Source organism: Aeromonas sp. 55A (genome assembly GCF_051919665.1).
Lineage (GTDB): Bacteria > Pseudomonadota > Gammaproteobacteria > Enterobacterales > Aeromonadaceae > Aeromonas > Aeromonas veronii.
Genome location: NZ_JBQBEH010000006.1, coordinates 1 through 49,986 on the forward strand (window position 1 = coordinate 1; position 49,986 = coordinate 49,986).

The following is a 49,986-nucleotide window of genomic DNA, read 5'->3' on the forward strand; positions in this document are numbered from 1 at the left end:
ATGCGGGACGTTGCGCGTTCGGCAGCGACCACCGGCGGCCTGATGACCAAGCTGGCCAGCGCGGTGTCATTCACCTTCCGCCGTCTGCGCGAGGCGGGCGCCGCCCAGGCCGATATCATCCGGGGGCGTATCGGGTGATCCTGACCGCATCCATCACAGATGCCGCCATCCGGCGGCACTCTGCCAATCCAGAGATCCACGAGCTGCGCGACCCGCGCCACCCCATCCGGTTTCGCTGGGCCAAGTGCCGCCAGCGCGGCTCCGTACATCTGGTGCTGCATATCAGGGGCGAGGCCCGCTGGCGCAAAATCGCCCCCTGGCCGTCCGTGCCTGCCGCGACCGTGGTCGCAGACCTGCCCCGCATGATCTCATCGCTGATCGCCGATCCCGCCGCTGCCGTGGCCATGAGCGAGCTGATCACCTTTGCCGACCTGCTGCGCTGGCATGGTGATCGGGTGGCAAAATCCCGCACCCTGTCAAAGTCCCGCCGCACCGCCGTGGCATCCCAGATCAAGCGCCAGCTGTTGCCGCTGTTCGGCGAGTTGTCCCTGCACTCATCGAGAGACGATCTCGATCGGGTGGTGCAGCAGTATCAGCAGCACTACGTGATCGATACCGTTCGCGCCGGATGGGGGTGTTGAAGCAAGCAGCCAAGCAGGCGCGCAAGGTGGCGCTGTTGCATCACGACCCGCTGGCCGGTCTCGCCTTTGGTGATCTGGTCACCCACAAGCCGGTGCAGCGCCCGGGCCGCCTGCGCCCATCACAGGCCCAGTCGGTGCTGGCCGAGCTGTCAGGCCCGCTCACTGCTTCCACCATGCTCTGCCTGCTGGCCTTGCTGCATGGCACCCGCATCGGCGAGACCAGGCTGGCCGAGTGGCGCGAGTTCGATCTGGTGCCGGGTGGTTGCTGGTACATTCCGCCAGCCCACACCAAGAGCCGCCGCGAGCATGTGCTGCCGCTAACGCCAATGGCCCTGGAGCTGCTGCTGCGCTATCGCGCCAGCCAGCAGGCCGCCGGATATCGCGGGGTCTACCTGTTCCCCGCTGACACTCGCCCCGGCCCCATCGGTGCCCGCGATGCGACCCGCGCCGTGGCGGCCGTCTCGGGTGGCCGCTGGTGTGCCCATGACCTGCGCAAGCTGGCCCGCACCCGCTTTACCGACCAGGGCACCGACCACCTGGTCGGCGAGGTGCTGATCAATCACGCCATGGGCAAGCTGGCGGGCATCTATATCAACTCATCCATGCGCGACCAGATGCGTGAGGCGCTGTCGCTCTATCACGACTGGCTGGCAGAGCAGGGCAAACAGCAAATATTTATATAGATAATGTATGCTTTTCATATAAAAGCTATATATTATGGTTGTGGTTAGGTATGTCACCTAATCAGTGCCCCGGTCATGCGGGGTCAGGCAATAACGAGAGAGTACGCAAATGAACACGACTAATCGCACCGTCGGAACCATTGAAGAAGCCCTGAAACTGGCCCAGCCCCATGAGCTGCTGGCCGCCTTTGTCCCGAGTTTTAACGACCTCACCGGCCAGCTGGATGAGGTATCCCAGGAGCGGGACGAGCTGGATATTCAGTTGGCTGCTAAGCACACCCAATTGCTCGATGCGCAGTCACGCATAGCCGACCTTGAGCAGGAGAACGAGAGTTGCCGCGAGGCGGCTCGTAAGGCTGAAAAGATAGGCAAGGACTCCATCGCCCTGCAGACAGAGAAAGCCCGCCTGCAGGAGCAGCTGGCACAGTTGCAGAAGGTGATCGCCTCCTATGGTGGCGTGAACGGCATCGACAAGCTCAAGGAGCAAAACAAGCGGCTTAAGAGTGGCAATGCTGATAAGGATGCGCGCATCGGCCAGCTGGAGCGTGAAAACGGGCAGTACCGCCACGACCTCACGGCCACTCAGCGCCAGACGATCGAGGCTCACACCAAGATAGACGAGCTGCAGCGCCAGCTTGCCCACGACACCGGCAGCGGCCTTTATCACAACGGTGAGCATCACCTGATCATCTGGCCGCAAAAAACCAAGCTGCAGCGCGATGATGGCAGCACCTTCGAGGGTCGCTCGCTGCTCTATATGCACCAGTCCGGCCGTGCCGCGCTGTTCTACTACAACGAGCAGGATGGCACCGTGCTGGCCCAGTCACCAAAAGGCGGCCTGAAACCGAGTGCGGCCACCCAGGAGTTCGCCCATAACTGGCTGTTCAAGGTCAACAGCCTGCAGGGTGGGGTGGTGCATCCGGCGGATATGGAGCCGGTCGATTACAACGGCTACTCAAGCCAGCAAGCGGCGTGATGGGGGTGTGAGATGAGTTCAACCACTGGCGACAAAATCGAGCGCGATAACTACCCGACCCCAGTCGATGTGATCAACGCCATGCTGGCAAAGATGGGCTGGCGCCCCGGTGATACCTTCCTGGAGCCGTGCCGCGGTGATGAGAGCCGTATCTATGACCGGGTGCCGTTACCTGAATCACAAAAGGACTGGGCGGAGATCTCGATGGGCCGCGATTACCTGGCCCACGATTTCGGCCGTAAGTTCGATGTGATCATCACCAACCCGCCGTTCAGCCTGACCGAGGAGTTTTTGGAAAAGAGCCTGGCCGAGCTGAAACCGGATGGCACCCTGATTTACCTGCAGCGGGTCAACTTCCTGGGCTCCATCAAGCGGGTGCCGTTCTTTGCCCGGATTGGCTTTCCGAACAAGACGCCGGTCATCATTCCGCGCCCACGCTTTGCCAAGGGCGGCACCGACTCTTGCGAATACGCCTGGATGGTCTGGGATCGCGGCGGCCGCTTCAATGTGCCGAACGGCATCAGCCACCTGCTCACCCGCGCCGCTTGATAGAGGAAATCACGATGGCATCAGTAACCGTTGACATTGACCTTGATGAGTTCGATTCGTGCGACCTCATTGAGGAGCTTGAATCTCGGGGGTATGTAGTCCAGGGCGAGAAAAGCTCGCCCGTTGACTCAACACCTTCTGACCTTATCGAGCGCCTGTACTACGCCCTGGCCAACAATGACCAGGACACCATCAACAGTACCGCCACCACGCTCTGCTATGTGCTGGGCGGCCGTATTCTGTAAGGGGAACCATGATCCGCCGCCTCATTGCCACCCTGCGCCGCGCCAGACCATGCCGCCATGTGTTTGTCGGGGCGCAGATGGGGCGCCGGGATGAGTGCGGCATATTGGCCTGGCCCTGCTGCCGTTGTGGCCAGGTGTTCCACTTCGAGTACGGCCTGCAGGCGGGCCGCTACGGGGTGATCACCGGCCCCTGGGGAGCGTGGGACAAGTCAGGCATCCCCTGCTTCTACCCACACCCCCGCAACTTTCCGTGAACCACTGACCAGAATTGAACAAGGGGCCTTTATGGCCCCTCTCTTTTGCTGTAGTCTCTCTGTTTAGTGCCGATAATCGAGATTATACAGTTAATGCCAAAGGCTATTGTTGTTGAAGATCCGCAGCTGGCCCATGCCGTTGCAGTGGCCAAGGCATCGAGCCCAGAGAACGGGAGCAGGGATGCGGCCTTGTTGCTCTGCTGCTTCGGTACGGGTATGAAGCCAGCCGAGCTGGCGCAGCTACGGGTTAGTGATTATCTCTCCCCTGGTGGTGAGCCGCTTGCCGAGACGGTGGTCAGGCCGGAGATCGCATTTAACGGGCGGGCTCGCCCATTGTGCTGGGTCAACAAGAAGCTGATCGCCGCCATTGATGAACACCTGGCCGACCGGCTCAAGCGTGGGCATGGCATCACTGGCAGGCTGACAGCCTATCGTGGGCTCGACCCGCAGAGCGGTCTGTTTGTCTCTGGTCGCACCGGTCAGCCGCTCAAGCTGACGCGCATCGAGCGGGATGGTCGGGTGAGCTATCGGGCTGACCAGCTGACGGCCCTGATTGCTCGCTTGTTCGCTCAGGCTGGCATTGAGGGGGCTACGGCTCAATCTGCCCGTCGAACGCTGGCGGTGAAGCTCAAGCGCAAGGGGATAGACGAGCGCCATATCGGCGAGATCCTGGGGATGACCAGCATCAAGGCCATTAAGACCCTATGCGACACCGACCCGGTGCGCCTGGGTGACCTGATCAAGAGGATTGTGTGATGACTAAGGGTAAGCGCGGCGCAGCTCAGCAGGCCGCCGATGGGCGATATGAGGCAAAAAGGGCAGGCATGGCCCGCCTCCCTGGTGGCTATCTGACACAGGAAGAGGCTGATTTGCTGGATGAACTGGCGGCCATTCACGGATCCAAAAAAGCAGCCATTTTCAGAGGGTTAGAGCTGCTCAAAAAAATATCAGAAAACCCATCCGAAACCCCTTGATGTATCGTGCGCACGATATTATAGTTAATTCATCGAGACGGGGATGAACCCCGACAAGGAGAGGAATAATGAGCAAGCGCATCGAGTTACTGAAAAGCAAGGATGGTTTGGTTTACTGGATGATCGATGGATTCAAGGTTGGCGATGATTTCAATTCTGCCGAGAAGGTGCTCGATGCTTTCCGTGGGTATGGCGTGGATTGCTCCAACCTTGACGAGGGTGATTTGCAGTTCTTGCAAACGGTCTGCAAGGCCAGGGCTATTTGTGACGACAACCGCCACACAACAAAGGAAGCAGCTCGGCTGCTGTCCCGCGCACTGAACGATCTGATTGAACGGGAGGCTCAACTTGAGGGACGCCCCATTGTTTACGTGGCGGTGAACCTGCGCAATCCAGATAACGGGATGGCCCCAGTGATTTATCGTCAGTACGAAGACGGCCTCAATGAGTCGCGCACTGCGCCATGGAGCGAAGTTTATCATTCATGGCAAAAACCGAACGGCGAAAGCGCATCAGGCGATATTCGCCGCGATGTAGCGGAATGCCTCACGACTCTCTGCAAACTTGAGATTGAAGGGCACCACGTCTCTCGCCACTAATTACTGCGGGCCGGTTATCCGGCCTCTTTATCGAGGAAAAATATGAAAATTACACCGAATAGCTTGGACGCAGTAATGGACACGCCCGAGGGCCGTAGCAAAATCTGTGTATGTGACGAATGTGATTTTTTGGGAGTAATTCCCGTCCCTCGACGTTCGGATGATGAAGATGCGGATTCGGACTTTGTTTTTTGCCCTAAGTGTGGCTCTCCAATTTGTATCAATGAGTAGCTTTGGGTTGATGGAGGAAAAACGGACTCATGAGTAACGAAAATCACCAGCTATTCACCACCGAGCAGATCCGCCAGCGCCTTGAGGAAGGGGGCGAATCTGCCCGCTGGTTGGCTCAGGCTGTTGTCTCCTACTACCTGCCAGCAGCACCGGCCCCTAGCCTGTTTGCCTTCTCTACGAAGCTGGACGAAGAGGCGCAGGGGATGTTTTTCCAACTGCTGTTGATCCGCAGCAAGCCGGATTGGTCTGATGACCAGCTCGCCGCCCTGGTGCGCGAGTGCGAACAGCACCTCACCAACTGATCGAGGAAAAGGACATGCGTACATACAAGATTGAGTCAGCACATAGCAGCCAACCCGGCGGTCTTGTTGGATGGTCTGTCACGCTGTTTAAGGATGGCTCGCCAGTCAAGCAAGAGGCGTTCTTCAACGATCATGATGAAGATGGTGATGAGGCTTTTGAGGAGTGCGTCTGCGTTGGTGAGACGTGGTGGGATGACGGCGATGAGCGTCAGGCTCCGCAGGCGGTTGTAGGTGGCCGCTGGCCATGGATTTTTAGAGTCGGCAATCTGTATTCTGCCGAGCTTCTTTCACACGTTGCGCCTCATGAAAACGGGGTTATACAACCGCAGCCGTGGGAAGTGCTGGAGCCCGTTCTGCAAGCCTGGACGACAGAGGAAAATAGAGGCTGGATTGCATTTAATCGTGAGTCAGCCGACCTAAAATACGCTCGATTCTCGACATTGCCGAAGTGGCCCGCCCAGCGTTGTTAAGCCCGCACCTGCGGGCTTTTTGATACCAGACTATCATCACAACATGGCCAATGATGGAGTATCGCCATGTGCCCGATCCAATCCTCTGATCTCGGTTTCCCCCATGACCATCCCGTTAATCTGACGAATGCCGAGTTGGCCGAGCGTCTGCTTGATCTGCTTCCTGCTCTCCCTCCCCTTTATACTCCACTGGTGCAGGAGGCGGCCCAGCGACTGCTGGATCTTGGTGATTGATATGGTCGATCACCTTCGTCCGGTCTAGTGTGATCGCCAGCTCGCCACCCGCCATAGCCCGCGCCACCGCGTTATAGCGATTTGCCGCGCCCAGCTTGCGAGTGGCCGAGTTTAGGTGATGGGTGATAGTGCGCTCTGGTATGCCCATGATGATGCTGATCTCGGCGCTGGTCTTGCCCTCGCTGACCCAGAACAGGCAATCGGCCTCGACGATGGTTGGTGGCCGTGATCCGCTTGGCCTGCATGACCTCAATACTGCATCGAGCACGAACGGAATAACCATCGCCAGTGTCGGCGCCACTTCCAGATAGAACCCTGGCCGATACCTCTCTGTGATAAAGCTCATCACGCCCTGTTCGCCTCTTGGGCCGTGCAGTGGATGCGACACTCCGCAGCGCAATCCGCATTTGGCCGCCTCGACCATTACATCCATCTGCTCATCGGTGCCTTGCAGTTCGTCCCAACGAATTGGTTTGAGCTGGCTTCGTGCTGCTGCCACAACTGGATCTCTGGCAATCATGCCGTGGTGGTTGTAGTGCTCGATCCACTCGTTCGGGCATGAATTGAGAATTCGGATGATGGGCCGCTGATGGCTGACGGGGATGATGATGGCCAGCCGGTAATAGTCAAACCCGATGGAGGTGATCAGCCGCTCGATGGCGGCGGTCAGTTCATCGGGGTCTGTGATGCTGTCGAGAGCTGTTATCTGCTCAAACAGGCTCTTTTCCATCGTGTGCTCCAAGCAGGTAAAAAACGAGGCGCGACACCTAGACAGTGCCAAGATGCGTTGTTTCTTGACAATCCATGTCAGGCCAACGCTGGCGCAGGATAGAGCCATTTTTCTGCCTTCACCAGACAAGAGAAGGCAAACCCCGTTTTAAGCGTGACAATTCACTTTTTTGTTCAAGGTGTCACGGTGATCGGTGTCACAGTTATCACACAGCAAGATAAATTATCTGTTTTTGTGTTGATTGAACCGGAATGCCGGTGTACCTTTCTGGCTATGGTGGTGAAGGTTGCAAGTGCTCCACCCTGTCTCTGTACGTTTATCCCATGCTTTTGGGCTCATCCTCACCGATGAGCCCTTTTTTTATGGTGCCTTATGCTCGAATCGCTCCATCGCCACACAGGCCAGTGCATCGCCTACGGCGGTGGAACGCTTGTCAGCCTCTGGTCTCAGGCGGCATCTGCTGCCGACAAACTCCCCGACATTCCTATCCCCGAGCTGGCCGTCAATGATGTGGTCGGTATCGGTGGCTTGCTGGTCATTACCGGCCGCCTGTTCTTCGACATCTTCGTTTACCTGGACAAGCGCAAACAGCGCAAAGAGGAGGAGTGATGAAACTTCCGTGGATGGTTTTTGCTGAGTCACTCAAGGGTGTCAAAGAGGTGCCTGGAGCTCAGCACAACCCCGAAATTTTGCAGATGTGGCGTGATATCAAGCGCGGCGGAATCAAGTCAGATGAGGTGCCTTGGTGTGCCGCATTTGTTGGCGCTTGCCTTGAGCGGGCGGGCATTGAGTCAACTCGCTTTGAGGGGGCTCGCTCTTATGCCTCTTGGGGGCAAAAGCTGGCCGAGCCGGTTGCCGGGTGCGTGGTGGTGTTTAGCCGTGACGGCGGCGGCCATGTTGGATTTGTGGTTGGGCAGGACAAGGCGGGCAATCTGCTCGTTCTCGGTGGCAATCAGTCTGATGAGGTCAATGTGCGCGCCTTCCCTCGTTCGCGGGTGACTGCGCTGCGCTGGCCTGCTGGGTTTGATGTCCCCTCGGTCAAGCTCGCCACTGGTGTTAGTGAAATGACTAAAGGGGAATCCTGATGGGTGATTTGAATCTGGCCAACCTGCTGCTGCAGGTGTTCGGCGAGAAGGCTGCCGCCTGGGTGGCGGTGGTGGGGGTTTGCCTGGTGGTGTGGGCGCAGTTGCGAGCCGCCATCCCGCAAGCATGGTGGGATAAGTTGCCCCGTCCGGTGCTGGTTGTTCTGGACGTGCTCGCAGCGAACTGGGGAAGCGCGAAGAATGGAACCGGCACTGATAAGCGGATTGACCCGGCTCGCCCTGCTGGTAGCCGAGCAGCTCAACGCCTCCCGTGAGGCTGCGTACTATGCCGAGCAAGACGATAGGCGGGAGCAGGCGAAAGCGGCTCCCGCTGCTGCCTTTGCTGGCCTCTTCGGCCCTGCTGCTGGGGTGTACGTCCACGGCACCAGCGCCGAACGCCAGCTGCTACACCACGCCACCGAGGCTGGTGTGGATGGTCAGTCCTGATGGGTGGGCGCATCTTCCACCTGATTCGCAGGCCGAGCTGACCAATTGGATCATCGATGTGCGTGAGTGCATCAAGCAATGAGTACCGAGGCGCTGACTGACCGGCGACCAAGCAGCATCAGATACGATTGACCATTTGGGCTCGACCGTGATGCCAGCGCCTCACCAACACAAAGTCATGGGCTTCTTAACCTCAACGGACAGCGAGGGAGGGGAACCAACCTGGTGAAGTCCATGCCTTTGTGAAAGGAGTAATGCCATGTTAACCGGTGCCATCCTGTTGCTTTCGTTTTGCCTTAACGTTTATGCGCTGCTCAAGCTGCGAAGAGCCACGCGAACACTGGATGCGAGCCATGCTGCGTTGAAGGCTGCTATCCGCAGGCTTGGCCCAGAGGTTCATGTCGGCGTGGTGCAGCGCTTTGACGTTGCCCCCGCCTCGTTGCTTGATACTGGCAACATGCGCAGACATTGATTTACCTTGCCGCCCAATGCTAGCGCCTTGCAGCGATGCCCATAGCAGCAGCGGGCGGCCCTTATTGTGGAGTGACCATGCCGCCAAGACGGATGAGGCCATGCCGCCATCCTGGCGGTTGCAGTGCTCTGACCAATGACAAGTCCGGCTTGTGCGAGGCTCACCGCGTTTCTGGGTGGGAGCGATATCAGGCTGGGTTGTCCAGGCATCAGCGCGGGTATGGTTCGGCATGGGAGAAGCTGCGGGAAACTATCTTGCAGCGTGATGGATACCTTTGCCTTACCTGCTTGGGCGAGGGGATATACACCCCCGCGAACATTGTTGACCATGTGGTGCCAAAGGCGCACGGCGGCACGGATGACCCGAGCAACTTGGCGTCCATTTGTACCGCTCACCACAAGGTTAAGACCGCGAACGAGCGGCTGAACCGCCGGTGAACTGGCGTGAAACTGAACACCAACCAAGAAAACAGCCCTCCCCAGGCACCCTTTCGGCGAGATCCTCAAGAGATCCAAAAAGGCCACCGAGATCCAGTCGCGGCGCGGGTCAGGCGGGGCGGGGGTGGTCAAATCCCTACCGCCTCAAGCCCCTTAGTACCGCCGCCCAAGAACATTTACGCGAGCGAGAAATAAGAAAAATTTCCTGAAATGGGGATCCTTTTGGTGTGACTGGCGTGACATTCGTCATCGCTGTCACGGTTTAATGATTGGAGTGTTGAACATGGCAAGAGCCGCCGGGGGTGGCCGCAAGGGAGGCGGTGACCTCCCCGCCGCGCCATCCAATCAAGTTATCAAGCGGGCGCCACCCGTCCCGCCGGAGTTGCACTATGACGAGGCTCGCCTGCTTTGGCGCAGCACGGTCAAAACCTTGATCGGTCGTCAGCAGCTTACCGAAGATCATCTGCCGCTGGTGCTGGCGTACTGCAACTCGTTCGGTCTGTATCTCACGGCCGAGAAGATGGTGCTGGATGACGGCATCACATCCGCCACCTCTGAGGGCATCAAGAAACATCCCGCCGTTGCTGTCCGTCAGGACGCGATCTCTTCGATGGTCAGGATCGGCTCGCTGCTTGGCCTTGACCCGACCAGCTATCGCCGCCTGATGGGTGGCGGTGGCGGGTCTGGCCCTGATGGCGGAAATGAGTTCGAGGATTTCTGATGGCCAAGAACCCGAACGTCAACGCCGCGAACAAGTACGCCCGCGACGTGGTGTCGGGTCGGGTCATCGCCTGCAAGTATGTTCAGCAGGCATGTCAGCGCCACCTGGATGATCTGGAGAAGTCCAAAGACAAGGACTACCCCTACCGGTTCGATGCCGCCAAGGCAGAACGGGCCTGCAAGTTCCTGCAACTGCTGCCGCACACCAAGGGCAAATGGCGGCGCCTGCCGCTGGACAAGCGCCGGATAACGCTGGAGCCCTGGCAGCTGTTCTTTCATGCGTGTGTGTACGGCTGGATTCGCAAGAAGGATGGGCTGCGCCGGTTCCGGCGGGCCGCCCTGTTTGTGCCGCGCAAGAATGGCAAGTCCATCGTGGCGGCGGGCAATGGCATCTACATGTTTGCGGCGGACGATGAACCCGGCGCGGAGGTGTACTGCGGGGCCACCACGGAAAAACAGGCGTGGGAAGTGTTCAAACCAGCGATGCAGATCGCGGCCCAGCTGCCCAACCTGCGCCGCACGTTTGGCATTCAGGTCTGCGCCAAGAAGATGCTGCGGCAGGATGGCTCGGTGTTTGAGCCGGTGATCGGCAATCCGGGCGATGGCTCAAGCCCGCACCTGGCGATAGTCGATGAGTACCACGAACACGACAGCCCAGAACTGTATGACACCATGGAGACCGGCCAGGGGGCGCGAGAGCAGCCCATGATGCTGGTGATCAGCACGGCAGGGGTTAACCCGGCTGGCCCATGCAAACAGTTCTGGGATGAGTGCGTCAGAATGCTCAGTGGTGCCGAGCCTGACGAAGAGCTGTTCGCCCTGATCTACACCATTGACGATGACGACGACATCTTTGACCCGGCCAGCTTGCGCAAGGCAAACCCCAATTACGGGGTGTCGGTGTTTGAGGATTACCTGCTTGCCCAGCTGATGAGGGCCAAGCGCAATGCGCGGCACCTCACCAAGTACCTGATCAAGCACCTCAACAAATGGACAACCGCCAGCTCCACCTTCTTCAACTACGACCATTGGCGCAGTGCTGCCGATGCGAGCTTGAAGATTGAGGACTTCATCGGTTGCCCTTGCTGGTTTGCGCTCGACCTGGCCAGCAAGCTGGACATCTGCTCACTGGCGATCTGCTTCTCTCGCTACGAGTCGGATGGCCTGCTCCATTACTACCTGTTCACCCGCCACTGGCTGCCGGAGGACACCACCAACGACCCGGACAACCGCAACCTGGACAAGTACCAGCAGTGGATCTCCACGGTCTGGCCCAACTCTGGCGGCATGGCACTGACCCCAACCGATGGGGCCGAGATTGATTTCGGCGAGATAGGCGAAGAGGTGGCGGCCCTGGCCAGCACCTACTCGCCCCGCGAGATCCCGCACGACCCCTGGAACAGTGCCCAGCTGGCCCAACAGCTGGCGAACGCTGGCTGGTTGCCGGTGGCGATCCCGCAAACCACGGCGCACCTGTCGCCACCGATGAAGGAGATGGAGTCCGCGCTGGCGGCTGGCCGCCTGCACCATGACGACAACCCGGTGATGAACTGGATGGTCGGCAACGTCACCGCCCGCGAGGATGCCAACGAAAACGTGTTCCCTCGCAAGGAGGGCAAAGACAACAAGATAGACGGTGCGATGGCTGCCATCATGGCAATCGGCCGCGCCATGCTCAACAAGGGCGCTTACAGCAGCCCCTACCTGGATGATGATTATGACCCAACGGACGCGGTACTTGATTGATGCGGCCCTGCTGCTCGGCGTCCTGCTGATGAGCGGCGGCACCTACCTGATGTGGGGGCTTGGCCCTGCCATGTTGTTGGCGGGCGGGCTGCTGGTCGGTCTGGTTTTGCTGATCGTCTTGATACTGGTAAAGCTCAAGCAACAAGGGGGCCGTGATGTTCAGTCTGCTGTTCGGGGCTGAGGCCCGCAGTGAAACCATCAGCTCATCCGATCCTGGTCTCGCTGAATGGTTTGGCCTGGGGGCCACCACGGAGAGCGGGGTATCGGTGACACCTGCCAGCTCCATGCGGCTGGCGGCGGTCTACTCCTGTATTCACCGGCTGGCCAGCAGCATGGCCCAGATGCCGCTCCATGTGCTGAAAAAGAGTGGTGATGACGTGGTGCCTGGCACCGACCATCCCGCCCATTACCTGCTGTCGGCCTCCCCCAATATGTTCCAGAGCAGCTATGACTGGCGGGAGCAGTCGCAGCAAGTGGCGCTGGCCCATGGTAACGCCGTGACGCGGCTGATCCGGGATCGCCGAACGGGCCAGCTGACCGAGCTGGCATTGTTTGACCCTGCGCATATCGGCAAGCCGCAGCGTGGCCAGTCCGGTTGGTACTACCCGGCATACGATGATCAGGAGCATCGCTGGTTTGCCCTGCCCATCTATGACGCGGTGCATATCAAGGGCTTTGGCGCCGACAAGCTGTGGGGCGCCAGCCCTATCCGCTATCACGCCGAGACCATTGGCCTGGGGCTGGCTACCAAGAAATATGGGAGCCAGTTCTTTGGCGGCGGCGGTCGCCCATCCGGCATCCTGATCGACAAGACGCCGAACATGGCGGCAGACCAAGGCAAGCAACATCGCGCCAACCTGAAAAGCTCATGGCGTGAAGGGGGGATCGGCAAGGGCAGCGGGCGCACCGCCTTGCTGACCGGTGATCTGGATTACAAGGCGATCACCATCCCGCCGGAAGAGGCGCAGTTTCTCGAAACGCAGAAGATGAACCGCAGCGAGATCGCGGGGATCTACAACGTGCCGAGTCACATGATCAACGACCTGGACAAGGCCACCTTCTCCAACATCAGCGAGCAGGCGATCCACTTTGTCCGCCATAGCGTGATGCCCTGGGTGGTGCGCTGGGAGCAGGAGATCAACCGCAAGGTGTTCACCGAGGCCGAGCTGCGCGCCGGTTACTACGTCAAGTTCAACCTGGCGGGTCTGCTGCGCGGTACCGCCAAGGAGCGGGCCGAGTTCTACCACTACGCCATCACCGATGGCTGGATGAGTCGCAACGAGGTCAGGGTGCTGGAGGATCTGAACCAGGTTGATGGGCTCGATGAGTTCCTGATCTCGGTCAACGCTGCCAACCAGCAGAACAACAATTCACAAGATGAGGTGACCAATGCCGAATGATAGCGAACGCCGCTTCTTTCGCTGCGAAGTGCGGGCCGAGCCTGGCGCTGACGGGCAAGGCACGAAGATTGTCGGCCATGCTGCGGTGTTTAATCGCTTGAGTGAAAACCTCGGCGGCTTTCGTGAAATCATCAAGCCTGGCGCCTTCGATGGGGTGATGCAGGACGATGTGCGCGGGCTGTTCAACCACGACCCGAATTTTGTACTGGGTCGCACCAAAAGCAACACCATGCGGTTAGCGATCGATGATGAGGGACTTGGCTACGAGATTGACGCCCCCTCGACCCAGACGGTGCAAGATCTGGTGTTGGCCCCGATGCGGCGCGGCGACATCGACTCCAGCTCATTCCAGTTCAAGGTGGCCCACGATGGCGAGCGCTGGTTTTACGATGACGATGGGTTACTGACGCGGGAGATCACCAAGTTCGCCCGCCTCTACGATGTGGGGCCGGTGGCCTTCCCTGCCTACCCTGACGCAACGGCCGCCTCCCGCTCCATGCAGGAGTTCAAGAATAAAGAGTGCCGCGCCCAGGAAGATGAGGCCCGCGAGCGGCGCGAACGACATTTACAACTGATTGGCGCCTGATGGTGCTGTGAAACCTGACCCGCTTCGGCGGGTTTTTTATTGCCATAACGGAGCATATGCCCATGAAATTGCACGAACTGAAGCAGAAGCGCAGCACCATCGCCGGTCAGATGCGCAAGCTGAACGATGAGTACAGCGAGAAGCGCTGGGATGAGGCCGCCACTAAGCAGTGGGGTGACGCGCTCAAAGAGCTGGACGAGCTGGACGCCCAGATCGCCCGCGAAGAGCGCCTGCTCAGCCTGGACTCTGACAAGGTCAACGACGAGCCAGAGCGCCGCACCGGGATTGACCTCAACACCAGTGTCACCGAAGCCCGCCAGATGAAGGTGCTGGAAAACGTGTTGCGCGGTGGCTATCAGGCCCTTTCCAGCGAGGAGCGCGCGCTGTACAAAGAGATGCGCGCCCAGGCGACCAACGTGGACGCCAAGGGTGGCTTTACCGTGCCAACCGAATTCCGCAACCGGGTTGTGGAAGCCATGAAGGCGTTCGGCGGGGTGGCCAATATCTCCACCGTGTTCGAAACCGATGGCGGCAACCCCATCACCTGGGTTACCACCGATGGCACCCTGGATGAAGGCGTCATGATCGGCGAGACCGAAGAGGGTGGCGATAAGGATATGGACTTTGGCCAAATCCAGATCGGGGCCAAGAAGATGACCTCCAAGACCATCAAGATCAGTGAAGAGCTGCTGCAGGATAGCGGCGTTGACATCGTTGGTCTGATCGTTCGCCGCATCGCTTCCCGCCTTGGCCGTGGTGAGGCCAAGCAACTGCTGACCGGTGACGGCCAGGGCAACAACATCAAGGGGTTGCTCAACCAGCTGACCGGTGGCGCTACCTCTGCGGTAGCTGGCTCTGTCACCCACAGCGACCTGCTCCATCTCAAGCACTCGGTGGATCCGGCCTATCGCGCAGGCAACACCCGCTGGGTGTTCAACGACAACACCCTGCTGGGCTTCAAAGAGCTGAAAGACAGCACAGGTCGCCCGCTGTGGCTGCCGGATGTGGCCGGTGTTGCCCCGGCGACCATTGACGGCGATCAGTACCAGATTGACCAGGGCATGCCGGATGTGGCCGCTGGCAAAAAAGCGGTGCTCTATGGCGACTTCAGCTATTTCCAGATCCGCCGCGTCAAAGGGATGGCCCTGCGCCGTCTGGATGAGAAGTATGCCGAGGCCGGTCTGGTCGGTTTCCTGATGTTCCACCGCTTCGATGCGCTGCTGGAAGATACCGCCGCCGTCAAGGCGCTGACCCTCAAGGCTGCCTAATCAACCACGTCGGGGGCTATGCCCCCGGCTGGATGGAGAGAACCCATGCACGTAATTTTGCTCACCTCGCTGTTTGGTGAAAAGCGGGGCAACGTAGGCGATAAACTGCCGGTTGCCAGCCAGGAAGAGGCGGACGAACTGATATCGAAGGGCATCGCCCGCCCTGACACCGAGGCCGAACTCAAGCGCCAGCTGGCCGAGTATCAGGCCCGCGAGCAACGGCAGCAGGAAGAGGCTGATGCCCTGGTGGCCGCGCAAGCCAAAGCGGCAGAGGATGAAGCCGCCGCACAGGCCAAGGCTGCCGAAGATGAGGCAGCAGCAAAGGCCAAGGCCGCAGAGGCCGACCCGAAACAGGTCAAGCAGGTCAAGGCCAAAACCGATAAGGCGTAATCAGATGGCACTGCTCAACATCTCGCTGCTGAAAATGCAGCTCAAGCTCGATGCTGGGATGCAGGATGAGGACGAGCTGCTTGAGCTCTACCTGGGGGCCGCCGAGGTGGCGGCTTCCAACTACATGGGCCGCACGCTCTATGCCTCTGATGCGGATATCCCGGACACCGACCACTATGGTATCAGCGTGAAGAATCCCGCCATCACCATGGCGATCCTGATGTCGGCGGCGCAGTTCTACGAGTACCGCGAGCCCATCATCACCGGCCCCATCGTGGCCGAGTTGCCGCTGGCCTATTCCCATGCGCTTGGGCCATACCGGATCTTGTTTCCCGAGTTGCCGCCCACGCCGTGATTGCTGGATCACGGCCCTGTTCGGATATACCCTACCGATATTGATACGGGAGGGACAATGGCGCTTATCGAGTGTGGCGAATGTAACGGCAAGGTGTCTGACAAGGCGGCAAGCTGCCCCCATTGCGGGGCGCCGGTCATGCAACTGGCTGACGTGGTGGATACCGGCGACCGACTGACCACCACCCAACAGACATCAAAGCAGCTCAAGGAGCAGGTGCTCTGGGCTTATCTGGTGATGGCTATCGGCGTGGCCATGACGGTGTTCACCCCGCTCTGGCTCAACGCCAAGGGCATTGGCTGGACGCTCTCCAGCCTCTCTTATGGCGGCTGTGTCCTGCTTGGCGGTGTGCTCTGGCAGATAGTCAACCAGATCAGAATTTGGTGGCACCACAGATAACCGGTCATCACAACAAACCCCGCTTCGGCGGGGTTTTTTATTGGAGGTTTTATGGCAGCCGGCAAGCTACGAGATCGGGTCACCCTGCTGACCAGGGCGCCTGGCCGCGATGGAGCCGGGCAAGCCGTTGACCAGTGGCAACCCTCGCCGCCCATCTGGGCCGATGTAAGGATGATCGGTGGCCGCGAGCAGCTGCGGGCAGGCAAGGAGATTGCCGCCGGTCAGTACACCATCCAGTTTCGTTACCGCCCCGGCGTGACGACTGCCCAGCGGCTCTACCTGGTGCAAGACCAGCTGAGCCTCAATATCAAGCTGGTGCAGCCTGATGCCCGCCGTCAGTGGCTAATCCTGACCTGCGAGGTGGACTCATGACCGCGACCTTCGAGGTGGATGGCTTTGCCGAGCTGGCCGACCAGCTGGCCCGCCTTGAACTCGCCGCCCAGAAACGGATCTTGCGGGAGGTGGCAAGAACCTCGGCCATGCCGGTGCTGGCCCGTACTCGCTCCCTCTATGAACAGAAATGGAACCACGACACCGGCCTGCTTGGCGAGTCGATCAAGCTGCGGGTGAGCATTCCGAAAAATCCGGGGTTCGCCGATGTGGTCGCCTCGATCGGGGTGTTCAAGTCCTACAAGGTGCAACAGGCGGCGGGCAAGTATGTCGAGGCCCCCGTCTATGCCTACTGGCTTGAGCACGGCACCCGCGAGCATAGCCTCGCCAGCGGGGCCAGCCTCAAGGGGCACAAGGACACGGCAAAGGCCAACAAGCGGGCGCACCTGCGCCGCACCCGCCCGGGGCAGGAGGCGATGATCCACCCCGGTATTCCGGCTGGGCCATTCATTCGCCCCGGCCTGGATGAGAACGTTGAAAACTGCCTTGACCTGCAAAAGGAGCAGCTTGGCGCCGCAATCGACAAGGCACTCAGATGATAAAGCGAACCGCGATTTTTCAGCTGATAGAAGCGGCCAGCGGGGTGACCGCTTATCAGGATTTCATCCCGCAAGATGCGCCGCTCCCGGCGATCTCTTACCTCCTGGTCAGCTCGCCAGATGGCGAGCGCACCATTGAGGGGGGCGTCACCCTGCAGCGCCACTTCTGGCAGATAGAGATCCTGGCCGCTACCCGCCTTGAGGGGGATGCCATCGGTGAGAAGTTGCGCCAGCTCGATGGCGTGACCACCGATGACTTCCAGCGGATAGCCGTGTCAGAGCCCCGCGATTCACCGGCCACCCCTGACACGACTGCCCGCCAGTCCATCGTTGAAATTGAAACCACCAACAGAAGGAACAGAGCATGACCGCTCCGACTCGCTACCAATACACCCCGCAAGATGCGGTGCTGGCCGCTGGTACTCAGACCCAGTTCAAACTCAAGGGGGCCTCTTCATTCACCCCGCTACCCGGTGCGCTGGCCATCGGTCAGGTCGGTGAAAAGGCGCCACTTGCCGACCAGACCACCCTGGAAGATACCGCCAAGCGTTCCATCGCCGGTCTCTTTGATGGCCCGGAGAAGGAGCTGAAATTCCAGTCTTATCCCACTGACGAAGGGCAGTTGGCATTTATCGCGGCGGCGCAGGCGCGTCAGATTGCGGTCATCCAGCATATCTGGCCGGATAACGTCACCGCCGAATATGAGGTGGTGTTGCTGGGTTATCTGCGCAATGAGACCCAGGGTGACAAGACCATCGACTTCGTGGTGCCGTGCAAACAGAACGGCAAGACCACCTGGGGCAAAGTGGGAGCGGCCGCATAATGGCAAAAGCAAAACCGAAGGCAGTCACCGCGCTGCAACTGCTCAACAAGCTGGCATTTCGCCACGAACGGGTTGCCGTGCCGGAGCTTGGCGAAGATGCCGAGATCATCGTGCGGGAGATGCCGGTCAGCAAGCTGCTGGAGTACCAGCTGCGGAACTTTGACCAGACCACCGGCCAGCCGCTGGCTGACAACCCGTTTCAGTGGATGGTCTCGCTGCTGGTCGCCTGCATGGTGGATGAAGAGGGCAACTCGATCGCCACCCAGGACGATGTGCCGCAGCTGATGGAATCGTTGCCCATGTCGGTTATCGATCGCCTGTTGCCAGCGGCCAAGCGGCTCAATCGCATGGGTGAGCTGGCGCTTGTCGAGGAAAAAAACGATAAGGGCCAGTCAGACCAAGCAGCTGGTGATCAGGTTAGCGATCGATCTGCATAAGACGATCACCGAAATCGAGGCGCTGCCCGTTTCGGAACTGACCACCTGGCTGGCCCATTACTCGCTCGAACATGAGCGCCTGCACCCTCCCGTCAACACCCCCGAAACCATCACCCCGCAAGAGTCGAGATTGGCACTCCGGTCGATTCTTGCCTGATAGGGAGGAAACCCCATGGCCGTATTGCGCAGCCTTGTCACCACACTCGGCTTGAATGCGGCCCAGTTCAGGGAAGAGCTGGCCCGTTCCCGTCAAGACTTCACCTCGTTCGGCGGTCATATCGTGGCCGGTGGCAAGGTGGTGGCTGGCGGGATCAAAACCGTTATCACGGAAGTGTTTTCCCTGCGCAGCGCCCTGATCGCCCTGGGCTCTGGCGCCGCGCTGGCGGGCATCAAGGCGGCTTATGACAACCTTGATCAAACTGCCAACCTTGGCCGCAACGTAGGTATCGCCGCGCAGCAGTGGCATGCCTACGCCCAGGCCGCCGAGTGGGCAGGCACCAACGGCGAGCGCCTGGCTGATGTCGTCAAGGACTTGAACGTCCGCATCTCTGATGCGGCCAAAACCGGCGGCGGCCCGCTGGCTGACTTCTTCAAGCAGATTGGACAGTCGGCGCAAGAGTGGGCGGCGATGGCGCCGGATCAGCAGTTCCGCCGCTTCTCGGAAGAGCTGCAAAAGATGAGCGCCGCCGATGCGCGCTTCTGGCTCGATGAGCTGAATGATGCCGCCGCCGAGCTGTTCGATACCCTCTACACCAACAAGGGGGAGCTGTTCCGCTTTGCCGATGAAATCAACGGCATGGGGATGGCGCTCTCTGGCGGCCAGTTCGCCGCCGTGCGGGAGGCGCGTCAGGAGATCCAGCGGCTGATGTCGGTCATGGGTGCGCTGTGGGAGCAGGTGAAGGCGAGCATGGCCCCGGCCATCGCCGAGGGCTCCCGCCTGATGCGCCAGTGGATTGTCGATGCGGCCGAAACCAAGGGCGGCTTTGCCGAGCTTGGCAAGGGCATTGCGCTCTATGTCATTGACGGGGTGCGCTCTGCCTCGCTGGCCCTTGAGCAGTTCATCCGCAACATCGACACCACTCTCGAAAAAGCCTCGCTGGTGTTCAATATCGGCACCGACCCTGAAACCCGCAACGGTTACCTGAAAGCGGCGGCGGCTTACTCTGCCGCCCGTATGGACTACAATGAGGCGCTGAACGATTACCAGGATGCGGGAGAGCCAGACGCCATGCTGGGGCGGCTGGATGAGCTTGGTACCGCGATGCAGCTCGCCAAGGGCGACATGGAAGCCTTCTTGTCGCAATCCAGCTCTGAGGGGTGGGCAACCTACTTCCAGAACCTGGACACCTTGAAGCAGTCCATTCAGAACGCGGTGACCAGCGGCGGTGATGGCCCGACCCCGCTGCCACCCCCTGGCAGTGCGCCACGCGGGGTGGTGGAGATCCCTGACGATCCAAAGACCAAAACCAAGAAGAAAAAAGCCACCAACTGGGGGCCGGTCGATTCGTTCCGGCAGGAGAACAAAGCCATCGCCATGGAGCTGGATAAGCGGCTCCAACTGCTGGACAACAGCAACAAGGCGATGGCGGGGGTCGATCAGCAATACTATGACGCCCGCAACGTGGCCCGCATCGAGCAGTATGGCGCCTCGGTCATTGAGGAGCAGAGCCGCTGGCAGCAGTCGCAGCAGCGCCTGCAACAGCAGTATGCCCAGGCGTATGACGCGGCGGCCGGTCATAACGATCTGCAATTCCAGCTCCAGATGGAGTACCACGCCAGCCGCGAAATGCTGGAGCAGGATCACCAGTCCCGTCTCCTGCAGATCGAAAACGACCGGGTGAACAAGCAGAGGGAGTATCAGGCCAGCGTCAGCGCCGAGCTGCTGAGCTTCACCCAACAGTCGATGAGCATTACCACCTCGGCACTGCAACAGGCGGGCCTTGAGCACTCCGGTGTTTACAAGGCGCTGTTTGCCATGCAGAAGGCCGCCGCCATTCCCTCGATCATCGTATCGACCGAAGAGGCAGCGGCCAAGGCGCTGGCCGCCTTTCCGCCGCCCTACAGCATGCCGCTGGCGGCCAGTATCAAGACGATGGGTTACGCCTCTGCTGGTATCGTGGCAGGGCAGGCCATCGCCGGTCTGTTCGACAAGGGCGGCTATATTCCGGCCAACCAGTTCGGGATCGTCTCCGAGCTGGGTGACGAGTTCGTCAACGGCACCCTGGTTCGTGGCCCTGCCAATGTGACCAGCCGCCGCGAGTCCGCCGCAATTCTTGACCGTGCCGCCGGGCGTGGCCAGTCGGGTGAGGGGGTGACGATTATCCAGCACATCAGTGTCACCGGTTCCGGTGACGAGGCGCTGGCCAATGCGATGCGCTCGGCGGCAGAGCAAGGCGCCGAGGCCGGGGCCAAGCGGGCATATCAGATGGTTGTCGAGGATGTCTCGAACTACGGCCAAATTCGCAGATTATTAGGGTGATATCGCTATGTCAGAGGTAATTGATTGGCCGGTAGACCTGATCCCGAGCGACATGGGGTTGGGGCTGGAGACCATGACCAGGACGTTTGAATCCCCATGGACGGGGTCGGTGCAAACCGCCGACTCGCCGGGGTCGAAGGTGGTGATGCAGGTGACGTTCAGAAACCTGCCAGCCGACAAGGCCCGCCGTCTTGAGGCGCTGATCTTCTCGCTAGACGGTCAGCGCGGGCGGGTCAGGATGTGGGATTTCGCCGCCCGTCTGGTCGGCTCTCCCCAACCGGTGCATGGCGCCCCGATGGTGACCGAGGCGCTGGCCATGCGAACCAGTTTGACCAGTCGCGGCTGGACGCCAAACACCCTGGTGCTGTGCCGTGGTGACTGGGTGCAGGTGGGGGATGAGTTAAAGCGGGTGATTGCGGATGTCACCTCTGATTTGAGCGGGGCCGCCCTGATCAGGGTTGCCCCCATGCTGCGGGCCAACCATCCATCCGGCACCCCGCTGGTTGTTGACCGGCCCTGTGGCGTGTTTCGCATCAAGGATGACAAGGCCGCCACCTTTAACCGGGTGCCTGGTGTGTTCACCGATGTATCCCTCTCGTTCACGGAGGCATTCTATCCATGATTGTCGGCCTTGATCCCGAGGTGATGGCTGCCCTTAACCTGCCCCATGTGTCGGCGCTCTACGCGCTCAAGCTAGATCTGGTGAGCGGCATCAGCCGCATTCACTCCGGTCTCGGTGAGCTGGTGATCGGCGGCGAGACCTATTACGGCGTGGGCTCGATGGGGGCTGTCAGCCCACAGAAAGAGCAGCTGTCCACCTCGCCAACCAAGCTAAACGTCAGCCTCTCCGGGCTCGATGACAGCATGCTGGCCGAGGTGATGCGCGAGCGCATCGTTGACCGGATGGCCTGGCTCTATCTGGTGGTGATCGGCCCCGCCGAGGTGCCGCTCAAAGCCTGCCTGCAGTTCAAGGGGCGCATCGCCCAGACCCCCGTCAAGGCGGGCAAGACCAACACCATTCAGCTCACCATCTCCAATATCTTCGAGGATTGGCAGAAGGGGCTGAACATGCGCAACACCGACGAGAGTCACCGCCGGTTGCACCCCGATGACCGCTTCTTTCGCTACCAGAACGAGATGGCCGACCGCTCCATCTACTGGGGCAGCAAGAAGGACGCCCCGGGGTTTATTTACAAGGACTAATCATGCGCCACCCAGATTGGCAACTCCGCATCATCCAGACCATTCAGGCCGCCAGCGAGCGGCCTTTTTGTTGGGGTGAAAATGATTGCTGCCTGCTCGTGGCGGATGTCTGTCTGGCGGCCTGTGACAAAGACCCGGCGGCCGAGTATCGCGGGCGCTATCGCACCGAGATCGGCGCCAAGCGGGTGCTCGCCAAAACCCACGGCGATATCCCCGCCGCCCTCGATGCGCTGTTTGCGCGGATCCCGGTGGCGATGGCCCAGCGCGGTGATGCCCTGGTGTTTGACGGCCCGCAGGGCCAGACCGCCGCCGTGATGTGGGCCGGTCAGGTGTGGGCCATGACCGAGCAGGGCGCCCGCCCCATTCCTGACGCTGTTCCCCTGTTTGCCTGGAGAGTCGAGTAATGCCTGCTGCGTTTATTCCTGTCATCGCCGGTGCCGCCGCTGGTGTGGGCTCGGCCCTGGTTGTCTCAACGGCGACCGCGATCGCCATCGGTTCGGCAGTGATGAGCGCCACCATGATGCTCACCATGAAAAAACCGAGTCTTGGCGATTACCGCGGCGCCAGTGAACGCAGTCAGGTTATGAGGGCTGCCGCCAGTGACAAGGTCTGTATCTATGGTCGGGTGATCTCTTCCGGCTTGCTTAGCATAGCTGCAGAGGAGGCGGGCGAGCAGGACGAGGGCGAATGGCTGCACCTTGCCCTGGTGTTGGCGGGCACCAAATTAAGCCGCATCGGTGATATCTGGCTCGGCGATGATCTGGTCGGCACCTATGGCGATCTGGTCAGCTGGGAGCTGCATGCCGACCGCCAGACCTGTGACCCCTATATGCTGGAGAAGTGCGCCGACTGGAAGTCGGACATGATCGGCCAGGGCATCACCTGGTTGCGCCTCTCGCTCAAGTTTAACGCCGAGAAGTTCCCCGCCGGTCTGCCCAATATCAAGGTCGAGAAGTTCGGCAAGGAGGTCTGGGATCCCCGCGATGGCCAGTGGAAGTGGAGCGACAACAGCGCCCTGGTGATCCTCGACTACTATCGCAGCTGGCTTAAGGTGCCCGATGACGAAATCCGTATGGACGAGTTTATCGTTGCCGCCAATATCTGTGATGAGATAGTCACGGTCGCCGATGGCAAGGTGGAGCCGCGCTATACCACCAACGTGGAATTCGACCTGACCGAGCCCCGCGCCAAGGTGCTGGAAGCCCTGCACATGGCATGCTGCGGTCAGCCGACCTATATCGGCGGCAAGTTCGGCATCCTGGCCGGGGCCTACTATGGCCCCGCCAGTGATGAGCTGCGCCACCATCAGCTGGTCGGCGATCTGGAGTTGCTGCCGGAGCCATCGAGCAGCGACAAAATCAACCAGGTGGCGGGCACCTTCGTTGACCCGATCACCTTTAAAAAGACCGACTTCCCGGCGGTCATCGTGCCTGAGTGGGTGGAGGAGGATGGCGGCGTCCCGCTGCTGGAAGATCTGGATTTGCGCTGTGTCACCAGCGAGTACCAGGCCCAGCGCATCGCCAACATCATCCTGCGCCAGCGCCGCGCTGCCCGCACCATCACCTGCTCGGTCAACCTCTCTGGCTGGCGCTATCGCCCCGGCCAGACCATCCGGTTTTATCTGCCTGCCCTTGGCATCAATGGCCCAGAGTTTCGCGTCACCGATTGGGCATTCAGCCTGAACGGCGGGGTAGATCTCACCCTGCGCGAGGATTCACCGCTGTTCTGGGCCGATGCCATCGGCAAGCCGATGGAGCGCCCGGAGATCACCGAGCTGCCTACCGGCGGCGTGGCGATGCCGGATCAGCTGCGCTATGACGTGGAGACGGTCGGCGAGGTGGTGCAGGGGGTGCTCACCTGGCGCAACAGTGGCACCGTCAATTACAACCAGGTGATCGTGCAGCGCATCGAGCCAGGCAAGGCGCCGGTCACCGTGCTGACCGCCCAGGTGCCGGGGCAGTCATGCCGGGTCAATGGGCTGGCCGCTGGCAACTATACCGCCATGGTCAGGGCGCTGGCGCTGACCGGTGCCGCCTCACCGGTGGCGGCGGTCAACTTCGTCATCGCCGCGCCAGCCACCCCGATCGGAGTGGAGGTAGAGGCGGGCAACTGGACGCTGGCGTTTCGCCCCAAGTTTGCGGGCGGCGATGGCTATGGGGTGCTTTGTGAGTGGTGGGTCTCGACCATCAATCTGCCGATCGGCGAAGTGATGGAGAAGGCCCGCGCCGCTGGCATGGGCACCTATATGCAGTTCGGCCAGCTCAAGCCGGACACCACCTATTATGTGTGGCTGCGGGCGGTTAACGCTTATGGCAAGTCGGCCCTGCTGGCTGCCAGTGGCAAGACCACCTATGACGCCTCATCCATTCTCGACATCATTGACGGGGAGATCGGCGCCGAGCACCTGCGCGAGGAGCTGCGCAAACCCATCGAGCTGATCCCCGGTATCAGCGAGGGGCTGACTGATCTCGACAAGGTGGTGCAAGAGATCAAGCCGATCGCCGATCGGGTGCCTGAGCTGGATAGCAAGCTGGTCGGGCTGGGTGATGCGCTGGCCGCGCTCGATGACCGCTCGCAACAAACCGAAGATCTGCTGCGCGATGAGCAGGCGAATCTCGGCGAGATGGGCATCAACAACGCCCTGCAGCAAGACAAGATCCACAGCAAGATTGACCGGGTGCAGTCCGAGATGGGCGACCTGCGCGATGCCATTTTTAGCGTCAACCCCGAGAACGGTCAGATCGAGATGGACGCCGTGCGCGCCCTGCGCGATGAGACCCACGCCAGTTTCACCCAGGTCAATCAGACGCTCGATGCCGTTAAGGGCACCATTGCCACCAAGGCCGATCACACAGTGGTTGATGCCCAGGGGGAGCGGCTGACCGAGGCCGAGCAGGTGCTCGATGGCATCAACGCCAGACTGGCGCAGACCGTCACCAAGTCGGAGTTCACTGACGAGCAGGAGCGACTGACCGAGGTCAGCAACTCACTGGACGCCACCAAGGGCGAGCTGGCCCAGAAAGCCGCCCAGTCTACCGTGACCGCCCAGGGTGAGCGCCTCGCCGCTGCCGAGCAGAAGATCACCGCCAACAGCGATGCCACCTCTGCCCTGGCGCAGAGTGTGGCGGGGCTCAAGGCAGAGGTCGCGCAGGGTGACGAGTTGCTGACAGCGACCATCACCGAAGTGGCGCGGGTCAGCGCCGAGGCTGACAAGGTGACCGCCGAGCGGGTCAGCGGACTGGAAACCCGCACCGATACCGCCGAGGGCAAGATCCAGGCCCTGGAGCAGATTGTCGAGGATGACGGCGGGATCACCGCAGGTCGCTTTGACGAGATCACCGCCGCCCTTGACCTGACCGCCGCCGCTGCCGAACAGGCTGGCCTTGCCGGTATCAACAATGCGCTGGCCGGTGAGGGGAGTGAGCAGCGCGCCCGCCAGGCCGAGGCATCTATCCGCCGCGATCAAAAGGTGCAGCTCGACATGCACCAGGCGCTCGCCAGCGAAGTGACCGAACTCAAGGCCAGCTTTGAGGGTGAGCAGGCCAACACCTCTGCCAACTTCACCAACGTTCGGGAGGTGATTGCCGGGGTCGAACAGGCAACGGCCCAGCAGTTGAGCCAGATCAAAACCGAGTTTGAAGAGGGGGATCGCAAGACCAACGCCGCCCTGCAGGAGACCAGCAAGGCGCTCAGCGATGCCGACAAGGCGCTCGCCGAGCGTGACGAGCTGCTGCAAGCGGCCATTACCGAGGGGGATGAAACCCTCAGCGCCGCCATTCAGGAGACCAACCGCGCCCAGGTCGAGGGTGATCAGGCGCTGGCCGAGCAGATCGGACAGCTCAAGACCGAGACCGGATCGCAAGGGGCCGCCATCACCACCCTGGCCAAGGTCGTCAGCGACAACCAGCAGGCGAGCGCCGAGGCGCTGGAGCAGCTGGAGGTCAAGACCGACCAGACCAACGCCACCGTGGGCAGCCTCTCCGAAGTGGTGGCCGAGCAGGGCAAGGCGCTGGCCGCCAAGCAGGATGAACTGTCATCAGAAGTTGACCTGACTGCGCTGGCCAATATCGGCAACGCCCTGGCTGACGAGGCGGGCGAACAACGCGCCCGCACCGCCCGCGCCGCGATCGTTCACCGTCAGGAGACGATGGCAGACGAACAGCAGGCGATGGCCAAGGAGCTGACCCAGCTCACCGCCGAGTTTGAAGGGGAGCAGGCCAGCACCAAGGCGCAGTTTACCGAGGTGCGCGAAGTGGTGGCGGGGGTCGAGCAATCGACCGCCCAGCAGTTGAGCCAGATCAAAACCGAGTTTGAAGAGGGGGATCGCAAGACCAACGCCGCCCTGCAGGAGACCAGCAAGGCGTTCAGTGATGCCGCCAAGGCGCTCGCCGAGCGTGACGAGCTGCTGCAAGCGGCCATCACCGAGGGTGACAACACCCTTGGAGCTGCCATCCAGGAGACCAACCGCGCCCAGGCGGAAGGTGATCAGGCGCTGGCTGAACAGCTATCGACCCTGAAAGCCGAGGTAACGAAGGGGGATAGCGCCCTGAGTGCCGCGATCTCTGAAAGCAACCAGGCGCGGGTTGACGGCGACAAGGCCAACGCCGAGAAGATTGACCAGGTGCAGGCCGTGGTTGATGACACCTCGGCGGCGGTGCAGACCGTGGCATCCGCCGTGGCGGATCTGGAGGGGGATGTCGAGGCTGGCTGGTACACCAAGGCGCAGATCAACGGCGAGGGCGGCGGCTTCGGCCTGTCGGTCAAGCTCAACCCTGACGGCTCGGTGCTGACCAGCTTCCTGCTCGATGCCGATGTGTTTGCCGTGATGTCGCGGGCAACGGGGGTATCGTCAAAGGTACACCCGCTGGTCGTCAAAAACGGCAGCGTCTACATGAACCACGCGCTGATGGACACGGCCGAGATCGGCAACGTGATCGCCAAGTACATCAACGTCCAGCATCTGAAAGGCACCCTGATCGAGGGCGGCTCTTTCAGGGGGGGTGATCTCTGGTTGGGCGAAAATGCCAATGGCCAGTTCAGTGCCTACGGCAAGCGCTGGAATGCGGGCATTGATTCGCTCGGCCGCTTCTATGGCTCTGAAGTGTTCTTTACCAGCGGTACATTCCAGGGAAACGTGCTGGCCAACTCAGGCACCTTCCAGAATGTCACCATCAGGGAGAACTGCCAGATCCTGGCTCAGCTGTCAGCGGCTCGAATCGTGGGTGATATCACCAAGGTTCGGGTGTTCGACTTGCCAGCAAAGAGCGGGATCATTATCCAGCCAGGAACGGCTGTGACGATGGTTCAGTGTTATTTCGATGCGTCCCCCTACGATCAGGAACTGACGATGGAGGAACTCGCGGTCAGGATAACCCCGTATGACGAGGGGGCGACCACGGCGCGAATTTACGCTCAAGCGGCTGGGGCGGCTGCGGTTCTTATTGCAGTTGCCACGACCGGTTCAAGCCAGACGCCGATATTTGAAAAGATCCCGGCTTGCACCATCTCCATTCCTGCAGGGTCATCGTCACTGGTCATCTATTACGTGGCCGAGCGGCGCTCAAACTGGTCTTTCTATGCGCAGAGAAAGACGTTTTTCATCAACAAAAAGGGCGGCGGATTTTCCGTCGGCTAACACCACCACACCCGGCCCAGCGCCGGGTTTCTTTTTTTCAGTCTCAGGAGCCCAGCAATGGCAGGACTTTGGCAGCGCACCGGTAACGTGACGGTGACGAATGGCAGCCGTACCGTCACCGGTTTTGGCACCAAGTGGAAAACGGGCACCCTTCCCATCCAGAAGGGTCATGCCTTCTATGGCCCCGATGGGGTGGCGAACGAAGTGGATACCGTGGTCAGCGATACCGAGATCCTGCTTGTCGAGGCATATCGCGGCGGGACGCTGGCCAATCAACCCTACAAGATCGACATCACCCGCACCTCGACCATCAGCCAGTTTTCTGCCGAGCTGTCGGCCCTGGTGGGCAAGTACCGCACCTGGTTTGATTCCATGATGACCTGGCTGACCGGCTCGGGGGATGTGGGCATTCTCAACCCGGACACCGGCGCCACCGTCACCATCCCCAGCTGGAAGAAGGTTGCCAGCGAGGGTGAAGGCCAGGCGGCCCGCGCCAAGCAAGAGGCGGACCGGGCGAAAGCCGCAGCAGACAGCATCAATCCGGAAGCCGGCGCAGGGAAGCTGATGCGTGTCGGCGGCCCTGCGATCCTGGACTCGGAGCGTTACTCTCTTGAGCGGGCAACCGGCGGCAGCCAGACCATCATTCGCGACAGCGCTGGCAACGCCAATGCTATGTTCGTGCTGCCGCGCTTCAGCTACGCCGACCTCGGCATGACCGCCGATATGGGCACTGGCGATGTGACGGCGTTCGATTTTGGCAGCGGCAGCATCAAGAGCGAGATATTCATCGGCGCCTATCTTGCGTCCGGCTCCGGCGCTGTCAGCGCGCCGCGGCAAGATCCCCGCGCCTCGCTCGATCACACCGCCGCCCGCAACGCCTGTAGTGCAAAAGGCGCAGGCTGGCATCTGATGACGGCGCACGAATGGGCGGCAATCGCCCTGTGGTGCATGGCCAACGGCTACGAGCCGATTGGCAACACCAACTGGGGGCGCAGTCATGCCAAGACGTGGATTGTTGGCGACCGGGCCGACAACCGGGCACCTGGCGATGGCGCCGGTACGGGCCGGACGCAAACGGGCTCGATGGGCGCGGAGGCGACACATAACCGCACGCCCATCGGCATCGCCGATCTGGTAGGCAACATATGGGAGTGGCAGGACGGGTTCCTGCTGCAAGACGGCCGCTTCAAGCTGTCTGCCTTTAACGCCCAGGCAGAGGCCGACTGGGCCTTTACCGATGCCTACCTCGATGCCTCATCCCCCACAGGGGGTAGCCCAATCCTCTCCAATGCCATCACCAATCGGCTCGGCGCCATCGGCGATAATGCCAACGCGGGCAACTCCGCAAACAGCGACTGGCGGATCATGGCCAAGGCGGGGGGCTATGTGTCCAATCAGGCGCTCAGGCGCCTGCTGATCGAGCCGGCCACTATCCTGCCACAGGGGCGCATCTATATGCGCAATTTCGGCGAGCGACTCCCGTATCGTGGCGGCTATTGGAACAACGGTGCCGCTGCCGGCCTCGCCGCTGTGGATCTGAACAATTCCCGCGCGTACGCGCACACGAGCATTGGGTTTCGCCCCGCCTTTGCTTGAGCTTTGGGCCTTGAGTTTTGACGGCGCCGCGATAGCGGCGCTTAGGTAAATCAGGATTGATATGGATAAACAACCGCTCGTTATCGAGCAACGGATCCGCGATATGATGCAGTATGGGTATGTCGCCATGCGGCAGTTCCCGAAGGCGGAGCGCCACGTGCTGGCCGCAGAGATCAGGTGCAGCATGTTGACACTGCTGCGGTTGGTCATCACGGCGGCCAAGCGTTACCACAAAAAGACCACACTCACGGATCTCGATGTTGAGTTAGCCGTGTTGCAAAATCAGGTCAGGCTCGCGAAAGACTTGGCCTACCTGCCAATTAACAAATACCAACACTGGAGCGGTCTCAATCTCGAGATCGGCAGAATGATCGGCGGCTGGCTCAAATACGAGCGAGCCGCCTAATCATGGGCTCCGACATCAAGCGACTCCCGTATCGTGGCGGCAATTGGAACAACGGTGCCAATGCCGGCCTCGCCGCTGTGAATCTGAACAATTCCCGCGCGAACACGAACACGAACATTGGGTTTCGCCCCGCCTTTGGCAGCAGCCAGAAGGCAACACCTCACGGGGCGTTGTCCAGTGCATTATCAAAGGGATGTCGATGCCTCGGCTATCGCCGAAAAACTGAACAGGCGGCACCGGTGCGCCGGGCCGCCGACTTTAAGGCCCTCATGTACGACCAAATCATATCGTTTGACAATCTGCACCAGGCTGCCCTGCGCTGCCTGTGCGGAAAACGCACCTCGCCCGCCGCCCTGCGCTACATGCAGCGCCTGGAAGAGCACCTGCACGACACCCACAATCATCTGCTGCACGACAGCTATCAGCCCGGCGGATACGAGGAGTTTTATGTTTTTGAGCCGAAACAGCGCCTGATCTCGGCACCCCGCTTCGTGGATCGAGTTGTCCACCGGGCGATCATGAATGTACTGGAGCCAACGCTTGACCCGCGCTTTATATTCGATAGCTACGCCTGCCGCAAAGGCAAGGGGGTACATGCCGGGGCAAACAGGGCACAGTGCTGGATGCGGGCGATCAGGCAAGCTCACGGCCCACTATTCTGCCTGAAGGCGGACATCAGCAAGTATTTCGCCAGCATCGATCACGCCCGCCTCAAGGCGATCTTGCGCCGCCACATCCACTGCGATCGCACGCTCAGGCTGCTCGATGCCATTATCGACTCGAGCCCAGGGCGGCCGGGTGTCGGGATCCCGCTCGGCAACCTGACAAGTCAGCTGTTTGCCAATCTCTATCTCAACGAGCTGGATCGCTACGCAAAGCACGATCTCGGCATCCGGTACTACATCCGCTACATGGATGATTTTGTGGTGTTGCATCACGACAAGGCGCAGCTGCACACATGGCGCGCGCGGATCGAGGCGTATCTGTGGAACAGCCTGCGCCTGACAACCAACAGCAAGACCCAGGTATTCCCTGTCGGCCCGGAGGGGCGAGCGCTCGACTTCCTGGGCTACCGCATCTACCCCACCCACCGCCTGTTGCGCAAAAACAGCATCAAGCGCATCCGCTACAAGCTGCGCCGCTTCAAACGGGCGATAGCGGCAGGAAGGCTAACGGCAGGCGACTGCCGACCATGCATCCAATCGTGGTGTGCGCACGCCGCGCATGCAAACACCTGGCGGCTGCGCTGCAGCCTGTTTAACATTTCGAGCGGGGCAAATAGATGAGCTACTTATATGACGGCGAAACGCACGACAACTACGATCCGGCCTTTATGGCGAAGCTGGGCATGAGTGAGGAGGTCATAGCCTCCGTGCTCGCCCAGCACAACTATGAGCTGACAGAGGGGCAACTGGCGCGCCGCCAGCGCGCCTACGAGGCGGAGTCCGACCCCCTTTTCTTGGAGTGGCAATACGACAAGACAGCAGCGGCCGAGCAGGCATGGCGCGACAAGGTGGCGGAGATCAAGCTGCGCTACCCGGTGGCCCGTGGGGCGGAAGAGTGATCGTCCGTCTCGAGCCCATCACGGCGAGCGTGGTCGCCGCGCTGCTTGGCTGGGCATGGAATACCGCCACGGCACCCGGCCCCGTCTGCCAGGTGCAGGAGGTTCACCAGGGCAAAACCATCCTGGTGCCGCGCCCCTGCGCCGAGGTGCTGCCCAAGTAGTGTCGAACCCCGCCCCGGCCATGTGCCGGGGCTTTTCTTTTTTCGGCTTGCCCGTCAGGGCGGTCGGTGCCAAAATTGCCTGTATAAAAATACAGTGCCAGCCGGGAGGGTTGCAGATGAGTGGAGATAATGTGATGGGTGATCAAGATGATCAGGTGATCGCTTCATCTGGATCATATACGATAGGGCGACTCGCTCAGCGTTTGGCCAGCTTGCTGCCGTTACTCGGCCCGGATGTGTGTGATGCGGTGATCACCAAAGAGATCACCCTCGCCGCCCAGGAGGCGGCCATATTGGCAGCAGCAGAAAGCTGATCTTATAGTGAGATATGACCTTTTGAACTTATCACATTTTGTGCTAGAGTTGTGGTCATAGGGTCTCGGAGCGTCCGAGGCGGAAGATTAAATCTGGCAGGATTCCAAAATGACGAAAGCCCGCCTTGCAGGGCGGGCTTTCTGATTCGATTGCACCAGTAAGCTAGTAAACAAACAGATACAAACGACTAATCGCAAAGTCAGTTTACTGGAGCAGCCGATAGTTGGCAACCTTGCCGCCACTTTTTTAGGCGGAAACATGACTTTTTCAGTGGCCCATGATGGGCTGAATGTGTGCTCAGGCAACAGATGCGGCCACAACCCGACAGCCCCGCGATTCCTTGTGCAGTCTCATGTGCAGAATATGCCAAAGTTTATCGCCCGCTCCATCGATCTCGTTGAGCACTATTACTACCGCCTCAAAGATCTGCCTCAGCTGGACACCCTGAACCCGCACCGCAAGAAGCGCTCGGAGCGCCGTGAGTCGATCATTCAGGTGCTCAAAGTGCTGCTCAAATATACCGATCTGGTTACCCTCACGGTCGGCGTTCCGACCAAGGATGGCCGAGTTGGCTTGAGCTTGAAGCGCCTGCAGGGAGAGACCACCATCAGCTGGCCACGTTTCAAGCGCGCCATCGCAGACCTGCAGGCCGCCCGCCTGCTCTCCATCAGTCAGCCCCGTATGACCAACTCGGCTGGCCAGGTGCGCGGTCTGGTTGGCATCAAGGCTATCTCCACCCGACTGTTTGCCGCACTCAAGATCGATTTCTGGTTGCGCCGCGAGCGTGAGCGCGCCTCCAAGCGCCAGCGCGCCAAGGCCAGCACGTCAGGTGCAAAGCAAAGCAGCTTCTATCGCCTGCCGTCCGCGCCATGCAAGAAGCCGGTAGAGGCTCCTGCCGTGGTTGAGCAGCTTGACTGGAATCAGTATCGAGCCAGGGCTGCGGCTGGCAAGCCGTTCTCGTAGACCCGTATCGCCACCATGACAATAACCCAGCCTTCGCGCTGGGCGCTTCTGCTTGTCCGCTTGCCGCCTTCACTATCCTGCGATCACCTCCCAGACTCCCCGCCGTCAGCTGCCCCCATTAACCAAGACTCGTTCGCGCCAAACCTAGCGAGTTATCCACAGATCCCCGCCGTCAGCTGCCCCCCTATCCCGTCAGAAATAAACCATAGGTGTGCCCACTCGTTGTGGATATCCATATTTAAGTGTTCTTCATTATTTCTAGGGTATTAAAACCCTTTTCAGATCATTCCTGGCTCGCAGGCTCCCCAGGGAGAATGCCTGGCTATGCAGGCCAGCAAGCTGGCCGCCGCCAGAGCAAGGTCAACTGCAAGAATGCCTGACCTTGCAGGGCGCAAGCGCCCGCCGGTCAGCAGGTAACCCCCTTCGTGGGGGCAAGCCCCCACACCCCATCCCCAACACCACAGATCGAACCAGCCATGCCCCATAAAGGGGCCGATCAACTTCATGGGGGCGTCAGGCTGTTGTGGCCCTAAAGATAAAAGACGTTCAGCAGGGAGGGGGGTGGCTGTCGCTTCGATACCGCAGTCATTCCTCAACCCCGCCGCCGCTGTGAGCACCAAAAAGAAAATCCATGCCACGGCATGGGCGAGGGGTGAGATTGCGTAAAACGAGGCTCAGGCGCTTTAAAGAGGGGCAAGGCCAGATAATGAAACCGGCCATCGAAATACAACAGGACTGCAACATTTTTTAAGGTGGGAGAACCAGGGGTGGCACCGCCCCTTTGTTGTCAGTTTTGGGCCGTTCGCCGTCAGGCGCAGGCCAACGCCGCCCGCGAACCCGCATTGAACATAATGCACGTTATGCGCACATGATTTTTTGCAATTATGGCGGGTCGCCCTGGTCGTCACTGCCGGATGCCCTGAGCTGGATGGGGGCGCCCAGGGCGTCAGCCATGACCATCAGCTGGTCGATCACTGTGTCGGCCAGGCGAGGTGGGAGGCGTAGGAAGATGCGCAGCGATCTGTCCAGGTGGCGCTGGCGGCCGATAGGCAGCAGCAGGTCGCTGATCTCTATGCCGAGGTAGTCGCAGATGCGGCGGGCCGCAGGAAGGGGCATGAACCCGCTGTGGCGCACGTTGAGCCACCGCCTGATGGATGTGGTGGGGATGCCCGTCTCGAATGACAGGTCATCGACTGAGACGCCGTGACGCTGCATCAGCTGCGCCAGGTGCTTTTTGGTGGCGATTACATATTCCCGATCATCATCGGTCAGATAGGCATAGGCGGGTTTCATGTCACACTCCTTGTGAGCTCCAGCGCTCGCCGTGATCTGTCGTTCGTCTGCCGTTATGTCAGATCTGACAACCACATTTGATTGTAATGATAGAGCCAGCAACCAGATCTGGCAGGCGCTCGCCATCTGGTCGGAGTAGTATAGGAATGGTTCAATTAATCACTGATTCATCAATTTCGGTATTAGATAAAAATGAAATCAAAACTACGGGATATCATGAAACAAATGCTTGATCTGGCTGGCCCCGATAACTGTTCGGCCGAGTTGGTTGAGTTGATGAAAGAGGGGCTGGCGATCACCCAAAATGAAACAGCCCCCTGGGTGGGGGCTGCTCTCTTAAATCAGGCCGGACTTCCGCGCCCTGGTAATCACCCAGGGTGACATCATTTCCAGTAATGCTCTGCGCTGGGTCAGCGGCATCGCCAAAAAGTCTATAATGCGGTGGCCCGCTCTGGTATTATTGCTCTGTTGCATAGTGTCCCTCCAAGGTGCTCGCAACTACAGGCCGACTCTCTCACAGTCGGCCTGTGTCGTTTCAGGCTCGCTGTTCGTCTCGCTCCAGCTTCTCTCTCAGTGCTTCGATGATGTACGGGTTTAACAGCAGCGATGTCACCCCCGCCGCTTTCAGTGCCTTGTGGCGCTCTTCAAACGCAACAGGCAGGCCGGTCAGCAGTTTGCTCTTGGTGGCTGCTGCCGGTGTCGCCTCTTTCTCGATGAGACGTGCCGAGCTACCTACCCCGCTCAGCATGCTCATATCAACAATCTTCTTTGCCATCTCTCACCTCTAAAGCCTTAAAGCATATAACTATCATATGCTTTTTATATGTTAAGTATATATTTATTTCTGTTCCAGAATGGCCAGGACTTCTTTGCCGAATGCCCTAACCTCTTTACCTGCTTCGCTGCTGGCGGTGGCCACGCGCTCGGTGACGCCAAGGCCCGCATCCATCATCATCCCGAAGTCGGCGCGGCGACTCAGCTTGCTGGTCATCATGGTCAGGTTGTTCAGGCCGGATACCGCATCAGCCAGGCGGCTGACATCGCGGCGGCTCGGGTGGGTTCTGGTCATCAATACGTGGCCGATCAACGGGGCGGGCAGTTTGAAATCCTGCTCGATGCTGGCCAGGGTTTCATTGAAGGCGACCAGGCCGCGCAGTTCGGTGATGTCGTCGTTTGCCGGGCAGATGATGATGTCTGAATAGGCGATGGCAAAGCGGGTCAGGTTACTGTCATAACCGCCGCAGTCGATCAGCAGGTCGAGATCCGATTCGATGAGTGCCGCCAGTTGCGGGCCGGTCACATCGCCGTGAACGTCCCACTTCATATCGTCAGGGCGCAACCGGTTGAGTGTCGCCAGGCAGAGATGGCGGTCGAGGTCTACCAGCGTCTTGATGCCCAGCTCTCCGGCCAGCTGCAGGGCCGTTGTGGTCTTGCCTGTTCCGCCCTTGCTGTGCGCTACCGTGATGATCTTTCCCATGTGTCCTCCAAGGTGATTTGTATAAGTTACATATCAATATTATATGTTTATTATATAAAAGCAAGCGAACAGGCAAAAAAAGACCCCGCTCAATGGCGGGGCTGTCTCTTCGGTCACGCTGCTTGCTTTCTTTTATGTCACGCCAGTCACGCCCAGATATTGCGGCCTGCGGTCTTGATCCTGACGATGACAGTGCCGGGGCGCCCGCTCTTGATGGGGCTGCGGTTTTTGAGTCCGTGGTCGTAGTCGGCGGCGGCGATGGCCAGCAACAGGCACAGGGTTCGGCTGGCCAGTACGCCGAGCTGAAACGCCCGGCTGATCATGTGGGTCTGGGTCTTGGCGCCCAACTTGGCGCGGATCCCCTTCTCGGCCATGTGCAGGCTGGCCTGGTCGAGGCCGCTCGCCTGCTGGATGTAACAGCTGGTTTCCCCCTCGCCATGCAACAGCAGGATGGCGAGTTCAGATTCTGTCAGGCCACATCCCGGTGTGGCGATGATCTCATTGCCGATGATCATATTGCTTGTCCTTGAGCAGGGCCTGTTGCGCCCGCAGGTGGTGGCCTATGTCCATTTTGATTTCGTGCAGTTCGCCATTGCTGGCGGCCAGGGTGTTGAGGGTGCGCTGGGTGGCCAGCACACAGGCATCGATCATGCGTTCCAGCTGCCGTGCGGCTGGCCCTTCAATCCCTTCAACAATGGTGCTGGCTGCCAGCAGGGTCTGGTGCAGCAAAACGGTGTCGCTCTCGTGCTGCCGTGAGGCGGTGGTCAATGCCTCGAAAATTACCATGATATTGTTATCTTTGTTTTGCATATTAGAGTCCGAAATTGTCACAAAAACAGATATCTGGAGGCGCGAAAAAACACACGGCTTATCGTGCGTTTCTTTTATTTGGTAATTCTAAAGAGGTATTTCCCCTTCACGTTGAGCTGCTCAAGTGCCTGGTTATCGAGACTCTCCAGGGTGCCGCTGGCGTCCTTGATGTGCCATCCGCCCACGGCGCTCGGGACAACCCAGCGCGCCAGTGTCTCTCCGTTCGGATACTCGATGGCGTAGATCCCGCCCTGTGAGACTGTGTCCGCCTTTTCAAACACCGCAATGTCGCCGCTGCCCAGGTTGGGCGCCATGGATTCATCACTGATGCTCAGCTGGAGCACGTCATCGCTGTTCTTTATATGCGGGGCGATCTTGCTCAGCAGCCAGACCGGCGCCTCCTGGCGCGGCTCTGCCGGGGTCAGCCCCAGTAAATAGCTGGCGTCTACGCCGAATCGCGGCGCGAACACTTTGTTGATGGCAATCAGCCACCATGCCAGCACCTGCTGACGCTGCCCATTCTCATATGACAGATAGGTCGATTGGCCAATGCCGAGATCCTTGCTGGCCTGCAGGGCGCTGGCATACCTGCCTTTGCGCGCCTGTGCCAGAGCATGGCCCAGGATGGCTTTTTGTTCTTCGACCATTTCCTCGGTGATGTCACCGATCGTGCGGAGGCTTTGAGGTGTGTTCATGTTTCGTTTGGCCCTTTTGATCTAGAAAAAAAGATAGCACAAAACGTGATATTTAACAGTGGTGATGATGTATTTATGTGCTGTTGGTGTTACAGTTATCTGGTTAGCAGATACTGTCAGGATTGCATATGTGCGTATCAGATTTCTTTGCCGCCGAGATGCCGACCGCCACTCAGCAAGAGCGAGCTCAGGCCGTGGCCGACAAGGTCGGCGTCAAGGCTGGCACGGTGCAGAAGTATTTTCAGCTCGACCGCTACCCAACCCCCAAGACCCTGGATGTGTTTTGCCGCGCCTGGCCTGCGCTCGATGTGCATGCGTGGCGCAAGCAGTATTTGAAGGCCCGCCAGAAAAAGGGGGCGTCATGATTGTCGCGCTGGTTGGTGCCGTGCCTGATGAAGTCGAGGCGGTGATCGGTGTCGTGATGGATGAGCGCGCCAAGGTGCAGCGCTTCTCTGTCTCTCATCGTCCGCTGAATGCCCGCGCCTTTGCCCTGCGTTCCGCCCTGGAGCGCGATCGCTTCAATGCTGACTGGCTCACCATCGTTCCGGTGTCGCACCCCGAAGAGGTGGCCACTATCCGGGCCATTGGCGGCCGTGTCGCCCATCTCTATTCGATGTGCGCGCACCCCTCCATTTTGATCACCCCGGGTGATCTGATGGTTGCCGTTCCGGGTGGTCGCCGTGGCGCCCATGTGGTGCAGGCAGCCGATCTCTATTCCCAGCTGCGCTCCATCACCCTGGCGTCACGGGAGCGGCCAGCCAAAAAGCGGGCCTGAGCGCCATGACGTACAACATCGCCGCCATGCCACAGGAGATCCAGCAGCAGTTCGAGCTGCAAAAGAGAGCCTCGCTCTGGGTCTATTGGGTTAACACCGGCAAGCCTGGATGGACGCGGGAGCGGGTGCGGGTCGAGCTGGCGCAGATTGCGGACGATGCAGAGCGCGAGGGGCTGCGTGGCTGGCTTCGCCATTATGACGCCATCGCCAAGTCGGCGGCCAAGCCAGCCAGCAAACCAACAAACAAGAAGGGATTTCGTCATGCAGCTAGATGATGCCCTGGAGCGTTGGGCGCGATGGTGTCATCAGGGGCAAATCGTGCCAACCCAGACCAGCAGCCAGACCGCCCTGCTGATGGAGATCCTGGCGACAGGGATCACAGGGCCAGGCAATAACGGCGGCGGCAAGGGGCCGATTCTGGATGGCATCGAGCCGCGCATCGAGGCGGCGCTGATGGCCATGGCGGCCTCGGGTGACGCTGGTCATCGCCGCGCCCTGGTGCTGCGCACCGAGTATCTGGTGCCGGTGCTGGAAAGCAGCCGCGCTCAGGAGGTCAGGGCGATCCGCCTCGGCTTGCCGCTGACCAAGTACCGCAAAGATTTGATGAATGCCCGTAGGGCGCTCGCCTCGGCCTTGGATGGGCCGGTCGGGCACAGAACATCCACTAACCGCCAATCGTGAGAGGATTGACATGACCACTACATTCAGACCCAGAACCTACAACAAAGACCTCGCCGCCCGCGCCGCGCTCAAGCGCCGCCAGCAGCAACGCGCCCAGATAGAGGAGCGCGCCATGCTCAAATCGCTGGGGCTCAGCCCAAAGGAGCGGCTATGAGCGCCCTGGCAGAGCTGACGAAGACCAAGAAGCGGAGCAAGCAGCCGCCCACCGAGGCGCAATTGCAGGCCAAGCGAGACAAGGCGGCCGAGCGCAAGCGCAACCAGCGTGCGCGTGAGAAGGCCCGCGAGCATGCCTTTGTGCCGGGTCAGCCCTGCTCCATCACCATCAAGCTAACGGCAGGCGAGTCCGCCTATCTCGGCAAGGCGATGAAGCTGCGCGCCCTCTGGTCAACCAGCAATTACGACATGCAGGAGTATCTCAGCACTCTGATCCTGCGCGATGGCGAGAAGCTGGAGCGGCAACTCGCCGAGATCCCGCCCTGCAAAAACTGCGGCGCCGTTTTCCCCGATAACTGCAACCGGGCTTTTTACCTTGAGTCCGATTGCAACCTGAGCGTGTACGCAAGAGGACTGAAGCTATGAGACTGAGCCATAAAAAGAAGCTGGCCCATAAGCGGTCGGGGGCGGCCAAGGGGTGGGCGCTGGTGTTGCTTTCACGCCGCCGCATCTCTCACATCTCTATGATGTCCGTATCCATAAACGGCGAGCCCGTCCCGGCTGGCTCGATAGGTGTCGCCAACATGCGGGACGTTGCGCGTTCGGCAGCGACCACCGGCGGCCTGATGACCAAGCTGGCCAGCGCGGTGTCATTCACCTTCCGCCGTCTGCGCGAGGCGGGCGCCGCCCAGGCCGATATCATCCGGGGGCGTATCGGGTGATCCTGACCGCATCCATCACAGATGCCGCCATCCGGCGGCACTCTGCCAATCCAGAGATCCACGAGCTGCGCGACCCGCGCCACCCCATCCGGTTTCGCTGGGCCAAGTGCCGCCAGCGCGGCTCCGTACATCTGGTGCTGCATATCAGGGGCGAGGCCCGCTGGCGCAAAATCGCCCCCTGGCCGTCCGTGCCTGCCGCGACCGTGGTCGCAGACCTGCCCCGCATGATCTCATCGCTGATCGCCGATCCCGCCGCTGCCGTGGCCATGAGCGAGCTGATCACCTTTGCCGACCTGCTGCGCTGGCATGGTGATCGGGTGGCAAAATCCCGCACCCTGTCAAAGTCCCGCCGCACCGCCGTGGCATCCCAGATCAAGCGCCAGCTGTTGCCGCTGTTCGGCGAGTTGTCCCTGCACTCATCGAGAGACGATCTCGATCGGGTGGTGCAGCAGTATCAGCAGCACTACGTGATCGATACCGTTCGCGCCGGATGGGGGGTGTTGAAGCAAGCAGCCAAGCAGGCGCGCAAGGTGGCGCTGTTGCATCACGACCCGCTGGCCGGTCTCGCCTTTGGTGATCTGGTCACCCACAAGCCGGTGCAGCGCCCGGGCCGCCTGCGCCCATCACAGGCCCAGTCGGTGCTGGCCGAGCTGTCAGGCCCGCTCACTGCTTCCACCATGCTCTGCCTGCTGGCCTTGCTGCATGGCACCCGCATCGGCGAGACCAGGCTGGCCGAGTGGCGCGAGTTCGATCTGGTGCCGGGTGGTTGCTGGTACATTCCGCCAGCCCACACCAAGAGCCGCCGCGAGCATGTGCTGCCGCTAACGCCAATGGCCCTGGAGCTGCTGCTGCGCTATCGCGCCAGCCAGCAGGCCGCCGGATATCGCGGGGTCTACCTGTTCCCCGCTGACACTCGCCCCGGCCCCATCGGTGCCCGCGATGCGACCCGCGCCGTGGCGGCCGTCTCGGGTGGCCGCTGGTGTGCCCATGACCTGCGCAAGCTGGCCCGCACCCGCTTTACCGACCAGGGCACCGACCACCTGGTCGGCGAGGTGCTGATCAATCACGCCATGGGCAAGCTGGCGGGCATCTATATCAACTCATCCATGCGCGACCAGATGCGTGAGGCGCTGTCGCTCTATCACGACTGGCTGGCAGAGCAGGGCAAACAGCAAATATTTATATAGATAATGTATGCTTTTCATATAAAAGCTATATATTATGGTTGTGGTTAGGTATGTCACCTAATCAGTGCCCCGGTCATGCGGGGTCAGGCAATAACGAGAGAGTACGCAAATGAACACGACTAATCGCACCGTCGGAACCATTGAAGAAGCCCTGAAACTGGCCCAGCCCCATGAGCTGCTGGCCGCCTTTGTCCCGAGTTTTAACGACCTCACCGGCCAGCTGGATGAGGTATCCCAGGAGCGGGACGAGCTGGATATTCAGTTGGCTGCTAAGCACACCCAATTGCTCGATGCGCAGTCACGCATAGCCGACCTTGAGCAGGAGAACGAGAGTTGCCGCGAGGCGGCTCGTAAGGCTGAAAAGATAGGCAAGGACTCCATCGCCCTGCAGACAGAGAAAGCCCGCCTGCAGGAGCAGCTGGCACAGTTGCAGAAGGTGATCGCCTCCTATGGTGGCGTGAACGGCATCGACAAGCTCAAGGAGCAAAACAAGCGGCTTAAGAGTGGCAATGCTGATAAGGATGCGCGCATCGGCCAGCTGGAGCGTGAAAACGGGCAGTACCGCCACGACCTCACGGCCACTCAGCGCCAGACGATCGAGGCTCACACCAAGATAGACGAGCTGCAGCGCCAGCTTGCCCACGACACCGGCAGCGGCCTTTATCACAACGGTGAGCATCACCTGATCATCTGGCCGCAAAAAACCAAGCTGCAGCGCGATGATGGCAGCACCTTCGAGGGTCGCTCGCTGCTCTATATGCACCAGTCCGGCCGTGCCGCGCTGTTCTACTACAACGAGCAGGATGGCACCGTGCTGGCCCAGTCACCAAAAGGCGGCCTGAAACCGAGTGCGGCCACCCAGGAGTTCGCCCATAACTGGCTGTTCAAGGTCAACAGCCTGCAGGGTGGGGTGGTGCATCCGGCGGATATGGAGCCGGTCGATTACAACGGCTACTCAAGCCAGCAAGCGGCGTGATGGGGGTGTGAGATGAGTTCAACCACTGGCGACAAAATCGAGCGCGATAACTACCCGACCCCAGTCGATGTGATCAACGCCATGCTGGCAAAGATGGGCTGGCGCCCCGGTGATACCTTCCTGGAGCCGTGCCGCGGTGATGAGAGCCGTATCTATGACCGGGTGCCGTTACCTGAATCACAAAAGGACTGGGCGGAGATCTCGATGGGCCGCGATTACCTGGCCCACGATTTCGGCCGTAAGTTCGATGTGATCATCACCAACCCGCCGTTCAGCCTGACCGAGGAGTTTTTGGAAAAGAGCCTGGCCGAGCTGAAACCGGATGGCACCCTGATTTACCTGCAGCGGGTCAACTTCCTGGGCTCCATCAAGCGGGTGCCGTTCTTTGCCCGGATTGGCTTTCCGAACAAGACGCCGGTCATCATTCCGCGCCCACGCTTTGCCAAGGGCGGCACCGACTCTTGCGAATACGCCTGGATGGTCTGGGATCGCGGCGGCCGCTTCAATGTGCCGAACGGCATCAGCCACCTGCTCACCCGCGCCGCTTGATAGAGGAAATCACGATGGCATCAGTAACCGTTGACATTGACCTTGATGAGTTCGATTCGTGCGACCTCATTGAGGAGCTTGAATCTCGGGGGTATGTAGTCCAGGGCGAGAAAAGCTCGCCCGTTGACTCAACACCTTCTGACCTTATCGAGCGCCTGTACTACGCCCTGGCCAACAATGACCAGGACACCATCAACAGTACCGCCACCACGCTCTGCTATGTGCTGGGCGGCCGTATTCTGTAAGGGGAACCATGATCCGCCGCCTCATTGCCACCCTGCGCCGCGCCAGACCATGCCGCCATGTGTTTGTCGGGGCGCAGATGGGGCGCCGGGATGAGTGCGGCATATTGGCCTGGCCCTGCTGCCGTTGTGGCCAGGTGTTCCACTTCGAGTACGGCCTGCAGGCGGGCCGCTACGGGGTGATCACCGGCCCCTGGGGAGCGTGGGACAAGTCAGGCATCCCCTGCTTCTACCCACACCCCCGCAACTTTCCGTGAACCACTGACCAGAATTGAACAAGGGGCCTTTATGGCCCCTCTCTTTTGCTGTAGTCTCTCTGTTTAGTGCCGATAATCGAGATTATACAGTTAATGCCAAAGGCTATTGTTGTTGAAGATCCGCAGCTGGCCCATGCCGTTGCAGTGGCCAAGGCATCGAGCCCAGAGAACGGGAGCAGGGATGCGGCCTTGTTGCTCTGCTGCTTCGGTACGGGTATGAAGCCAGCCGAGCTGGCGCAGCTACGGGTTAGTGATTATCTCTCCCCTGGTGGTGAGCCGCTTGCCGAGACGGTGGTCAGGCCGGAGATCGCATTTAACGGGCGGGCTCGCCCATTGTGCTGGGTCAACAAGAAGCTGATCGCCGCCATTGATGAACACCTGGCCGACCGGCTCAAGCGTGGGCATGGCATCACTGGCAGGCTGACAGCCTATCGTGGGCTCGACCCGCAGAGCGGTCTGTTTGTCTCTGGTCGCACCGGTCAGCCGCTCAAGCTGACGCGCATCGAGCGGGATGGTCGGGTGAGCTATCGGGCTGACCAGCTGACGGCCCTGATTGCTCGCTTGTTCGCTCAGGCTGGCATTGAGGGGGCTACGGCTCAATCTGCCCGTCGAACGCTGGCGGTGAAGCTCAAGCGCAAGGGGATAGACGAGCGCCATATCGGCGAGATCCTGGGGATGACCAGCATCAAGGCCATTAAGACCCTATGCGACACCGACCCGGTGCGCCTGGGTGACCTGATCAAGAGGATTGTGTGATGACTAAGGGTAAGCGCGGCGCAGCTCAGCAGGCCGCCGATGGGCGATATGAGGCAAAAAGGGCAGGCATGGCCCGCCTCCCTGGTGGCTATCTGACACAGGAAGAGGCTGATTTGCTGGATGAACTGGCGGCCATTCACGGATCCAAAAAAGCAGCCATTTTCAGAGGGTTAGAGCTGCTCAAAAAAATATCAGAAAACCCATCCGAAACCCCTTGATGTATCGTGCGCACGATATTATAGTTAATTCATCGAGACGGGGATGAACCCCGACAAGGAGAGGAATAATGAGCAAGCGCATCGAGTTACTGAAAAGCAAGGATGGTTTGGTTTACTGGATGATCGATGGATTCAAGGTTGGCGATGATTTCAATTCTGCCGAGAAGGTGCTCGATGCTTTCCGTGGGTATGGCGTGGATTGCTCCAACCTTGACGAGGGTGATTTGCAGTTCTTGCAAACGGTCTGCAAGGCCAGGGCTATTTGTGACGACAACCGCCACACAACAAAGGAAGCAGCTCGGCTGCTGTCCCGCGCACTGAACGATCTGATTGAACGGGAGGCTCAACTTGAGGGACGCCCCATTGTTTACGTGGCGGTGAACCTGCGCAATCCAGATAACGGGATGGCCCCAGTGATTTATCGTCAGTACGAAGACGGCCTCAATGAGTCGCGCACTGCGCCATGGAGCGAAGTTTATCATTCATGGCAAAAACCGAACGGCGAAAGCGCATCAGGCGATATTCGCCGCGATGTAGCGGAATGCCTCACGACTCTCTGCAAACTTGAGATTGAAGGGCACCACGTCTCTCGCCACTAATTACTGCGGGCCGGTTATCCGGCCTCTTTATCGAGGAAAAATATGAAAATTACACCGAATAGCTTGGACGCAGTAATGGACACGCCCGAGGGCCGTAGCAAAATCTGTGTATGTGACGAATGTGATTTTTTGGGAGTAATTCCCGTCCCTCGACGTTCGGATGATGAAGATGCGGATTCGGACTTTGTTTTTTGCCCTAAGTGTGGCTCTCCAATTTGTATCAATGAGTAGCTTTGGGTTGATGGAGGAAAAACGGACTCATGAGTAACGAAAATCACCAGCTATTCACCACCGAGCAGATCCGCCAGCGCCTTGAGGAAGGGGGCGAATCTGCCCGCTGGTTGGCTCAGGCTGTTGTCTCCTACTACCTGCCAGCAGCACCGGCCCCTAGCCTGTTTGCCTTCTCTACGAAGCTGGACGAAGAGGCGCAGGGGATGTTTTTCCAACTGCTGTTGATCCGCAGCAAGCCGGATTGGTCTGATGACCAGCTCGCCGCCCTGGTGCGCGAGTGCGAACAGCACCTCACCAACTGATCGAGGAAAAGGACATGCGTACATACAAGATTGAGTCAGCACATAGCAGCCAACCCGGCGGTCTTGTTGGATGGTCTGTCACGCTGTTTAAGGATGGCTCGCCAGTCAAGCAAGAGGCGTTCTTCAACGATCATGATGAAGATGGTGATGAGGCTTTTGAGGAGTGCGTCTGCGTTGGTGAGACGTGGTGGGATGACGGCGATGAGCGTCAGGCTCCGCAGGCGGTTGTAGGTGGCCGCTGGCCATGGATTTTTAGAGTCGGCAATCTGTATTCTGCCGAGCTTCTTTCACACGTTGCGCCTCATGAAAACGGGGTTATACAACCGCAGCCGTGGGAAGTGCTGGAGCCCGTTCTGCAAGCCTGGACGACAGAGGAAAATAGAGGCTGGATTGCATTTAATCGTGAGTCAGCCGACCTAAAATACGCTCGATTCTCGACATTGCCGAAGTGGCCCGCCCAGCGTTGTTAAGCCCGCACCTGCGGGCTTTTTGATACCAGACTATCATCACAACATGGCCAATGATGGAGTATCGCCATGTGCCCGATCCAATCCTCTGATCTCGGTTTCCCCCATGACCATCCCGTTAATCTGACGAATGCCGAGTTGGCCGAGCGTCTGCTTGATCTGCTTCCTGCTCTCCCTCCCCTTTATACTCCACTGGTGCAGGAGGCGGCCCAGCGACTGCTGGATCTTGGTGATTGATATGGTCGATCACCTTCGTCCGGTCTAGTGTGATCGCCAGCTCGCCACCCGCCATAGCCCGCGCCACCGCGTTATAGCGATTTGCCGCGCCCAGCTTGCGAGTGGCCGAGTTTAGGTGATGGGTGATAGTGCGCTCTGGTATGCCCATGATGATGCTGATCTCGGCGCTGGTCTTGCCCTCGCTGACCCAGAACAGGCAATCGGCCTCGACGATGGTTGGTGGCCGTGATCCGCTTGGCCTGCATGACCTCAATACTGCATCGAGCACGAACGGAATAACCATCGCCAGTGTCGGCGCCACTTCCAGATAGAACCCTGGCCGATACCTCTCTGTGATAAAGCTCATCACGCCCTGTTCGCCTCTTGGGCCGTGCAGTGGATGCGACACTCCGCAGCGCAATCCGCATTTGGCCGCCTCGACCATTACATCCATCTGCTCATCGGTGCCTTGCAGTTCGTCCCAACGAATTGGTTTGAGCTGGCTTCGTGCTGCTGCCACAACTGGATCTCTGGCAATCATGCCGTGGTGGTTGTAGTGCTCGATCCACTCGTTCGGGCATGAATTGAGAATTCGGATGATGGGCCGCTGATGGCTGACGGGGATGATGATGGCCAGCCGGTAATAGTCAAACCCGATGGAGGTGATCAGCCGCTCGATGGCGGCGGTCAGTTCATCGGGGTCTGTGATGCTGTCGAGAGCTGTTATCTGCTCAAACAGGCTCTTTTCCATCGTGTGCTCCAAGCAGGTAAAAAACGAGGCGCGACACCTAGACAGTGCCAAGATGCGTTGTTTCTTGACAATCCATGTCAGGCCAACGCTGGCGCAGGATAGAGCCATTTTTCTGCCTTCACCAGACAAGAGAAGGCAAACCCCGTTTTAAGCGTGACAATTCACTTTTTTGTTCAAGGTGTCACGGTGATCGGTGTCACAGTTATCACACAGCAAGATAAATTATCTGTTTTTGTGTTGATTGAACCGGAATGCCGGTGTACCTTTCTGGCTATGGTGGTGAAGGTTGCAAGTGCTCCACCCTGTCTCTGTACGTTTATCCCATGCTTTTGGGCTCATCCTCACCGATGAGCCCTTTTTTTATGGTGCCTTATGCTCGAATCGCTCCATCGCCACACAGGCCAGTGCATCGCCTACGGCGGTGGAACGCTTGTCAGCCTCTGGTCTCAGGCGGCATCTGCTGCCGACAAACTCCCCGACATTCCTATCCCCGAGCTGGCCGTCAATGATGTGGTCGGTATCGGTGGCTTGCTGGTCATTACCGGCCGCCTGTTCTTCGACATCTTCGTTTACCTGGACAAGCGCAAACAGCGCAAAGAGGAGGAGTGATGAAACTTCCGTGGATGGTTTTTGCTGAGTCACTCAAGGGTGTCAAAGAGGTGCCTGGAGCTCAGCACAACCCCGAAATTTTGCAGATGTGGCGTGATATCAAGCGCGGCGGAATCAAGTCAGATGAGGTGCCTTGGTGTGCCGCATTTGTTGGCGCTTGCCTTGAGCGGGCGGGCATTGAGTCAACTCGCTTTGAGGGGGCTCGCTCTTATGCCTCTTGGGGGCAAAAGCTGGCCGAGCCGGTTGCCGGGTGCGTGGTGGTGTTTAGCCGTGACGGCGGCGGCCATGTTGGATTTGTGGTTGGGCAGGACAAGGCGGGCAATCTGCTCGTTCTCGGTGGCAATCAGTCTGATGAGGTCAATGTGCGCGCCTTCCCTCGTTCGCGGGTGACTGCGCTGCGCTGGCCTGCTGGGTTTGATGTCCCCTCGGTCAAGCTCGCCACTGGTGTTAGTGAAATGACTAAAGGGGAATCCTGATGGGTGATTTGAATCTGGCCAACCTGCTGCTGCAGGTGTTCGGCGAGAAGGCTGCCGCCTGGGTGGCGGTGGTGGGGGTTTGCCTGGTGGTGTGGGCGCAGTTGCGAGCCGCCATCCCGCAAGCATGGTGGGATAAGTTGCCCCGTCCGGTGCTGGTTGTTCTGGACGTGCTCGCAGCGAACTGGGGAAGCGCGAAGAATGGAACCGGCACTGATAAGCGGATTGACCCGGCTCGCCCTGCTGGTAGCCGAGCAGCTCAACGCCTCCCGTGAGGCTGCGTACTATGCCGAGCAAGACGATAGGCGGGAGCAGGCGAAAGCGGCTCCCGCTGCTGCCTTTGCTGGCCTCTTCGGCCCTGCTGCTGGGGTGTACGTCCACGGCACCAGCGCCGAACGCCAGCTGCTACACCACGCCACCGAGGCTGGTGTGGATGGTCAGTCCTGATGGGTGGGCGCATCTTCCACCTGATTCGCAGGCCGAGCTGACCAATTGGATCATCGATGTGCGTGAGTGCATCAAGCAATGAGTACCGAGGCGCTGACTGACCGGCGACCAAGCAGCATCAGATACGATTGACCATTTGGGCTCGACCGTGATGCCAGCGCCTCACCAACACAAAGTCATGGGCTTCTTAACCTCAACGGACAGCGAGGGAGGGGAACCAACCTGGTGAAGTCCATGCCTTTGTGAAAGGAGTAATGCCATGTTAACCGGTGCCATCCTGTTGCTTTCGTTTTGCCTTAACGTTTATGCGCTGCTCAAGCTGCGAAGAGCCACGCGAACACTGGATGCGAGCCATGCTGCGTTGAAGGCTGCTATCCGCAGGCTTGGCCCAGAGGTTCATGTCGGCGTGGTGCAGCGCTTTGACGTTGCCCCCGCCTCGTTGCTTGATACTGGCAACATGCGCAGACATTGATTTACCTTGCCGCCCAATGCTAGCGCCTTGCAGCGATGCCCATAGCAGCAGCGGGCGGCCCTTATTGTGGAGTGACCATGCCGCCAAGACGGATGAGGCCATGCCGCCATCCTGGCGGTTGCAGTGCTCTGACCAATGACAAGTCCGGCTTGTGCGAGGCTCACCGCGTTTCTGGGTGGGAGCGATATCAGGCTGGGTTGTCCAGGCATCAGCGCGGGTATGGTTCGGCATGGGAGAAGCTGCGGGAAACTATCTTGCAGCGTGATGGATACCTTTGCCTTACCTGCTTGGGCGAGGGGATATACACCCCCGCGAACATTGTTGACCATGTGGTGCCAAAGGCGCACGGCGGCACGGATGACCCGAGCAACTTGGCGTCCATTTGTACCGCTCACCACAAGGTTAAGACCGCGAACGAGCGGCTGAACCGCCGGTGAACTGGCGTGAAACTGAACACCAACCAAGAAAACAGCCCTCCCCAGGCACCCTTTCGGCGAGATCCTCAAGAGATCCAAAAAGGCCACCGAGATCCAGTCGCGGCGCGGGTCAGGCGGGGCGGGGGTGGTCAAATCCCTACCGCCTCAAGCCCCTTAGTACCGCCGCCCAAGAACATTTACGCGAGCGAGAAATAAGAAAAATTTCCTGAAATGGGGATCCTTTTGGTGTGACTGGCGTGACATTCGTCATCGCTGTCACGGTTTAATGATTGGAGTGTTGAACATGGCAAGAGCCGCCGGGGGTGGCCGCAAGGGAGGCGGTGACCTCCCCGCCGCGCCATCCAATCAAGTTATCAAGCGGGCGCCACCCGTCCCGCCGGAGTTGCACTATGACGAGGCTCGCCTGCTTTGGCGCAGCACGGTCAAAACCTTGATCGGTCGTCAGCAGCTTACCGAAGATCATCTGCCGCTGGTGCTGGCGTACTGCAACTCGTTCGGTCTGTATCTCACGGCCGAGAAGATGGTGCTGGATGACGGCATCACATCCGCCACCTCTGAGGGCATCAAGAAACATCCCGCCGTTGCTGTCCGTCAGGACGCGATCTCTTCGATGGTCAGGATCGGCTCGCTGCTTGGCCTTGACCCGACCAGCTATCGCCGCCTGATGGGTGGCGGTGGCGGGTCTGGCCCTGATGGCGGAAATGAGTTCGAGGATTTCTGATGGCCAAGAACCCGAACGTCAACGCCGCGAACAAGTACGCCCGCGACGTGGTGTCGGGTCGGGTCATCGCCTGCAAGTATGTTCAGCAGGCATGTCAGCGCCACCTGGATGATCTGGAGAAGTCCAAAGACAAGGACTACCCCTACCGGTTCGATGCCGCCAAGGCAGAACGGGCCTGCAAGTTCCTGCAACTGCTGCCGCACACCAAGGGCAAATGGCGGCGCCTGCCGCTGGACAAGCGCCGGATAACGCTGGAGCCCTGGCAGCTGTTCTTTCATGCGTGTGTGTACGGCTGGATTCGCAAGAAGGATGGGCTGCGCCGGTTCCGGCGGGCCGCCCTGTTTGTGCCGCGCAAGAATGGCAAGTCCATCGTGGCGGCGGGCAATGGCATCTACATGTTTGCGGCGGACGATGAACCCGGCGCGGAGGTGTACTGCGGGGCCACCACGGAAAAACAGGCGTGGGAAGTGTTCAAACCAGCGATGCAGATCGCGGCCCAGCTGCCCAACCTGCGCCGCACGTTTGGCATTCAGGTCTGCGCCAAGAAGATGCTGCGGCAGGATGGCTCGGTGTTTGAGCCGGTGATCGGCAATCCGGGCGATGGCTCAAGCCCGCACCTGGCGATAGTCGATGAGTACCACGAACACGACAGCCCAGAACTGTATGACACCATGGAGACCGGCCAGGGGGCGCGAGAGCAGCCCATGATGCTGGTGATCAGCACGGCAGGGGTTAACCCGGCTGGCCCATGCAAACAGTTCTGGGATGA

The 49,986-nt window shown here is 59.8% G+C and carries 77 protein-coding genes (1 of these 77 only partly in view); 69 read left to right on the forward strand and 8 right to left on the reverse strand.

Features of this window, described 5'->3' with window-relative positions:
- The first annotated feature begins 134 nt into the window (after positions 1–134).
- From ACTG2G_RS03155 to ACTG2G_RS03205, 11 genes are all read left to right on the forward strand, one after another.
- Positions 135–641 (forward strand): hypothetical protein, encoded by a 507-nt coding sequence (locus ACTG2G_RS03155; RefSeq protein ID WP_439985186.1) that lies wholly within the window; start codon positions 135–137, stop codon positions 639–641.
- Positions 635–1,324, forward strand: coding sequence for a site-specific integrase (locus ACTG2G_RS03160; protein ID WP_439985187.1), 690 nt, complete (start codon positions 635–637; stop codon positions 1,322–1,324). Before ACTG2G_RS03155 ends, ACTG2G_RS03160 begins: the two co-directional genes overlap by 7 nt.
- Positions 1,325–1,433: 109 nt before the next feature.
- Entirely contained in the window at positions 1,434–2,300 is an 867-nt protein-coding gene (locus ACTG2G_RS03165) for a hypothetical protein (protein WP_439985163.1), read from the forward strand.
- A 12-nt stretch (positions 2,301–2,312) separates the two neighbouring features.
- Positions 2,313–2,849: a DNA methyltransferase gene (locus ACTG2G_RS03170; RefSeq protein WP_439985164.1), complete on the forward strand. Its 537-nt coding sequence runs from the start codon at positions 2,313–2,315 to the stop codon at positions 2,847–2,849.
- Positions 2,850–2,863: 14 nt separating this feature from the next.
- A complete protein-coding gene (locus tag ACTG2G_RS03175) occupies positions 2,864–3,094 on the forward strand; it encodes a hypothetical protein (RefSeq protein WP_129505086.1) in 231 nt (76 codons plus the stop codon).
- A gap of 8 nt (positions 3,095–3,102) precedes the next feature.
- Positions 3,103–3,348 carry a hypothetical protein gene (locus tag ACTG2G_RS03180; RefSeq protein ID WP_439985165.1) on the forward strand — a complete coding sequence of 82 codons (246 nt, stop codon included), beginning with the start codon at positions 3,103–3,105 and terminating at the stop codon, positions 3,346–3,348.
- A gap of 93 nt (positions 3,349–3,441) precedes the next feature.
- Entirely contained in the window at positions 3,442–4,104 is a 663-nt protein-coding gene (locus ACTG2G_RS03185; RefSeq protein WP_416035268.1) for a site-specific integrase, read from the forward strand.
- Positions 4,104–4,322, forward strand: a complete 219-nt coding sequence (locus ACTG2G_RS03190; protein WP_270792911.1) for a hypothetical protein — start codon at positions 4,104–4,106, stop codon at positions 4,320–4,322. Before ACTG2G_RS03185 ends, ACTG2G_RS03190 begins: the two co-directional genes overlap by 1 nt.
- Before the next feature lie 68 nt (positions 4,323–4,390).
- Complete coding sequence (locus tag ACTG2G_RS03195; RefSeq protein WP_416035269.1) at positions 4,391–4,921, forward strand: hypothetical protein; 531 nt, start codon at positions 4,391–4,393, stop codon at positions 4,919–4,921.
- Between the two features lie 260 nt (positions 4,922–5,181).
- Complete coding sequence (locus tag ACTG2G_RS03200) at positions 5,182–5,454, forward strand: hypothetical protein (protein WP_439985166.1); 273 nt, start codon at positions 5,182–5,184, stop codon at positions 5,452–5,454.
- Positions 5,455–5,468: 14 nt separating this feature from the next.
- Entirely contained in the window at positions 5,469–5,924 is a 456-nt protein-coding gene (locus tag ACTG2G_RS03205) for a hypothetical protein (protein WP_265763291.1), read from the forward strand.
- A gap of 115 nt (positions 5,925–6,039) precedes the next feature.
- Here the strand turns inward: ACTG2G_RS03205 and ACTG2G_RS03210 are convergent, their stop codons facing one another.
- A complete protein-coding gene (locus tag ACTG2G_RS03210) occupies positions 6,040–6,888 on the reverse strand; it encodes a helix-turn-helix transcriptional regulator (RefSeq protein ID WP_439985167.1) in 849 nt (282 codons plus the stop codon).
- Between the two features lie 372 nt (positions 6,889–7,260).
- On the opposite strand from ACTG2G_RS03210, the gene ACTG2G_RS03215 reads away from it, so the two are divergent.
- The 32 genes from ACTG2G_RS03215 to ACTG2G_RS03370 all read left to right on the forward strand — a co-directional run bounded on the left by ACTG2G_RS03215 (position 7,261) and on the right by ACTG2G_RS03370 (position 32,701).
- Positions 7,261–7,497: a hypothetical protein gene (locus ACTG2G_RS03215; RefSeq protein ID WP_439985168.1), complete on the forward strand. Its 237-nt coding sequence runs from the start codon at positions 7,261–7,263 to the stop codon at positions 7,495–7,497.
- Positions 7,497–7,973: a TIGR02594 family protein gene (locus ACTG2G_RS03220; RefSeq protein WP_439985169.1), complete on the forward strand. Its 477-nt coding sequence runs from the start codon at positions 7,497–7,499 to the stop codon at positions 7,971–7,973. Before ACTG2G_RS03215 ends, ACTG2G_RS03220 begins: the two co-directional genes overlap by 1 nt.
- Complete coding sequence (locus tag ACTG2G_RS03225; RefSeq protein WP_439985170.1) at positions 7,973–8,245, forward strand: hypothetical protein; 273 nt, start codon at positions 7,973–7,975, stop codon at positions 8,243–8,245. The genes ACTG2G_RS03220 and ACTG2G_RS03225 overlap by 1 nt, the downstream gene beginning before the upstream one ends.
- Positions 8,196–8,417 carry a hypothetical protein gene (locus ACTG2G_RS03230; protein WP_439985171.1) on the forward strand — a complete coding sequence of 74 codons (222 nt, stop codon included), beginning with the start codon at positions 8,196–8,198 and terminating at the stop codon, positions 8,415–8,417. The genes ACTG2G_RS03225 and ACTG2G_RS03230 overlap by 50 nt, the downstream gene beginning before the upstream one ends.
- Positions 8,418–8,676: 259 nt before the next feature.
- The gene (locus ACTG2G_RS03235; RefSeq protein ID WP_439985172.1) at positions 8,677–8,889 is read left to right on the forward strand and encodes a hypothetical protein; all 213 of its coding nucleotides are present in this window, start codon (positions 8,677–8,679) and stop codon (positions 8,887–8,889) included.
- A gap of 92 nt (positions 8,890–8,981) precedes the next feature.
- Entirely contained in the window at positions 8,982–9,326 is a 345-nt protein-coding gene (locus ACTG2G_RS03240; protein ID WP_439985185.1) for an HNH endonuclease, read from the forward strand.
- 283 nt (positions 9,327–9,609) lie between these two features.
- Positions 9,610–10,047, forward strand: coding sequence for a phage terminase small subunit P27 family (locus ACTG2G_RS03245; RefSeq protein WP_439985173.1), 438 nt, complete (start codon positions 9,610–9,612; stop codon positions 10,045–10,047).
- Positions 10,047–11,792, forward strand: a complete 1,746-nt coding sequence (locus ACTG2G_RS03250) for a terminase large subunit (RefSeq protein ID WP_439985174.1) — start codon at positions 10,047–10,049, stop codon at positions 11,790–11,792. The genes ACTG2G_RS03245 and ACTG2G_RS03250 overlap by 1 nt, the downstream gene beginning before the upstream one ends.
- A complete protein-coding gene (locus ACTG2G_RS03255) occupies positions 11,764–11,973 on the forward strand; it encodes a hypothetical protein (protein ID WP_270659381.1) in 210 nt (69 codons plus the stop codon). Before ACTG2G_RS03250 ends, ACTG2G_RS03255 begins: the two co-directional genes overlap by 29 nt.
- On the forward strand, positions 11,948–13,192 hold the full coding sequence (locus ACTG2G_RS03260) for a phage portal protein (protein WP_270659383.1): 1,245 nt from the start codon (positions 11,948–11,950) through the stop codon (positions 13,190–13,192). Before ACTG2G_RS03255 ends, ACTG2G_RS03260 begins: the two co-directional genes overlap by 26 nt.
- Entirely contained in the window at positions 13,182–13,778 is a 597-nt protein-coding gene (locus ACTG2G_RS03265) for an HK97 family phage prohead protease (protein WP_270659384.1), read from the forward strand. The genes ACTG2G_RS03260 and ACTG2G_RS03265 overlap by 11 nt, the downstream gene beginning before the upstream one ends.
- A gap of 62 nt (positions 13,779–13,840) precedes the next feature.
- A complete protein-coding gene (locus ACTG2G_RS03270; protein WP_439985175.1) occupies positions 13,841–15,046 on the forward strand; it encodes a phage major capsid protein in 1,206 nt (401 codons plus the stop codon).
- 45 nt (positions 15,047–15,091) lie between these two features.
- Positions 15,092–15,436: a hypothetical protein gene (locus ACTG2G_RS03275; protein WP_270659386.1), complete on the forward strand. Its 345-nt coding sequence runs from the start codon at positions 15,092–15,094 to the stop codon at positions 15,434–15,436.
- A gap of 4 nt (positions 15,437–15,440) precedes the next feature.
- Positions 15,441–15,791, forward strand: a complete 351-nt coding sequence (locus ACTG2G_RS03280) for a head-tail connector protein (protein ID WP_270659388.1) — start codon at positions 15,441–15,443, stop codon at positions 15,789–15,791.
- A 57-nt stretch (positions 15,792–15,848) separates the two neighbouring features.
- Positions 15,849–16,190 carry a hypothetical protein gene (locus ACTG2G_RS03285; protein WP_270659389.1) on the forward strand — a complete coding sequence of 114 codons (342 nt, stop codon included), beginning with the start codon at positions 15,849–15,851 and terminating at the stop codon, positions 16,188–16,190.
- Positions 16,191–16,241: 51 nt separating this feature from the next.
- A complete protein-coding gene (locus ACTG2G_RS03290) occupies positions 16,242–16,562 on the forward strand; it encodes a phage head closure protein (protein ID WP_270659391.1) in 321 nt (106 codons plus the stop codon).
- Entirely contained in the window at positions 16,559–17,119 is a 561-nt protein-coding gene (locus ACTG2G_RS03295) for a hypothetical protein (protein WP_270659392.1), read from the forward strand. Before ACTG2G_RS03290 ends, ACTG2G_RS03295 begins: the two co-directional genes overlap by 4 nt.
- The gene (locus ACTG2G_RS03300; RefSeq protein ID WP_270659393.1) at positions 17,116–17,487 is read left to right on the forward strand and encodes a hypothetical protein; all 372 of its coding nucleotides are present in this window, start codon (positions 17,116–17,118) and stop codon (positions 17,485–17,487) included. Before ACTG2G_RS03295 ends, ACTG2G_RS03300 begins: the two co-directional genes overlap by 4 nt.
- The gene (locus tag ACTG2G_RS03305; protein ID WP_270659394.1) at positions 17,484–17,942 is read left to right on the forward strand and encodes a hypothetical protein; all 459 of its coding nucleotides are present in this window, start codon (positions 17,484–17,486) and stop codon (positions 17,940–17,942) included. The genes ACTG2G_RS03300 and ACTG2G_RS03305 overlap by 4 nt, the downstream gene beginning before the upstream one ends.
- A complete protein-coding gene (locus tag ACTG2G_RS03310) occupies positions 17,942–18,379 on the forward strand; it encodes a hypothetical protein (protein ID WP_270659395.1) in 438 nt (145 codons plus the stop codon). The genes ACTG2G_RS03305 and ACTG2G_RS03310 overlap by 1 nt, the downstream gene beginning before the upstream one ends.
- A 172-nt stretch (positions 18,380–18,551) precedes the next feature.
- Complete coding sequence (locus ACTG2G_RS03315) at positions 18,552–20,858, forward strand: hypothetical protein (protein WP_439985176.1); 2,307 nt, start codon at positions 18,552–18,554, stop codon at positions 20,856–20,858.
- A 7-nt stretch (positions 20,859–20,865) separates the two neighbouring features.
- The gene (locus tag ACTG2G_RS03320) at positions 20,866–21,480 is read left to right on the forward strand and encodes a hypothetical protein (RefSeq protein ID WP_270659397.1); all 615 of its coding nucleotides are present in this window, start codon (positions 20,866–20,868) and stop codon (positions 21,478–21,480) included.
- The gene (locus ACTG2G_RS03325; protein WP_439985177.1) at positions 21,477–22,061 is read left to right on the forward strand and encodes a hypothetical protein; all 585 of its coding nucleotides are present in this window, start codon (positions 21,477–21,479) and stop codon (positions 22,059–22,061) included. The genes ACTG2G_RS03320 and ACTG2G_RS03325 overlap by 4 nt, the downstream gene beginning before the upstream one ends.
- 2 nt (positions 22,062–22,063) lie before the next feature.
- Positions 22,064–22,465 (forward strand): DUF6950 family protein, encoded by a 402-nt coding sequence (locus ACTG2G_RS03330; RefSeq protein ID WP_439985178.1) that lies wholly within the window; start codon positions 22,064–22,066, stop codon positions 22,463–22,465.
- Positions 22,465–27,696 carry a phage tail tip protein J-related protein gene (locus tag ACTG2G_RS03335; protein ID WP_439985179.1) on the forward strand — a complete coding sequence of 1,744 codons (5,232 nt, stop codon included), beginning with the start codon at positions 22,465–22,467 and terminating at the stop codon, positions 27,694–27,696. Before ACTG2G_RS03330 ends, ACTG2G_RS03335 begins: the two co-directional genes overlap by 1 nt.
- Positions 27,697–27,753: 57 nt before the next feature.
- The gene (locus tag ACTG2G_RS03340) at positions 27,754–29,292 is read left to right on the forward strand and encodes a hypothetical protein (protein WP_439985180.1); all 1,539 of its coding nucleotides are present in this window, start codon (positions 27,754–27,756) and stop codon (positions 29,290–29,292) included.
- 61 nt (positions 29,293–29,353) lie between these two features.
- Entirely contained in the window at positions 29,354–29,698 is a 345-nt protein-coding gene (avd, locus tag ACTG2G_RS03345; protein ID WP_270806083.1) for a diversity-generating retroelement protein Avd, read from the forward strand.
- Between the two features lie 2 nt (positions 29,699–29,700).
- Complete coding sequence (locus ACTG2G_RS03350; protein WP_323914498.1) at positions 29,701–30,984, forward strand: reverse transcriptase/maturase family protein; 1,284 nt, start codon at positions 29,701–29,703, stop codon at positions 30,982–30,984.
- Entirely contained in the window at positions 30,981–31,262 is a 282-nt protein-coding gene (locus ACTG2G_RS03355) for a hypothetical protein (RefSeq protein ID WP_439985181.1), read from the forward strand. The genes ACTG2G_RS03350 and ACTG2G_RS03355 overlap by 4 nt, the downstream gene beginning before the upstream one ends.
- Positions 31,259–31,423 (forward strand): hypothetical protein, encoded by a 165-nt coding sequence (locus ACTG2G_RS03360; protein ID WP_439985182.1) that lies wholly within the window; start codon positions 31,259–31,261, stop codon positions 31,421–31,423. Before ACTG2G_RS03355 ends, ACTG2G_RS03360 begins: the two co-directional genes overlap by 4 nt.
- A gap of 116 nt (positions 31,424–31,539) precedes the next feature.
- Positions 31,540–31,737: a hypothetical protein gene (locus tag ACTG2G_RS03365; RefSeq protein WP_439985183.1), complete on the forward strand. Its 198-nt coding sequence runs from the start codon at positions 31,540–31,542 to the stop codon at positions 31,735–31,737.
- A 364-nt stretch (positions 31,738–32,101) separates the two neighbouring features.
- Complete coding sequence (locus ACTG2G_RS03370; protein ID WP_332650719.1) at positions 32,102–32,701, forward strand: hypothetical protein; 600 nt, start codon at positions 32,102–32,104, stop codon at positions 32,699–32,701.
- Positions 32,702–33,583: 882 nt separating this feature from the next.
- Here the strand turns inward: ACTG2G_RS03370 and ACTG2G_RS03375 are convergent.
- On the reverse strand, positions 33,584–33,994 hold the full coding sequence (locus ACTG2G_RS03375; RefSeq protein WP_332650721.1) for a helix-turn-helix domain-containing protein: 411 nt from the start codon (positions 33,992–33,994) through the stop codon (positions 33,584–33,586).
- Between the two features lie 216 nt (positions 33,995–34,210).
- Between ACTG2G_RS03375 and ACTG2G_RS03380 the strand changes: the two genes are divergently transcribed.
- Positions 34,211–34,375: a hypothetical protein gene (locus ACTG2G_RS03380; RefSeq protein WP_332650724.1), complete on the forward strand. Its 165-nt coding sequence runs from the start codon at positions 34,211–34,213 to the stop codon at positions 34,373–34,375.
- A 154-nt stretch (positions 34,376–34,529) separates the two neighbouring features.
- Here the strand turns inward: ACTG2G_RS03380 and ACTG2G_RS03385 are convergent, their stop codons facing one another.
- From ACTG2G_RS03385 to ACTG2G_RS03405, 5 genes are all read right to left on the reverse strand, one after another.
- Positions 34,530–34,769: a hypothetical protein gene (locus ACTG2G_RS03385; RefSeq protein WP_439985188.1), complete on the reverse strand. Its 240-nt coding sequence runs from the start codon at positions 34,767–34,769 to the stop codon at positions 34,530–34,532.
- Between the two features lie 63 nt (positions 34,770–34,832).
- Positions 34,833–35,471, reverse strand: a complete 639-nt coding sequence (locus tag ACTG2G_RS03390; RefSeq protein WP_439985189.1) for a ParA family protein — start codon at positions 35,469–35,471, stop codon at positions 34,833–34,835.
- Between the two features lie 146 nt (positions 35,472–35,617).
- Positions 35,618–35,986 carry a hypothetical protein gene (locus tag ACTG2G_RS03395; RefSeq protein WP_332650734.1) on the reverse strand — a complete coding sequence of 123 codons (369 nt, stop codon included), beginning with the start codon at positions 35,984–35,986 and terminating at the stop codon, positions 35,618–35,620.
- Positions 35,970–36,281, reverse strand: coding sequence for a hypothetical protein (locus ACTG2G_RS03400; protein WP_439985190.1), 312 nt, complete (start codon positions 36,279–36,281; stop codon positions 35,970–35,972). The genes ACTG2G_RS03395 and ACTG2G_RS03400 overlap by 17 nt, the downstream gene beginning before the upstream one ends.
- Positions 36,282–36,355: 74 nt before the next feature.
- On the reverse strand, positions 36,356–36,976 hold the full coding sequence (locus ACTG2G_RS03405) for a S24 family peptidase (RefSeq protein WP_439985191.1): 621 nt from the start codon (positions 36,974–36,976) through the stop codon (positions 36,356–36,358).
- 128 nt (positions 36,977–37,104) lie between these two features.
- Between ACTG2G_RS03405 and ACTG2G_RS03410 the strand changes: the two genes are divergently transcribed.
- From ACTG2G_RS03410 to ACTG2G_RS03490, 17 genes are all read left to right on the forward strand, one after another.
- Complete coding sequence (locus ACTG2G_RS03410; RefSeq protein WP_332650742.1) at positions 37,105–37,341, forward strand: hypothetical protein; 237 nt, start codon at positions 37,105–37,107, stop codon at positions 37,339–37,341.
- On the forward strand, positions 37,338–37,751 hold the full coding sequence (locus tag ACTG2G_RS03415) for a hypothetical protein (protein WP_439985192.1): 414 nt from the start codon (positions 37,338–37,340) through the stop codon (positions 37,749–37,751). The genes ACTG2G_RS03410 and ACTG2G_RS03415 overlap by 4 nt, the downstream gene beginning before the upstream one ends.
- Positions 37,752–37,756: 5 nt before the next feature.
- Complete coding sequence (locus tag ACTG2G_RS03420; RefSeq protein ID WP_439985193.1) at positions 37,757–38,026, forward strand: DUF3283 family protein; 270 nt, start codon at positions 37,757–37,759, stop codon at positions 38,024–38,026.
- Complete coding sequence (locus ACTG2G_RS03425) at positions 38,013–38,432, forward strand: hypothetical protein (protein ID WP_439985194.1); 420 nt, start codon at positions 38,013–38,015, stop codon at positions 38,430–38,432. The genes ACTG2G_RS03420 and ACTG2G_RS03425 overlap by 14 nt, the downstream gene beginning before the upstream one ends.
- Before the next feature lie 10 nt (positions 38,433–38,442).
- Positions 38,443–38,586, forward strand: a complete 144-nt coding sequence (locus ACTG2G_RS03430; RefSeq protein ID WP_332650752.1) for a hypothetical protein — start codon at positions 38,443–38,445, stop codon at positions 38,584–38,586.
- Complete coding sequence (locus ACTG2G_RS03435) at positions 38,583–39,011, forward strand: hypothetical protein (RefSeq protein ID WP_439985195.1); 429 nt, start codon at positions 38,583–38,585, stop codon at positions 39,009–39,011. Before ACTG2G_RS03430 ends, ACTG2G_RS03435 begins: the two co-directional genes overlap by 4 nt.
- Positions 39,008–39,307 (forward strand): hypothetical protein, encoded by a 300-nt coding sequence (locus ACTG2G_RS03440; protein WP_439985196.1) that lies wholly within the window; start codon positions 39,008–39,010, stop codon positions 39,305–39,307. The genes ACTG2G_RS03435 and ACTG2G_RS03440 overlap by 4 nt, the downstream gene beginning before the upstream one ends.
- Positions 39,304–40,494, forward strand: coding sequence for a tyrosine-type recombinase/integrase (locus ACTG2G_RS03445; protein WP_439985197.1), 1,191 nt, complete (start codon positions 39,304–39,306; stop codon positions 40,492–40,494). Before ACTG2G_RS03440 ends, ACTG2G_RS03445 begins: the two co-directional genes overlap by 4 nt.
- A gap of 109 nt (positions 40,495–40,603) precedes the next feature.
- Positions 40,604–41,470: a hypothetical protein gene (locus tag ACTG2G_RS03450; RefSeq protein ID WP_439985163.1), complete on the forward strand. Its 867-nt coding sequence runs from the start codon at positions 40,604–40,606 to the stop codon at positions 41,468–41,470.
- Positions 41,471–41,482: 12 nt separating this feature from the next.
- Positions 41,483–42,019, forward strand: coding sequence for a DNA methyltransferase (locus ACTG2G_RS03455; RefSeq protein WP_439985164.1), 537 nt, complete (start codon positions 41,483–41,485; stop codon positions 42,017–42,019).
- Positions 42,020–42,033: 14 nt separating this feature from the next.
- The gene (locus ACTG2G_RS03460; RefSeq protein WP_129505086.1) at positions 42,034–42,264 is read left to right on the forward strand and encodes a hypothetical protein; all 231 of its coding nucleotides are present in this window, start codon (positions 42,034–42,036) and stop codon (positions 42,262–42,264) included.
- An 8-nt stretch (positions 42,265–42,272) separates the two neighbouring features.
- A complete protein-coding gene (locus tag ACTG2G_RS03465; RefSeq protein WP_439985165.1) occupies positions 42,273–42,518 on the forward strand; it encodes a hypothetical protein in 246 nt (81 codons plus the stop codon).
- Between the two features lie 93 nt (positions 42,519–42,611).
- A complete protein-coding gene (locus ACTG2G_RS03470; protein WP_416035268.1) occupies positions 42,612–43,274 on the forward strand; it encodes a site-specific integrase in 663 nt (220 codons plus the stop codon).
- The gene (locus tag ACTG2G_RS03475; protein ID WP_270792911.1) at positions 43,274–43,492 is read left to right on the forward strand and encodes a hypothetical protein; all 219 of its coding nucleotides are present in this window, start codon (positions 43,274–43,276) and stop codon (positions 43,490–43,492) included. The genes ACTG2G_RS03470 and ACTG2G_RS03475 overlap by 1 nt, the downstream gene beginning before the upstream one ends.
- Before the next feature lie 68 nt (positions 43,493–43,560).
- Complete coding sequence (locus ACTG2G_RS03480) at positions 43,561–44,091, forward strand: hypothetical protein (protein ID WP_416035269.1); 531 nt, start codon at positions 43,561–43,563, stop codon at positions 44,089–44,091.
- 260 nt (positions 44,092–44,351) lie between these two features.
- Positions 44,352–44,624, forward strand: a complete 273-nt coding sequence (locus ACTG2G_RS03485; protein WP_439985166.1) for a hypothetical protein — start codon at positions 44,352–44,354, stop codon at positions 44,622–44,624.
- Positions 44,625–44,638: 14 nt separating this feature from the next.
- Positions 44,639–45,094, forward strand: a complete 456-nt coding sequence (locus ACTG2G_RS03490) for a hypothetical protein (protein WP_265763291.1) — start codon at positions 44,639–44,641, stop codon at positions 45,092–45,094.
- Positions 45,095–45,209: 115 nt separating this feature from the next.
- Here the strand turns inward: ACTG2G_RS03490 and ACTG2G_RS03495 are convergent, their stop codons facing one another.
- A complete protein-coding gene (locus ACTG2G_RS03495; RefSeq protein ID WP_439985167.1) occupies positions 45,210–46,058 on the reverse strand; it encodes a helix-turn-helix transcriptional regulator in 849 nt (282 codons plus the stop codon).
- A gap of 372 nt (positions 46,059–46,430) precedes the next feature.
- On the opposite strand from ACTG2G_RS03495, the gene ACTG2G_RS03500 reads away from it, so the two are divergent.
- The 8 genes from ACTG2G_RS03500 to ACTG2G_RS03535 all read left to right on the forward strand — a co-directional run.
- Entirely contained in the window at positions 46,431–46,667 is a 237-nt protein-coding gene (locus ACTG2G_RS03500) for a hypothetical protein (RefSeq protein ID WP_439985168.1), read from the forward strand.
- Complete coding sequence (locus ACTG2G_RS03505; RefSeq protein WP_439985169.1) at positions 46,667–47,143, forward strand: TIGR02594 family protein; 477 nt, start codon at positions 46,667–46,669, stop codon at positions 47,141–47,143. The genes ACTG2G_RS03500 and ACTG2G_RS03505 overlap by 1 nt, the downstream gene beginning before the upstream one ends.
- A complete protein-coding gene (locus tag ACTG2G_RS03510; protein ID WP_439985170.1) occupies positions 47,143–47,415 on the forward strand; it encodes a hypothetical protein in 273 nt (90 codons plus the stop codon). The genes ACTG2G_RS03505 and ACTG2G_RS03510 overlap by 1 nt, the downstream gene beginning before the upstream one ends.
- Complete coding sequence (locus ACTG2G_RS03515; RefSeq protein WP_439985171.1) at positions 47,366–47,587, forward strand: hypothetical protein; 222 nt, start codon at positions 47,366–47,368, stop codon at positions 47,585–47,587. Before ACTG2G_RS03510 ends, ACTG2G_RS03515 begins: the two co-directional genes overlap by 50 nt.
- Before the next feature lie 259 nt (positions 47,588–47,846).
- Positions 47,847–48,059, forward strand: coding sequence for a hypothetical protein (locus ACTG2G_RS03520; protein WP_439985172.1), 213 nt, complete (start codon positions 47,847–47,849; stop codon positions 48,057–48,059).
- A 92-nt stretch (positions 48,060–48,151) separates the two neighbouring features.
- Entirely contained in the window at positions 48,152–48,496 is a 345-nt protein-coding gene (locus ACTG2G_RS03525; RefSeq protein ID WP_439985185.1) for an HNH endonuclease, read from the forward strand.
- 283 nt (positions 48,497–48,779) lie between these two features.
- Positions 48,780–49,217: a phage terminase small subunit P27 family gene (locus ACTG2G_RS03530; protein ID WP_439985173.1), complete on the forward strand. Its 438-nt coding sequence runs from the start codon at positions 48,780–48,782 to the stop codon at positions 49,215–49,217.
- On the forward strand, positions 49,217–49,986 hold the 5' end (the start) of the coding sequence (locus tag ACTG2G_RS03535; protein ID WP_439985174.1) for a terminase large subunit. Its footprint extends 976 nt past the window's final position; the window shows 770 of its 1,746 coding nt (coding positions 1–770); its start codon is at positions 49,217–49,219; its stop codon lies beyond the right edge, outside the window. Before ACTG2G_RS03530 ends, ACTG2G_RS03535 begins: the two co-directional genes overlap by 1 nt.

Excerpts from the sequence above, each read along its gene's own strand:
- ACTG2G_RS03435 (WP_439985195.1), top strand. The coding sequence starts at position 38,583 with ATGAGCGCCCTGGCAGAGCTGACGAAGACCAAGAAGCGGAGCAAGCAG.
- ACTG2G_RS03235 (WP_439985172.1), top strand. The coding sequence starts at position 8,677 with ATGTTAACCGGTGCCATCCTGTTGCTTTCGTTTTGCCTTAACGTTTAT.
- ACTG2G_RS03275 (WP_270659386.1), top strand. The coding sequence starts at position 15,092 with ATGCACGTAATTTTGCTCACCTCGCTGTTTGGTGAAAAGCGGGGCAAC.
- ACTG2G_RS03510 (WP_439985170.1), top strand. The coding sequence starts at position 47,143 with ATGGGTGATTTGAATCTGGCCAACCTGCTGCTGCAGGTGTTCGGCGAG.
- ACTG2G_RS03245 (WP_439985173.1), top strand. The coding sequence starts at position 9,610 with ATGGCAAGAGCCGCCGGGGGTGGCCGCAAGGGAGGCGGTGACCTCCCC.
- ACTG2G_RS03500 (WP_439985168.1), top strand. The coding sequence starts at position 46,431 with ATGCTCGAATCGCTCCATCGCCACACAGGCCAGTGCATCGCCTACGGC.
- ACTG2G_RS03270 (WP_439985175.1), top strand. The coding sequence starts at position 13,841 with ATGAAATTGCACGAACTGAAGCAGAAGCGCAGCACCATCGCCGGTCAG.
- ACTG2G_RS03170 (WP_439985164.1), top strand. The coding sequence starts at position 2,313 with ATGAGTTCAACCACTGGCGACAAAATCGAGCGCGATAACTACCCGACC.
- ACTG2G_RS03525 (WP_439985185.1), top strand. The coding sequence starts at position 48,152 with ATGAGGCCATGCCGCCATCCTGGCGGTTGCAGTGCTCTGACCAATGAC.
- ACTG2G_RS03395 (WP_332650734.1), bottom strand. The coding sequence starts at position 35,986 with ATGATCATCGGCAATGAGATCATCGCCACACCGGGATGTGGCCTGACA.
- ACTG2G_RS03425 (WP_439985194.1), top strand. The coding sequence starts at position 38,013 with ATGCAGCTAGATGATGCCCTGGAGCGTTGGGCGCGATGGTGTCATCAG.
- ACTG2G_RS03455 (WP_439985164.1), top strand. The coding sequence starts at position 41,483 with ATGAGTTCAACCACTGGCGACAAAATCGAGCGCGATAACTACCCGACC.
- ACTG2G_RS03390 (WP_439985189.1), bottom strand. The coding sequence starts at position 35,471 with ATGGGAAAGATCATCACGGTAGCGCACAGCAAGGGCGGAACAGGCAAG.
- ACTG2G_RS03380 (WP_332650724.1), top strand. The coding sequence starts at position 34,211 with ATGAAACAAATGCTTGATCTGGCTGGCCCCGATAACTGTTCGGCCGAG.
- ACTG2G_RS03265 (WP_270659384.1), top strand. The coding sequence starts at position 13,182 with ATGCCGAATGATAGCGAACGCCGCTTCTTTCGCTGCGAAGTGCGGGCC.
- avd (WP_270806083.1), top strand. The coding sequence starts at position 29,354 with ATGGATAAACAACCGCTCGTTATCGAGCAACGGATCCGCGATATGATG.
- ACTG2G_RS03290 (WP_270659391.1), top strand. The coding sequence starts at position 16,242 with ATGGCAGCCGGCAAGCTACGAGATCGGGTCACCCTGCTGACCAGGGCG.
- ACTG2G_RS03285 (WP_270659389.1), top strand. The coding sequence starts at position 15,849 with ATGGCGCTTATCGAGTGTGGCGAATGTAACGGCAAGGTGTCTGACAAG.
- ACTG2G_RS03355 (WP_439985181.1), top strand. The coding sequence starts at position 30,981 with ATGAGCTACTTATATGACGGCGAAACGCACGACAACTACGATCCGGCC.
- ACTG2G_RS03490 (WP_265763291.1), top strand. The coding sequence starts at position 44,639 with ATGCGTACATACAAGATTGAGTCAGCACATAGCAGCCAACCCGGCGGT.
- ACTG2G_RS03410 (WP_332650742.1), top strand. The coding sequence starts at position 37,105 with ATGTGCGTATCAGATTTCTTTGCCGCCGAGATGCCGACCGCCACTCAG.
- ACTG2G_RS03480 (WP_416035269.1), top strand. The coding sequence starts at position 43,561 with ATGAGCAAGCGCATCGAGTTACTGAAAAGCAAGGATGGTTTGGTTTAC.
- ACTG2G_RS03505 (WP_439985169.1), top strand. The coding sequence starts at position 46,667 with ATGAAACTTCCGTGGATGGTTTTTGCTGAGTCACTCAAGGGTGTCAAA.
- ACTG2G_RS03350 (WP_323914498.1), top strand. The coding sequence starts at position 29,701 with ATGGGCTCCGACATCAAGCGACTCCCGTATCGTGGCGGCAATTGGAAC.
- ACTG2G_RS03375 (WP_332650721.1), bottom strand. The coding sequence starts at position 33,994 with ATGAAACCCGCCTATGCCTATCTGACCGATGATGATCGGGAATATGTA.
- ACTG2G_RS03440 (WP_439985196.1), top strand. The coding sequence starts at position 39,008 with ATGAGACTGAGCCATAAAAAGAAGCTGGCCCATAAGCGGTCGGGGGCG.
- ACTG2G_RS03335 (WP_439985179.1), top strand. The coding sequence starts at position 22,465 with ATGCCTGCTGCGTTTATTCCTGTCATCGCCGGTGCCGCCGCTGGTGTG.
- ACTG2G_RS03370 (WP_332650719.1), top strand. The coding sequence starts at position 32,102 with ATGCCAAAGTTTATCGCCCGCTCCATCGATCTCGTTGAGCACTATTAC.
- ACTG2G_RS03405 (WP_439985191.1), bottom strand. The coding sequence starts at position 36,976 with ATGAACACACCTCAAAGCCTCCGCACGATCGGTGACATCACCGAGGAA.
- ACTG2G_RS03325 (WP_439985177.1), top strand. The coding sequence starts at position 21,477 with ATGATTGTCGGCCTTGATCCCGAGGTGATGGCTGCCCTTAACCTGCCC.
- ACTG2G_RS03185 (WP_416035268.1), top strand. The coding sequence starts at position 3,442 with ATGCCAAAGGCTATTGTTGTTGAAGATCCGCAGCTGGCCCATGCCGTT.
- ACTG2G_RS03240 (WP_439985185.1), top strand. The coding sequence starts at position 8,982 with ATGAGGCCATGCCGCCATCCTGGCGGTTGCAGTGCTCTGACCAATGAC.
- ACTG2G_RS03315 (WP_439985176.1), top strand. The coding sequence starts at position 18,552 with ATGGCCGTATTGCGCAGCCTTGTCACCACACTCGGCTTGAATGCGGCC.
- ACTG2G_RS03210 (WP_439985167.1), bottom strand. The coding sequence starts at position 6,888 with ATGGAAAAGAGCCTGTTTGAGCAGATAACAGCTCTCGACAGCATCACA.
- ACTG2G_RS03485 (WP_439985166.1), top strand. The coding sequence starts at position 44,352 with ATGAGTAACGAAAATCACCAGCTATTCACCACCGAGCAGATCCGCCAG.
- ACTG2G_RS03205 (WP_265763291.1), top strand. The coding sequence starts at position 5,469 with ATGCGTACATACAAGATTGAGTCAGCACATAGCAGCCAACCCGGCGGT.
- ACTG2G_RS03420 (WP_439985193.1), top strand. The coding sequence starts at position 37,757 with ATGACGTACAACATCGCCGCCATGCCACAGGAGATCCAGCAGCAGTTC.
- ACTG2G_RS03465 (WP_439985165.1), top strand. The coding sequence starts at position 42,273 with ATGATCCGCCGCCTCATTGCCACCCTGCGCCGCGCCAGACCATGCCGC.
- ACTG2G_RS03225 (WP_439985170.1), top strand. The coding sequence starts at position 7,973 with ATGGGTGATTTGAATCTGGCCAACCTGCTGCTGCAGGTGTTCGGCGAG.
- ACTG2G_RS03180 (WP_439985165.1), top strand. The coding sequence starts at position 3,103 with ATGATCCGCCGCCTCATTGCCACCCTGCGCCGCGCCAGACCATGCCGC.
- ACTG2G_RS03450 (WP_439985163.1), top strand. The coding sequence starts at position 40,604 with ATGAACACGACTAATCGCACCGTCGGAACCATTGAAGAAGCCCTGAAA.
- ACTG2G_RS03200 (WP_439985166.1), top strand. The coding sequence starts at position 5,182 with ATGAGTAACGAAAATCACCAGCTATTCACCACCGAGCAGATCCGCCAG.
- ACTG2G_RS03195 (WP_416035269.1), top strand. The coding sequence starts at position 4,391 with ATGAGCAAGCGCATCGAGTTACTGAAAAGCAAGGATGGTTTGGTTTAC.
- ACTG2G_RS03495 (WP_439985167.1), bottom strand. The coding sequence starts at position 46,058 with ATGGAAAAGAGCCTGTTTGAGCAGATAACAGCTCTCGACAGCATCACA.
- ACTG2G_RS03165 (WP_439985163.1), top strand. The coding sequence starts at position 1,434 with ATGAACACGACTAATCGCACCGTCGGAACCATTGAAGAAGCCCTGAAA.
- ACTG2G_RS03310 (WP_270659395.1), top strand. The coding sequence starts at position 17,942 with ATGGCAAAAGCAAAACCGAAGGCAGTCACCGCGCTGCAACTGCTCAAC.
- ACTG2G_RS03295 (WP_270659392.1), top strand. The coding sequence starts at position 16,559 with ATGACCGCGACCTTCGAGGTGGATGGCTTTGCCGAGCTGGCCGACCAG.
- ACTG2G_RS03300 (WP_270659393.1), top strand. The coding sequence starts at position 17,116 with ATGATAAAGCGAACCGCGATTTTTCAGCTGATAGAAGCGGCCAGCGGG.
- ACTG2G_RS03520 (WP_439985172.1), top strand. The coding sequence starts at position 47,847 with ATGTTAACCGGTGCCATCCTGTTGCTTTCGTTTTGCCTTAACGTTTAT.
- ACTG2G_RS03460 (WP_129505086.1), top strand. The coding sequence starts at position 42,034 with ATGGCATCAGTAACCGTTGACATTGACCTTGATGAGTTCGATTCGTGC.
- ACTG2G_RS03385 (WP_439985188.1), bottom strand. The coding sequence starts at position 34,769 with ATGGCAAAGAAGATTGTTGATATGAGCATGCTGAGCGGGGTAGGTAGC.
- ACTG2G_RS03280 (WP_270659388.1), top strand. The coding sequence starts at position 15,441 with ATGGCACTGCTCAACATCTCGCTGCTGAAAATGCAGCTCAAGCTCGAT.
- ACTG2G_RS03255 (WP_270659381.1), top strand. The coding sequence starts at position 11,764 with ATGACCCAACGGACGCGGTACTTGATTGATGCGGCCCTGCTGCTCGGC.
- ACTG2G_RS03175 (WP_129505086.1), top strand. The coding sequence starts at position 2,864 with ATGGCATCAGTAACCGTTGACATTGACCTTGATGAGTTCGATTCGTGC.
- ACTG2G_RS03530 (WP_439985173.1), top strand. The coding sequence starts at position 48,780 with ATGGCAAGAGCCGCCGGGGGTGGCCGCAAGGGAGGCGGTGACCTCCCC.
- ACTG2G_RS03260 (WP_270659383.1), top strand. The coding sequence starts at position 11,948 with ATGTTCAGTCTGCTGTTCGGGGCTGAGGCCCGCAGTGAAACCATCAGC.
- ACTG2G_RS03365 (WP_439985183.1), top strand. The coding sequence starts at position 31,540 with ATGAGTGGAGATAATGTGATGGGTGATCAAGATGATCAGGTGATCGCT.
- ACTG2G_RS03320 (WP_270659397.1), top strand. The coding sequence starts at position 20,866 with ATGTCAGAGGTAATTGATTGGCCGGTAGACCTGATCCCGAGCGACATG.
- ACTG2G_RS03475 (WP_270792911.1), top strand. The coding sequence starts at position 43,274 with ATGACTAAGGGTAAGCGCGGCGCAGCTCAGCAGGCCGCCGATGGGCGA.
- ACTG2G_RS03305 (WP_270659394.1), top strand. The coding sequence starts at position 17,484 with ATGACCGCTCCGACTCGCTACCAATACACCCCGCAAGATGCGGTGCTG.
- ACTG2G_RS03215 (WP_439985168.1), top strand. The coding sequence starts at position 7,261 with ATGCTCGAATCGCTCCATCGCCACACAGGCCAGTGCATCGCCTACGGC.
- ACTG2G_RS03190 (WP_270792911.1), top strand. The coding sequence starts at position 4,104 with ATGACTAAGGGTAAGCGCGGCGCAGCTCAGCAGGCCGCCGATGGGCGA.
- ACTG2G_RS03415 (WP_439985192.1), top strand. The coding sequence starts at position 37,338 with ATGATTGTCGCGCTGGTTGGTGCCGTGCCTGATGAAGTCGAGGCGGTG.
- ACTG2G_RS03400 (WP_439985190.1), bottom strand. The coding sequence starts at position 36,281 with ATGCAAAACAAAGATAACAATATCATGGTAATTTTCGAGGCATTGACC.
- ACTG2G_RS03330 (WP_439985178.1), top strand. The coding sequence starts at position 22,064 with ATGCGCCACCCAGATTGGCAACTCCGCATCATCCAGACCATTCAGGCC.
- ACTG2G_RS03220 (WP_439985169.1), top strand. The coding sequence starts at position 7,497 with ATGAAACTTCCGTGGATGGTTTTTGCTGAGTCACTCAAGGGTGTCAAA.
- ACTG2G_RS03470 (WP_416035268.1), top strand. The coding sequence starts at position 42,612 with ATGCCAAAGGCTATTGTTGTTGAAGATCCGCAGCTGGCCCATGCCGTT.
- ACTG2G_RS03430 (WP_332650752.1), top strand. The coding sequence starts at position 38,443 with ATGACCACTACATTCAGACCCAGAACCTACAACAAAGACCTCGCCGCC.
- ACTG2G_RS03340 (WP_439985180.1), top strand. The coding sequence starts at position 27,754 with ATGGCAGGACTTTGGCAGCGCACCGGTAACGTGACGGTGACGAATGGC.
- ACTG2G_RS03250 (WP_439985174.1), top strand. The coding sequence starts at position 10,047 with ATGGCCAAGAACCCGAACGTCAACGCCGCGAACAAGTACGCCCGCGAC.